54 protein-coding genes (1 of these 54 only partly in view) are annotated in these 55,698 nt (G+C 76.7%); 27 read left to right on the top strand and 27 right to left on the bottom strand.

Annotated elements, in window-relative coordinates:
* Nucleotides 1–272 carry the 5' portion of an STAS domain-containing protein gene (locus LO771_RS00270; RefSeq protein WP_230647047.1) on the bottom strand. Its footprint begins 73 nt before the window's first position, so only the first 272 of its 345 coding nucleotides appear in the window; it begins with the start codon at nt 270–272; its stop codon lies beyond the left edge, outside the window.
* 326 nt (nt 273–598) lie between these two features.
* On the opposite strand from LO771_RS00270, the gene LO771_RS00265 reads away from it, so the two are divergent.
* Complete coding sequence (locus LO771_RS00265) at nt 599–2,125, top strand: cryptochrome/photolyase family protein (protein WP_230647905.1); 1,527 nt, start codon at nt 599–601, stop codon at nt 2,123–2,125.
* A gap of 62 nt (nt 2,126–2,187) precedes the next feature.
* On the opposite strand, the gene LO771_RS00260 is transcribed toward LO771_RS00265, so the two are convergent.
* Genes LO771_RS00260 through LO771_RS00250 form a run of 3 tightly spaced genes read right to left on the bottom strand, consistent with a single transcriptional unit; the run spans nt 2,188 to nt 3,451 of the window.
* Nucleotides 2,188–2,685 carry a DUF427 domain-containing protein gene (locus LO771_RS00260; RefSeq protein ID WP_230647045.1) on the bottom strand — a complete coding sequence of 166 codons (498 nt, stop codon included), beginning with the start codon at nt 2,683–2,685 and terminating at the stop codon, nt 2,188–2,190.
* The gene (locus LO771_RS00255) at nt 2,682–3,182 is read right to left on the bottom strand and encodes a TspO/MBR family protein (RefSeq protein ID WP_230647904.1); all 501 of its coding nucleotides are present in this window, start codon (nt 3,180–3,182) and stop codon (nt 2,682–2,684) included. The genes LO771_RS00260 and LO771_RS00255 overlap by 4 nt, the downstream gene beginning before the upstream one ends.
* Before the next feature lie 56 nt (nt 3,183–3,238).
* On the bottom strand, nt 3,239–3,451 hold the full coding sequence (locus LO771_RS00250) for a hypothetical protein (RefSeq protein WP_230647043.1): 213 nt from the start codon (nt 3,449–3,451) through the stop codon (nt 3,239–3,241).
* A 400-nt stretch (nt 3,452–3,851) separates the two neighbouring features.
* Between LO771_RS00250 and LO771_RS00245 the strand changes: the two genes are divergently transcribed.
* Complete coding sequence (locus tag LO771_RS00245) at nt 3,852–4,289, top strand: SRPBCC family protein (RefSeq protein ID WP_230647041.1); 438 nt, start codon at nt 3,852–3,854, stop codon at nt 4,287–4,289.
* A gap of 69 nt (nt 4,290–4,358) precedes the next feature.
* Here LO771_RS00245 and LO771_RS00240 read toward each other — a convergent pair whose 3' ends face one another.
* The 3 genes from LO771_RS00240 to LO771_RS00230 all read right to left on the bottom strand — a co-directional run bounded on the left by LO771_RS00240 (nt 4,359) and on the right by LO771_RS00230 (nt 6,310).
* Complete coding sequence (locus LO771_RS00240) at nt 4,359–4,760, bottom strand: ATP-binding protein (protein ID WP_230647039.1); 402 nt, start codon at nt 4,758–4,760, stop codon at nt 4,359–4,361.
* A complete protein-coding gene (locus LO771_RS00235) occupies nt 4,753–5,109 on the bottom strand; it encodes an STAS domain-containing protein (RefSeq protein ID WP_230647037.1) in 357 nt (118 codons plus the stop codon). The genes LO771_RS00240 and LO771_RS00235 overlap by 8 nt, the downstream gene beginning before the upstream one ends.
* Before the next feature lie 166 nt (nt 5,110–5,275).
* Nucleotides 5,276–6,310 carry a MerR family transcriptional regulator gene (locus LO771_RS00230; RefSeq protein WP_230647035.1) on the bottom strand — a complete coding sequence of 345 codons (1,035 nt, stop codon included), beginning with the start codon at nt 6,308–6,310 and terminating at the stop codon, nt 5,276–5,278.
* 141 nt (nt 6,311–6,451) lie between these two features.
* Between LO771_RS00230 and LO771_RS00225 the strand changes: the two genes are divergently transcribed.
* Together LO771_RS00225 and LO771_RS00220 are read left to right on the top strand one after the other, a co-directional pair.
* Nucleotides 6,452–7,258 (top strand): RNA polymerase sigma factor, encoded by an 807-nt coding sequence (locus LO771_RS00225; protein WP_230647033.1) that lies wholly within the window; start codon nt 6,452–6,454, stop codon nt 7,256–7,258.
* A gap of 97 nt (nt 7,259–7,355) precedes the next feature.
* A complete protein-coding gene (locus LO771_RS00220) occupies nt 7,356–7,931 on the top strand; it encodes a DUF4383 domain-containing protein (RefSeq protein WP_230647031.1) in 576 nt (191 codons plus the stop codon).
* Nucleotides 7,932–8,350: 419 nt separating this feature from the next.
* Here LO771_RS00220 and LO771_RS00215 read toward each other — a convergent pair whose 3' ends face one another.
* A complete protein-coding gene (locus LO771_RS00215) occupies nt 8,351–8,647 on the bottom strand; it encodes a WhiB family transcriptional regulator (RefSeq protein WP_230647030.1) in 297 nt (98 codons plus the stop codon).
* A 245-nt stretch (nt 8,648–8,892) separates the two neighbouring features.
* On the bottom strand, nt 8,893–10,251 hold the full coding sequence (locus LO771_RS00210; protein ID WP_230647028.1) for a glycosyltransferase: 1,359 nt from the start codon (nt 10,249–10,251) through the stop codon (nt 8,893–8,895).
* Nucleotides 10,252–10,538: 287 nt separating this feature from the next.
* On the opposite strand from LO771_RS00210, the gene LO771_RS31195 reads away from it, so the two are divergent.
* The 3 genes from LO771_RS31195 (at nt 10,539) to LO771_RS00195 (ending at nt 14,815) form a co-directional block, all read left to right on the top strand.
* Entirely contained in the window at nt 10,539–12,680 is a 2,142-nt protein-coding gene (locus LO771_RS31195) for a glycosyltransferase family 4 protein (RefSeq protein ID WP_230647026.1), read from the top strand.
* Nucleotides 12,677–13,438, top strand: a complete 762-nt coding sequence (locus LO771_RS00200) for a YqjF family protein (protein ID WP_374228015.1) — start codon at nt 12,677–12,679, stop codon at nt 13,436–13,438. Before LO771_RS31195 ends, LO771_RS00200 begins: the two co-directional genes overlap by 4 nt.
* Nucleotides 13,439–13,567: 129 nt before the next feature.
* Entirely contained in the window at nt 13,568–14,815 is a 1,248-nt protein-coding gene (locus tag LO771_RS00195) for a hypothetical protein (RefSeq protein WP_230647024.1), read from the top strand.
* 77 nt (nt 14,816–14,892) lie between these two features.
* On the opposite strand, the gene LO771_RS00190 is transcribed toward LO771_RS00195, so the two are convergent.
* The 5 genes from LO771_RS00190 to LO771_RS00170 form a co-directional block, all read right to left on the bottom strand.
* On the bottom strand, nt 14,893–15,489 hold the full coding sequence (locus LO771_RS00190) for a TetR/AcrR family transcriptional regulator (protein ID WP_230647022.1): 597 nt from the start codon (nt 15,487–15,489) through the stop codon (nt 14,893–14,895).
* Between the two features lie 36 nt (nt 15,490–15,525).
* Entirely contained in the window at nt 15,526–16,323 is a 798-nt protein-coding gene (locus LO771_RS00185) for a hypothetical protein (protein ID WP_230647020.1), read from the bottom strand.
* Nucleotides 16,320–17,276: an ABC transporter ATP-binding protein gene (locus LO771_RS00180; protein WP_230647018.1), complete on the bottom strand. Its 957-nt coding sequence runs from the start codon at nt 17,274–17,276 to the stop codon at nt 16,320–16,322. The genes LO771_RS00185 and LO771_RS00180 overlap by 4 nt, the downstream gene beginning before the upstream one ends.
* Before the next feature lie 419 nt (nt 17,277–17,695).
* The gene (locus LO771_RS00175; RefSeq protein ID WP_230647016.1) at nt 17,696–18,577 is read right to left on the bottom strand and encodes a diacylglycerol kinase family protein; all 882 of its coding nucleotides are present in this window, start codon (nt 18,575–18,577) and stop codon (nt 17,696–17,698) included.
* Nucleotides 18,578–18,737: 160 nt separating this feature from the next.
* Nucleotides 18,738–20,327: an FAD-binding oxidoreductase gene (locus LO771_RS00170; protein ID WP_230647014.1), complete on the bottom strand. Its 1,590-nt coding sequence runs from the start codon at nt 20,325–20,327 to the stop codon at nt 18,738–18,740.
* Between the two features lie 209 nt (nt 20,328–20,536).
* On the opposite strand from LO771_RS00170, the gene LO771_RS00165 reads away from it, so the two are divergent.
* From LO771_RS00165 to LO771_RS30940, 3 genes are all read left to right on the top strand, one after another.
* On the top strand, nt 20,537–21,136 hold the full coding sequence (locus LO771_RS00165; protein WP_230647012.1) for a TetR/AcrR family transcriptional regulator: 600 nt from the start codon (nt 20,537–20,539) through the stop codon (nt 21,134–21,136).
* A complete protein-coding gene (locus LO771_RS00160; protein WP_230647010.1) occupies nt 21,133–22,815 on the top strand; it encodes a glycerol-3-phosphate dehydrogenase/oxidase in 1,683 nt (560 codons plus the stop codon). Before LO771_RS00165 ends, LO771_RS00160 begins: the two co-directional genes overlap by 4 nt.
* Nucleotides 22,816–23,137: 322 nt before the next feature.
* Entirely contained in the window at nt 23,138–23,548 is a 411-nt protein-coding gene (locus LO771_RS30940; RefSeq protein WP_304944742.1) for a hypothetical protein, read from the top strand.
* A 136-nt stretch (nt 23,549–23,684) separates the two neighbouring features.
* On the opposite strand, the gene LO771_RS00150 is transcribed toward LO771_RS30940, so the two are convergent.
* A complete protein-coding gene (locus LO771_RS00150) occupies nt 23,685–23,984 on the bottom strand; it encodes a hypothetical protein (protein WP_230647009.1) in 300 nt (99 codons plus the stop codon).
* Nucleotides 23,985–24,514: 530 nt separating this feature from the next.
* Nucleotides 24,515–25,222, bottom strand: coding sequence for an SDR family NAD(P)-dependent oxidoreductase (locus LO771_RS00145; RefSeq protein ID WP_230647007.1), 708 nt, complete (start codon nt 25,220–25,222; stop codon nt 24,515–24,517).
* 322 nt (nt 25,223–25,544) lie between these two features.
* On the opposite strand from LO771_RS00145, the gene LO771_RS00140 reads away from it, so the two are divergent.
* The 8 genes from LO771_RS00140 to LO771_RS00105 all read left to right on the top strand — a co-directional run bounded on the left by LO771_RS00140 (nt 25,545) and on the right by LO771_RS00105 (nt 33,166).
* A complete protein-coding gene (locus LO771_RS00140) occupies nt 25,545–25,904 on the top strand; it encodes a hypothetical protein (protein WP_230647005.1) in 360 nt (119 codons plus the stop codon).
* 256 nt (nt 25,905–26,160) lie between these two features.
* Nucleotides 26,161–26,415, top strand: a complete 255-nt coding sequence (locus tag LO771_RS00135) for a hypothetical protein (protein ID WP_230647003.1) — start codon at nt 26,161–26,163, stop codon at nt 26,413–26,415.
* Nucleotides 26,416–26,678: 263 nt separating this feature from the next.
* On the top strand, nt 26,679–27,650 hold the full coding sequence (locus LO771_RS00130) for an ABC transporter substrate-binding protein (RefSeq protein ID WP_230647001.1): 972 nt from the start codon (nt 26,679–26,681) through the stop codon (nt 27,648–27,650).
* 1 nt (nt 27,651) lies between these two features.
* Nucleotides 27,652–28,620, top strand: coding sequence for an amino acid ABC transporter permease (locus LO771_RS00125; protein ID WP_230646999.1), 969 nt, complete (start codon nt 27,652–27,654; stop codon nt 28,618–28,620).
* A gap of 5 nt (nt 28,621–28,625) precedes the next feature.
* Complete coding sequence (locus tag LO771_RS00120) at nt 28,626–29,390, top strand: amino acid ABC transporter ATP-binding protein (RefSeq protein WP_304944741.1); 765 nt, start codon at nt 28,626–28,628, stop codon at nt 29,388–29,390.
* Nucleotides 29,387–30,619 (top strand): M20/M25/M40 family metallo-hydrolase, encoded by a 1,233-nt coding sequence (locus tag LO771_RS00115; RefSeq protein ID WP_230646997.1) that lies wholly within the window; start codon nt 29,387–29,389, stop codon nt 30,617–30,619. The genes LO771_RS00120 and LO771_RS00115 overlap by 4 nt, the downstream gene beginning before the upstream one ends.
* A 238-nt stretch (nt 30,620–30,857) precedes the next feature.
* Nucleotides 30,858–32,153, top strand: coding sequence for a cyanophycinase (locus LO771_RS00110; RefSeq protein WP_230646995.1), 1,296 nt, complete (start codon nt 30,858–30,860; stop codon nt 32,151–32,153).
* Between the two features lie 137 nt (nt 32,154–32,290).
* The gene (locus tag LO771_RS00105; RefSeq protein ID WP_230646993.1) at nt 32,291–33,166 is read left to right on the top strand and encodes a MurR/RpiR family transcriptional regulator; all 876 of its coding nucleotides are present in this window, start codon (nt 32,291–32,293) and stop codon (nt 33,164–33,166) included.
* An 80-nt stretch (nt 33,167–33,246) separates the two neighbouring features.
* Here the strand turns inward: LO771_RS00105 and LO771_RS00100 are convergent, their stop codons facing one another.
* Nucleotides 33,247–34,245, bottom strand: a complete 999-nt coding sequence (locus tag LO771_RS00100; RefSeq protein WP_230646991.1) for an ABC transporter substrate-binding protein — start codon at nt 34,243–34,245, stop codon at nt 33,247–33,249.
* Nucleotides 34,246–34,523: 278 nt separating this feature from the next.
* Nucleotides 34,524–36,005 (bottom strand): hypothetical protein, encoded by a 1,482-nt coding sequence (locus LO771_RS00095; protein ID WP_230646989.1) that lies wholly within the window; start codon nt 36,003–36,005, stop codon nt 34,524–34,526.
* Between the two features lie 293 nt (nt 36,006–36,298).
* On the opposite strand from LO771_RS00095, the gene LO771_RS00090 reads away from it, so the two are divergent.
* Nucleotides 36,299–36,583, top strand: coding sequence for a DUF427 domain-containing protein (locus LO771_RS00090; RefSeq protein WP_230646987.1), 285 nt, complete (start codon nt 36,299–36,301; stop codon nt 36,581–36,583).
* Nucleotides 36,584–36,706: 123 nt separating this feature from the next.
* Here the strand turns inward: LO771_RS00090 and LO771_RS00085 are convergent, their stop codons facing one another.
* The 3 genes from LO771_RS00085 to LO771_RS00075 all read right to left on the bottom strand — a co-directional run bounded on the left by LO771_RS00085 (nt 36,707) and on the right by LO771_RS00075 (nt 40,231).
* A complete protein-coding gene (locus tag LO771_RS00085; RefSeq protein WP_230646986.1) occupies nt 36,707–37,402 on the bottom strand; it encodes an NADPH-dependent F420 reductase in 696 nt (231 codons plus the stop codon).
* A 348-nt stretch (nt 37,403–37,750) separates the two neighbouring features.
* Nucleotides 37,751–38,380 carry a DUF6328 family protein gene (locus LO771_RS00080; RefSeq protein WP_230646985.1) on the bottom strand — a complete coding sequence of 210 codons (630 nt, stop codon included), beginning with the start codon at nt 38,378–38,380 and terminating at the stop codon, nt 37,751–37,753.
* A 174-nt stretch (nt 38,381–38,554) separates the two neighbouring features.
* Nucleotides 38,555–40,231, bottom strand: a complete 1,677-nt coding sequence (locus LO771_RS00075; RefSeq protein ID WP_230646984.1) for an MFS transporter — start codon at nt 40,229–40,231, stop codon at nt 38,555–38,557.
* Between the two features lie 106 nt (nt 40,232–40,337).
* On the opposite strand from LO771_RS00075, the gene LO771_RS00070 reads away from it, so the two are divergent.
* The 3 genes from LO771_RS00070 (at nt 40,338) to LO771_RS00060 (ending at nt 42,745) form a co-directional block, all read left to right on the top strand.
* Nucleotides 40,338–40,898, top strand: coding sequence for a MarR family winged helix-turn-helix transcriptional regulator (locus LO771_RS00070; protein WP_230646983.1), 561 nt, complete (start codon nt 40,338–40,340; stop codon nt 40,896–40,898).
* A gap of 234 nt (nt 40,899–41,132) precedes the next feature.
* On the top strand, nt 41,133–41,534 hold the full coding sequence (locus tag LO771_RS00065) for a pyridoxamine 5'-phosphate oxidase family protein (protein ID WP_230646982.1): 402 nt from the start codon (nt 41,133–41,135) through the stop codon (nt 41,532–41,534).
* A gap of 215 nt (nt 41,535–41,749) precedes the next feature.
* Entirely contained in the window at nt 41,750–42,745 is a 996-nt protein-coding gene (locus LO771_RS00060; RefSeq protein WP_230646981.1) for a universal stress protein, read from the top strand.
* Nucleotides 42,746–42,820: 75 nt separating this feature from the next.
* Here LO771_RS00060 and LO771_RS00055 read toward each other — a convergent pair whose 3' ends face one another.
* The 4 genes from LO771_RS00055 to LO771_RS00040 all read right to left on the bottom strand — a co-directional run bounded on the left by LO771_RS00055 (nt 42,821) and on the right by LO771_RS00040 (nt 46,392).
* A complete protein-coding gene (locus tag LO771_RS00055) occupies nt 42,821–43,672 on the bottom strand; it encodes a hypothetical protein (protein WP_230646980.1) in 852 nt (283 codons plus the stop codon).
* Between the two features lie 149 nt (nt 43,673–43,821).
* Complete coding sequence (locus LO771_RS00050; protein WP_230647901.1) at nt 43,822–44,925, bottom strand: PP2C family protein-serine/threonine phosphatase; 1,104 nt, start codon at nt 44,923–44,925, stop codon at nt 43,822–43,824.
* A 160-nt stretch (nt 44,926–45,085) separates the two neighbouring features.
* Nucleotides 45,086–45,712 (bottom strand): lipocalin family protein, encoded by a 627-nt coding sequence (locus tag LO771_RS00045; protein WP_230646979.1) that lies wholly within the window; start codon nt 45,710–45,712, stop codon nt 45,086–45,088.
* A 116-nt stretch (nt 45,713–45,828) separates the two neighbouring features.
* Complete coding sequence (locus LO771_RS00040) at nt 45,829–46,392, bottom strand: NADPH-dependent FMN reductase (RefSeq protein ID WP_230646978.1); 564 nt, start codon at nt 46,390–46,392, stop codon at nt 45,829–45,831.
* A 385-nt stretch (nt 46,393–46,777) separates the two neighbouring features.
* Here LO771_RS00040 and LO771_RS00035 point away from each other — a divergent pair, with 385 nt between their 5' ends.
* On the top strand, nt 46,778–47,374 hold the full coding sequence (locus LO771_RS00035) for a TetR/AcrR family transcriptional regulator (RefSeq protein ID WP_230647900.1): 597 nt from the start codon (nt 46,778–46,780) through the stop codon (nt 47,372–47,374).
* A 169-nt stretch (nt 47,375–47,543) separates the two neighbouring features.
* On the opposite strand, the gene LO771_RS00030 is transcribed toward LO771_RS00035, so the two are convergent.
* Entirely contained in the window at nt 47,544–49,631 is a 2,088-nt protein-coding gene (locus LO771_RS00030) for an alpha-galactosidase (protein WP_230646977.1), read from the bottom strand.
* 389 nt (nt 49,632–50,020) lie between these two features.
* On the opposite strand from LO771_RS00030, the gene LO771_RS00025 reads away from it, so the two are divergent.
* Genes LO771_RS00025 through LO771_RS00010 form a run of 4 tightly spaced genes read left to right on the top strand, consistent with a single transcriptional unit; the run spans nt 50,021 to nt 55,337 of the window.
* Nucleotides 50,021–51,385 (top strand): ABC transporter substrate-binding protein, encoded by a 1,365-nt coding sequence (locus LO771_RS00025; protein WP_230646976.1) that lies wholly within the window; start codon nt 50,021–50,023, stop codon nt 51,383–51,385.
* Between the two features lie 60 nt (nt 51,386–51,445).
* On the top strand, nt 51,446–52,387 hold the full coding sequence (locus LO771_RS00020; RefSeq protein WP_230646975.1) for a carbohydrate ABC transporter permease: 942 nt from the start codon (nt 51,446–51,448) through the stop codon (nt 52,385–52,387).
* A complete protein-coding gene (locus tag LO771_RS00015) occupies nt 52,384–53,295 on the top strand; it encodes a carbohydrate ABC transporter permease (RefSeq protein WP_230646974.1) in 912 nt (303 codons plus the stop codon). The genes LO771_RS00020 and LO771_RS00015 overlap by 4 nt, the downstream gene beginning before the upstream one ends.
* Nucleotides 53,292–55,337, top strand: coding sequence for a beta-galactosidase (locus LO771_RS00010; protein WP_230646973.1), 2,046 nt, complete (start codon nt 53,292–53,294; stop codon nt 55,335–55,337). The genes LO771_RS00015 and LO771_RS00010 overlap by 4 nt, the downstream gene beginning before the upstream one ends.
* Nucleotides 55,338–55,420: 83 nt before the next feature.
* Here LO771_RS00010 and LO771_RS00005 read toward each other — a convergent pair.
* On the bottom strand, nt 55,421–55,698 hold a 278-nt coding region (locus LO771_RS00005; RefSeq protein WP_230646972.1), incomplete at its 5' end, for an alpha amylase C-terminal domain-containing protein.

The raw sequence follows: 55,698 nt of genomic DNA, 5'->3' as shown, positions 1-55,698 counted from the left end.
ACGTCCAGCAGGCGGGCGGGCTGGTCGTGCACGCCGGCCACCACGAGCCGGCCGTCGGAGCCGGCCACCAGCCGGCGCAGGTCGAGCATGAAGTGCAGTCCGGCGGCGTCCATGAAGGTGACCCGGGACAGGTCGAGGCGGACCGCCGCACCGCCGGGCAGCGACGCGGCGGTACGGCTGAGGGTCGGCCGGGTGTCCACGTCGATCTCGCCCTGCACGGCGATGACGGTCTCGTCCCGGTCCTGTTCCATGACCACGGTGAGGTTGAGCATGTCCGTCCCCCTCTCGGGGTCGGAGCCACGACAGCGGCACCCGTCGGGGCGCCGCCGAAGCGCGCGGTGTCTTCCGCACGCGGTCCAGCGAAGAACCCGCACCGCGACCGGGCCGGTCGTGCCGACCGACGGACGCCGACCGCAGAGCGGCGCGGGGCACCTGCCAAACCAGGCTGGTGTCCCCCCACCGTCCCACACTCGCCCGGGGAAAGCCATGTTCCCCGCCGGAAGGGCCTTCCGGCCCTAGAGTGGTGTTGTTCCGTCCTCATATGCGCACCTCCTCCTCCCCCCGCGGCGGAGAGGACGCCCCGGCCGTGGAGGTCCCCGTGGCCCAGCGCCCGCACTGGCTCTTCGGCGACCAGCTCGGGCCGCACTTCGCCGCGGCCCCCGACCCCGCGGCCGGCGGCTCCGGGGCGGGCCCGGACCCGGACGCGCCGCTCGTCATGATCGAGGCCCTCTCCGTCCTGCGGCGCCGCCGCTTCCACCGGGCCAAGGCCCACCTGGTGCTCTCCGCCATGCGCCACCGGGCCGCCGAACTCGGCGACCGGGTCCGCTACGTGCAGGCCGACACCTACCGCGAGGGGCTGCGCAAGGCCGTCGGCGACGCCGAGGTGACGGTCTGCCACCCCACGTCGCGCCGGGCGCTCGGCCTGGTGGAGTCCCTACCCCAGGTCCGCGTCCTGCCCAACCGGGGCTTCCTGGTGCCGCACGCCGACTTCGCCGCCTGGGCGGACCGGGGCGGCCGCCGCCTGCTGCTGGAGGACTTCTACCGCTGGGTGCGGCAGTCCCACGACCTGCTCATGGACGCCGACCGGCCGGTCGGCGGCCGCTGGAACCTCGACGCCGACAACCGCGAGCCCCCGCCCCGCGGCCGCGCCGTGCTCGGCGTCCCCGCCCCCTGGGAGCCGGCCGAGGACGCGGTCGACGAGGAGGTCCGCCGCGACCTGGACCGCTGGGAGCGCGCGGGCGAGGTCCGCTTCGTCGGCCGCGACGGACCGCGCCGGTTCGCCGCCACCCGGGACGAGGCGCTGGCCGCGCTGGAGCACTTCGCCGAGCACCGGCTGCCCTCCTTCGGCCGCTGGGAGGACGCCGTTCTGGCCGCCGACCCCGTGATGAGCCACAGCCTGCTGTCCGCGCCGCTCAACCTCGGGCTGCTCCACCCCGCCGAGGTGGTCGGCCGCGCCGAGCAGGCGCTGCACGACGGCACCGCGCCGCTCAACAGCGTCGAGGGCTTCGTCCGGCAGGTCGCCGGCTGGCGCGAGTACGTCTGGCACCTGTACTGGCACTTCGGTGAGGACTACCGCGGCCGCAACGAGCTGGGGCACGGCGCGCCGCTCCCGCAGTGGTTCCTCGACCTGGACGCGGACGCCGTCGGGGCCCGCTGCCTGTCCACCGTCCTCGCGCAGGTCCGCGACACCGGCTGGACCCACCACATCCCGCGGCTGATGGTCCTCGGCAGCCTCGCCCTCCAGCGCGGCTGGGACCCGGCCGCGGTCACCGACTGGTTCCACCGCTGCTTCGTCGACGGCTACGACTGGGTGATGCTGCCGAACGTCGTCGGCATGTCGCAGTACGCCGACGGCGGCCTGATGACGACCAAGCCGTACACCTCCGGCGGCGCCTACATCAACCGGATGAGCGACCTGTGCCGCCCGTGCCCGTACCGGCCGCAGGAGCGCACCGGCGAGCGGGCCTGCCCGTACACCGCCGGGTACTGGGCGTTCCTGCACCGCCACCGCGAGCGGCTGGCCCGCAACCACCGCACCGCGCGGGCCGTGCACGGCCTGGACCGCCTCGCCGACCTGCCCGAGCTGCTCGACGCGGAGGCGCGCCGCGGGGACGCCGCGCCCTGACCCCGCGGCACACGCCCGCGCGCACGCCCCCCGTCCCGCGTGTTCCGCCCGTGTGGCCCCGCCTACCAGCCCGCGGTGCCCGGCGCCCCCTTGAAGGGGCCGGTGACCTCGGAGGTGATCCAGCCGCCGTAGAAGTCGCCCTCCTGGGGGACGACCTCCTCGCCGCCCACCGTGCAGCGGCCCACCCGTGACGGGTAGAAGGCCAGGTGGTCCCGGATCGCCTCGAAACCGCGGGAGGGGGCGGGGTAGCTCCACGCCGCGTCGGCGGACTCCTCGCCGCCCGCGACCAGGTCCCAGTAGACGGCCTGACCCTTCCACTCGCACCAGCTGCGCCGCCGCGACGGGCGCAGCAGCTGCGCCGCCACGTCCTCCCGGGGGATGTAGAAGACAGGCGGATGGCTGGTCTCCAGCACCCGCAGGGCGCTGCGGGTGTCCGCCACGGTGACACCCGCGAACTCCACCGTCACCCGCTCGGGCGAGGGCCGGACCGCCGGGGGGCGCGGGTAGTCCCACACCGACTCCGGCCGGCGCTCCCGCGGCTCCCCCGACCGGGCGCTCACCGGGCACCTCCGCGCCGTCCCCGGCCGTCCGCGCCCGGGTTGCGCCGGGCGATCGCGGTGTTGAGCGCCGTGGCGAAGCCGGTCCACGCCACGTACGGCAGCAGGGCGGCGCCCGCCCGCCGGTCGGCCGCCCAGGAGCGCCGCAGCAGGTCGGCGTTGGACGCCTGGAGGGCCGCGATCTCGGCCACCGCCGCGCGGGGCCGGCGGGCGCGGAAGAACACCCACGTCCACCCCGCGTTGAGCAGCATGTTCCCGGCGAACGCGGCCGCGTACCGGCGCCGGGCCGGCCCGTCCAGACGCGGCAGGACGCGGTACGCCGAGTAGGCGATCAGCGTGTACACCGGCGTCCAGACCAGGCCGAACGCCTGCGGCGGCGGCTGCCAGGACGGCTTCTCCAGGCGCCGGTACCAGGCGTCGTCCGGCGTGGTCGCGGCCGCGCCGGCCGCGGCCGTGGCCGCGACCGCCGCTGCGGGCAGCAGCCGTGTCGTCGTGTGCAAGGGATCCCTCCTCGACTCGGACCCTGCTCCTACCCGGTCCCCGCCCCGCCGCCACCTCACCCCGGGCCGCCGTCGCCGTCCAGCCACTCGATCCGCTGGACCACGTGCGCCCCCACCGACATCTCGCGTCCCCCGCCCTCGGGGCGGAAGTGCACCCAGTGCCCCTCGACCCACGCCTCGCCCACGAGGTGGGTGACGGCCGCGTCGGGCCCCACCGTCTCGCCCTTGCGGCAGTACATGACGGCCTTCGCCCACGTCTTCTTCGTCATGCCCCCAGCCTCGCGGCACCCGGCCGCCTCCTCCACCGGGACTGCGCCGCCCGGACCGCACCGCCGTGACGGCACCGCCGTGACCGCGCTGCCCGGCCGTGCCACCGGGACCGTGCCGGGCCGGTCGGGCCGGTCGGGCCGGTCGGGCCGGGCCCGGGCCGCGGGTGCCGTCCGGGACGGGCGCGGGGCACGGGCGCGCGAGGCGGGCGCCGGGGACGGGAGGGAGGGGACGGGAGGGAGGGGACGGGAGGGAGGGGACGGGAGGGAGGGGACGGGAGGGAGGGGAAGGGAGGGAGGGGAAGGGCGGGGGAGTGGCGCGGACTGACGGGGGGTAGGGTCGCCTGCGCCCGCCTCCGGCGCCGCCGGGGCCGCGGAGGCACACGCGTACGGAAGGATGCCCATGGTCGCCGTGGAGAGGACGCTCACCGTCGCCGGTCCGGTGGAGGAGGTGGTCCGCTACCTCCAGGACTTCTCCCGCACCGAGGAGTGGGACCCCGGCACCGTCTCCTGCACCCGGCTCGACGAGGGGGAGGTCCGGGAGGGGGCGACCTGGCGCAACGTCTCCCGGTTCCGCGGGCGCACCACCGAGCTCACCTACCGGCTGGTCCGCCTGGAGGCGCAGCGGCTCACCTTCGTCGGCGAGAACAAGACCGTGACCTCGGTCGACGACCTCACCTTCCGGCCCGCCGCCGACGGCTCCTCGACCACCCTCACCTACCGCGCCGACCTGCGGTTCAAGGGTCTGGCCAGGCTCGCCGCGCCGTTCCTGCGGCGCGACATCGAACGCCTCGGCGACGAGGTCGCCCGGCAGCTGCCCGAGGTCCTGGCCCGCCGCTGACCTTCCCGCCGCCGACCGGCCCGGCCGCGCCCCCCGGCGTCCTCCGCCGCGGGGCCGCCCGGCGCCCGGTCAGCCGGGCACCTCCACCCAGATGCGCTTGCCGCCGGACAGCACCTCCACGCCCCACCGGCTGCCCAGCCGCTCCACGAGGTGCATCCCGTAGCCGCCGCCTATGCCGGGCTCGCGCTGCGCCGGCACCGCGGAGGCGTTCCCGTCGCCCACGACGACCCGCACCCCGCCGGGCAGCGCCCGCACCTCCAGCTCGGCGGGGCCCCCGGCGTGCCGGTGGGCGTTGGTCACCAGTTCGGAGACCAGCAGCAGCACCGCGTCCGTCTGCTCCCGCGGGCACTGCCAGCCGCCCAGCACCTGCCGGACCCTGCGGCGGGCCTCCGCGAGGGCACCGCGCTCCCGGGGCACGTGCCACCGGTGGCGGGTGCCGACGCGGTCCCGGCCCGCCGCGGCGTCACGCATCGCGCAGCGCGTCGTCGACGGTGGGGTACTGCGGCAGGCGGTCGCGGATGCCGAGGGTGGCCAGCAGCTGGTCGACGGCCGGGCTCACGCCCACCAGCCGCACCCCGCCGCTGCGGGCCGAGAGGGAGCGCCACGCCCCGAGCAGGGCGTTGACCATCGAGGAGTCGCCGAAGCCCACGCCGCTCACGTCGAGGACGACGTACCGGGCGCCGTCGCGCAGCGCGCTGTCCAGCGCGCCCTCCAGTTCGTCGACGTTGTCGTGGTCGATCTCGCCCCGCAGCACGAGCAGCGCGCACGCGCCATGAGCCCGCGCCTCGACCTCGAGATCGCCCTCCCACGCCTGCTGCAATGCAGCACACCTCCAGATGCCACAGCAGCCTGCCCCCGTCGGGAAGCCGCGGTACGGACCGGGCCCTGCGTACGACCCGGCAGGGCCACCAGGGTAGTACGACACGGCCCGGTACCGGTGGAGAGGACCGGCCCGCCTCCGCGCCCGCCGGGTGCTGCGCCGCCGGTCAGAGGCGGTCGGCGTGCCCGCAGAGGGCCTCCAGCAGGTCCAGGGCCTCCCGCAGCCCGCGCGGCCGGAACGCCCGCGCGGGGCTCCGCCGCCCGGCCCAGCCCGGACCCGCCAGCACCAGCGCCGGGCTCCGCCGCGCCCCGCGCACCCCCCACGCGACGCCCTGCAGCTCCCGGACGACCTCCAGGCCGGCCGTGGGCCGCGTCTGCGACCACAGCACCACCGCGACCGGACCGGTCCGCTGCACGGCGTGCGCCAGCGCGTCCGGCGGCACGGAGGCGCCGAACATGCGCAGCGGCAGCCCCCGCTCGGCGAGCCCCGCCGCGACGGCCTCCAGCGGCAGCGTGTGCATCTCGCCGGGGGTGCAGGCGAGCAGCACGGGCGGTCCCTGGACGCGGCCGGACGGCGCCGCGGCGACGCGCCGCAGCAGCGAGGAGACGTGCCACGACAGCAGGTGCTCCACCTCCACGAACCGCTCGCCGGACCGCGCCCACTTGCGCCCCACCGCCCGCAGCGCGGGCATGACCACGTCCTCCCAGGCGGCGACGAGGCCCTGCTCGGCCACGGTCAGGTCCAGGATCTCGTCGATCGTCGGACCGTCCAGCCGGACGGCGGCCCGTGCGAGGCCCCGGCACTCCTCGCGGGCCTCGCCCAGCGGCAGCGCGGTGCGCCCGCCCGGCCGCCGGGGGCCGGGCGGCGGACCCGGCCGCCGCCCCTCCCGCCCGGCGGTCCCCGCAGGCCCGGCCGCCTCCTCCGCCGCCCCGGGGGCCGCGGGTGCGCCGGGGGCCCCGTCCGCCGGACCCGTGCGGACCAGGCGGGCGGCCTCCGCGGGGGCCACCCCGGACGCGGTCAGGCGGCACATGCGCCGCAGGCGTGCCATGTCCTCCTCGGTCCACCGGCGGTGGTGGCCCCCCTCCCGCGCGGCGGGCCCGAGGCCGTAGCGCCGGTCCCAGGAGCGCAGCGTCGTCGGGGCCACGCCCAGCTGCTGGGCGGCCGCGCCCGTGGTGAGTCCGGCGCCTGCGGATGCATCCATGCCCCCACCATACGACGCACCAACGACGCAAGTTGCCTCCGGCGCGCAGGCCTGACGATGCTGGGCGCGTCGGCGGTCCTGCCGTGCCCGGAGGCGGCCGCCGGACTCCAGCCGACCGGGCCGCGGCAAGGAGCGCCACCGATGGCACCGTGCGACCTCGCCACCACGGCGACGCCGGACCTGGCACAGGGGGTCCGCATCCAGGGGGACGCCGCGAGCGCCTGCGCGGCGGGCGCGCCCGGCGGCGACCTGCGGGAGGAGGACCGGTACGCGCCCGGCGGGTCCCGGGCCGACCCGCACGGACCCGACCGGCACGTACACGACCCCTGCAGCGCCGACCTCTGCGGCGCCGACCCCTGCTGCGGCCACCTCTGCTGTGCGGACCCGTGCTGCCCCGGCCTGTGCGGGGACGACGCCTCCGACGGCTGCCCCGACGGCGACGACTGGTGGCTCAAGGCCGCCTACCGGCTCTGGTCCCCCGTCGTCCGCGCCGTCGCCCTGCGCGCCCTCGGGGACCCCTCCGACGCGGACGACGTCACCCAGCTCGTCTTCGTCGCCGCCTGGCGCGGACGCGCCGGCTACCGTCCGGACCGCGGCAGCCTGCAGTCCTGGCTGATCGGCATCACCCGCAAGAAGATCGCCGACGTGCAGGCCGCGCGGGCGCGACGGGACCGGCAGGCCCGGGCCGCCGCCCTGGCCGCGTCCTGGGCCGCCGAGGGCCCCCGCGTCGAGGGCGTCGTGGACCGTGTCCTCATCGACGGGGAGCTCGCCCTCCTGCCGCCCGCGGAGCGGACCGTCCTGGTGCTCGCCTACTGGGGCGACCTGACCCACACGCAGATAGCCGAGCGCACCGGCCTGCCCCTGGGCACCGTCAAGAGCCACGCCCGGCGGGGCCTGATGCGGCTGCGGCGGCGCCTCGCGGAGGAGGCCGTCCGCTCCGGCGCGTGAGCACGATCCGACGCGCGAACGACGCAAGTTGCCCTCCCGCCGCAGCCGACCGACCGTGGGGACGCGGGCCGGACGGCCCGCCCCCCGAGGAGGTGCCATGAAACTCCGCGACGAGATGCCCGTCGACCACCGGCTCGCCACCGTCTACCGGTACGGCGCCGGGGCGAGCGGCGTCGTCCTGCTCGTCTTCGGTTCGCTCGGATTCGCCGACCACCTCTCCTTCTTCGACACCCAGGGCTCGCCCCTCATGGGCATGTCGACCAACGGCCTGCTCAGCCTGGTCTCCGTCGTCGTCGGCTGCGCCCTGGTCGCCGGCGCGGCGGTCGGCGGCAACACCGCCTCCACCCTCAACATGGCGGTCGGCGGCGCCTTCGTCCTCAGCGGCTTCGCGAACCTCGCCGTCCTGGACAGCTCCGCCAACATCCTCGCCTTCCGCATGCCGAACGTGCTCTTCAGCTTCGTCATGGGCCTGCTGATCGCCACCTTCGGCATGTACGGGAGGGTCAGCGGCGGGCTGCCCCACGACAACCCCTACTGGCGCAGCCGCCACCCGGACCGCGTGTCGCGCGAGCAGGAGGCCCGGGAGCGCGCCGCCCGCGCCGCCGTCCTCACCGCCGCCGCACCCGCCCCCGCCCTGCAGGCGCGCGGCCCCCGGCCGGACCGGGCGCGCTGACGCGTCCGCCGCTGCCGGGAGGGGGCCGTCCGCCGCTGGTACCGGCTCCGCGTGCGGTCCCCGGCCCGTGCCCTCCGGAGCCGGTCCGGCACACGGAGCCGGACGTGTGCGGGGCGGGCGCGGGTGGAACGCAGTGCATCCGAACGCACACCCCGCGCCGAATACCCGGTGACGAGCGACGGCTTCGGCGTCACACCGGCCGTCCGCTCCAGGCCCTCGCCCGCTGCTCTGCCGCCGCGGGCGAGGGCCGATCAGCCCCCGGGCACCCGTACCGCCCCTGACGTGCGCCCCCTTCCCGCCCCCGTCCGGGTCCTGCGGCGGGCCGCCCGCCGGTGCGGGCCCGCCCGGCGCGCCGCCGGACGCCGCACGGCCGCCGCCCGCCGCGCCGCCGGACGCCGCACCGCGGCCCGCACCGCCGGTCACGGCGCAGGCTCCCCGCGGCCCGTCCCCACGTGCTCCGCCGCCACGGTCCGGCCCGTCAGCCTGCGCAGCCGCCGGTTGCGCAGGCCGCGCCGCTCATCCGCCGTCATGCCGCCCCACACGCCGTCCTCCTGCCCGGTCCGCAGGGCCCACTCCAGGCAGTCCCGGGCCACGGGGCAGCCGGCGCACACGGCCTTCGCCTCGGCCAGTTGGACCAGGGCGGGCCCGGCGCTCCCCACCGGGAAGAACAGGTCGGGGTCCTTGTCCACGCATGCCGCCGTCCGCCACCACCACATCTCCGCCTCCTTCCGCCGGCCCGGCCGTCCCGCTGCGGGCCCCGGTGGCCGGGGCCCCGATGGCGCGGACGGAGCAGGCAGACCGCCCGCGCACCCCCTCCCCAGGTTGATTCGCCCGGATCGTCCCCCTCGGATGCGCGCAGGGGTGTGAATCGGGGAGCCCCGCGGGCGGCATCCCCGGCGCGGCCGGCCCGCGGCACGGCGTGGCCCCGGCCGTGCCCCGGCCGTGCCGTGCCGGCCCGGCGTCAGCCCCGCGGCGCCCCCATGGCCGCCAGCAGCCGCGGCGCCGCCCAGGCGGGCCCGCGCCCCCGCACCGCCGCGCCCAGCGCCGACAGGCCCGCCGGAGGTGCCGCCAGCAGCCCGGCCACGGCCCGTCCCGCCGCCTCCGGCGTCAGCGCGTTCGGGTCCAGGCAGACCCCGGCGCCCGCCCGCTCCGCATCGTGGGCGATGGCGAACTGGTCGCTGGAGAACGGCAGGACCAGCGCCGGCACCCCCGCGTACAGGCACTCGGTGAAGGAGTTGTTGCCGCCGTGGTGCACCATCGCGTCGGCCAGCGGCAGCAGCGCCCGCTGCGGCACCTCCGGCGCGACCGCCAGCCGCCCCTCACCGGCGCCGCCCGGTGCGGCGAGGTCTGCGAGGGACGCCGTCCTGCCCCCCGCCGCCGCGACCACCGCCGCCTGCGGACAGTGCCGCAGCACACCCTCCACGACCGTCCGCAGCACGTCGTCGCGCGCCGACAGGAAGGTCCCGAGCGCCACCAGCACCAGGTGCCGCCCGCCCGCCCGCAGCCGGTCCGCCTCCGCCCGCCAGTCCCCGGGCAGCGCGGGCGCCGCCTCCCCGGCCGTGCTGCAGTGGCCCAGGTACAGGGCCTCGGGCCCCTTCGGCGGCTCGGGCAGCCACGGCAGCGGCGGGTAGTTGTACAGCACCGCCTCCGGCGAGGCCAGGGCGAACGCCCGGCCCGGGGCCGGGCGGTCCGGCGCCGCGCGGGCCGCCTCCTCGGCGAAGAGCGCGGTGAACGCCGCGTCGTTCCCCCGTGCGGCGGCCGTCAGCGCCGCCAGCTCCTCCGCCGGCGGCCGCACCGCCCGCGGCCACGCCGCCGGGACGCCGAAGTACGCGTCCGGACCGGTCGGGATGTACCCGGGGTGCCCCGGGCAGAAGGTCGCGTACCGCAGGCCCAGGCAGTGCAGGGCGAGCGTCACCGGGTAGCTCAGCTGGTCCACCACGTACCAGTCGGGCCGCAGCCGGGCGTCCAGCCCCGCCAGCGCCGCGCGCACCCCGGCCGGGTCCGCCAGCATGTCCGCCCGCCGGTGGCGGGCCTGGGTGAGCAGCGCCGGCACCGCGCCCGCCCGCGTCGCCTCCAGGAACTCCGCCAGCCGCGCCGCCTCGCCCGCCCCCTGCCGCGTCGTCTCGGCGATCCCGGTGTTGGCGTTCCGCGTCACCGTCAGCGGCGCGAACCCCGCCCCCGCCTCCTCCGCCAGGGCCTCGAAGCCCGGCGCGCAGGCGAACACCGCCTCCGCCCCCGCCGCCCGCAGGGCGGCCGCCAGCACCGCCAGCGGCTGGGCGTGGGACCGGAACGGGGGACTGACCACGACGACCTTCGGCACCGGCGGCCTCCTCGGGCGCTGACGGGACGGATGACGGCACCGGCCACGGCACCGGGGGCGGGGGCCGGAGGCCCCGGCGGGGACCGGCGCCCACCGGAACCGGGGACCGGCGCCCGGCCGGAACCGCCGGCAGGGGCCTCCGACGGGAGTCGGCATGCTACGGCCCGCCGCCGTCCGCGCCGCGCACCCCGCGCTGTGACATTCCCCGCCGCGCCGCGTGCATCCGCCCGACCCCGACGGAAAGAAGACCGGATGCAGCCCCTCACCCCACCTCCCCGGGAGCCGCCGTGCCCGACGCATCCGCCGCCGCCGTCCGGCCCGTCCCGCCCGGCCGCCTCCCGGCGCCCGCGCGCCCGGCCCCCGCGCCGGCCGCCGACCCGGACCCGCTGGCCGCACTGCGCGCCCGCTTCTACCGGCCCGCGGCCGCCCCCGCCCCCCGCCGGGCGGACGGGTGCGAGGGGCCGCTGCTGCGCCTGGCCCGCCCCGAGTACGAGGCCCCGGAGGACCCCCGCGACACGCCGGACGCCTCCGACGACGCCGCCGCCGCGCGCGTGCGCCGCGCCTGCCGCACCCGGCGGCCCCTGCACCCCGCCGAGCTCGCCGCCCACCTCCAGGGACCGCCCCCGCTGCGCACCGCCGCCGCCGAGGCGTGGCCCGCCGCCCTCGCCGCGCACGGCTCCCACGCCGGCGCCGCGGCCCTGCGCCGCCGCCTCCTGGCCGGCCCCGGCCCCGGCGCGGCCGAGGCCCTCGACCTGGCCGACGCCTGGCGCCTGCGGCCCCTCGGCCCCGCCGAGGCCCGGCTGCTCGCCCCCGCGCAGGGCGGTACGCCCGCCGACCGGGCGCTGCGCCACGCCGTGTGGCGCTACCTCTCCGGCCTGCCCGCCGGAGCCGCCCACCTCCCCGACCCGGCCCTCCACGAGGACGACCCGTACGAGCGGCTGCTGCTCGCCGCCGCCGCGTGCCGCCGCGCGGCCCGCCCCGGCGCGCCCGGGTCCGCCCTGCGCACGGCCCTGCCCGCCGCGCCGCCGCCCGCCGGCGGGGCCGTGGTCGCCCAGTCCATGCTGCTCGGCCGCCTCGACACGCCCGGTCAGGGCCTCAGCGGCGGCCTCAGCGTGCTGCTCTCCTCCCTCGGGGACACCCTCGCCCGCACCCCCGGCATCGGCCTGGCCCTGACCCTGGTGGCCGCCGACCGGACCGCCCTCGCCGCCGACCCCGTCCTGCTGCGGACCGCCGCCGAGCCCGGCCACCGGGTGCTGCGGCTGCCCGTCGACACCGACGGGCCGCTCGTCCAGGAGGCCATGCCCGAGCACCGGGCCGCGCTCGCCTGGTGGGCCGAGCAGCTCCTCGGCCTGGCCGGGGCCGTCCCCGACGTGGTGCACGTCCGGTACGCCGACGACGGCTCGCTCGCCGTCGCCGAGGCCGCCCGCCGCCTCGGCAGCCGCGTCGTCTTCACCGCCACCCCCGACCCGCACCGCTTCCTCGCCGCCCGCCACGGCCGCGCCGCGGACTCCGACCCGCAGGCCGCCGCGGCCCTCCGCCAGGACCTGCACCGGGTCTTCGCCGCCGACCGGCTCGTGGAGCGCGCCGACGCCGTCGTCGGCATAGGGGGCCGCGCCGGCGGCCCCGAGGAGCTGCTGCGGTACTTCCCGCAGCTCGCCGACGGCCACCGCGGACGCCTCCCGGCCTCGCCCCCCGAGGGCATCGCCCCGCACCGCCCCGCCCCCGGCGACGCCGAGGAGCAGCGCACCCTGCTGGCCCGCCTGTACGCGGGCGGCCTCGCCCCCGAGTGCCTGGACCCGCAGGCCCGCGGCCTGCCGCTGCTGCTCAGCGTCGGGCGCCTGCACCCCGTCAAGCAGCAGCACCTGCTGGTCGAGGCGTGGCTCGCCGCCGGCCTGCACCGCCGCACCGCGCTCGTCCTCGTCGGCGGCGCCGCCGAGCGCCCCTCCGAGGCCGAGTCCGCGATGCGGCGGCGGATCGCCGACCTCCTCGAGGCCGTCCCCGGCGCCCGCCGCCGCTGCGCCCTGCTGCCCGCCCTGCCCAACCGCTCGGTGCGGCTGCTGGAACGGGCCCTCGCCTCGCCCGCACGCCCCGCCCCGGCCGTGTACGTCTGCCCCAGCGCCAAGGAGGAGTTCGGCCTGGCCGTCCTGGAGGCCATGGACGCCGGGCTCGCGGCCGCCGGGCCGCTGCGCGGCGGCGTGCCCCACTACCTGCGCCACGGCGCCAACGGCTGGCTGCTGGACACGTCCTCCGTGCGGACGCTCGCCGACGGCCTGGAGGACCTGCTCGCCCTGCCCGCGGCGCGGCTGCGGGCCCTGGCCGAGGAGGGCCGGCGGACCGTGCGCCGCGACTACTCGATCACCGCCATGGCCGACCGGCTCGCCGAGGAGTACCTGCGCCTCGCCGAGGAGTCCCGGGAGGCCGTGTCGTGACGGCCCCGCCCCGGCCGCCGGCCCCCGGCGCGCCGCCGCCCCCCGAACCGGTCACCGCGCTCCCGCCGCGCGGGCTGCGCCGCACGCTCCTCACCCAGTGGTGGCGCCACCTGGTCTTCGTGCACTGGCCGGTGGAGCCGCAAGCCGTCGCGCCGCTGCTGCCCCCGGGCACCCGCCCGGACGTGCTCGACGGGGTGACGTACGTCGGCCTGGTGCCGTTCCGCATGGAGCGGCTGGGCTTCGGCGGCGGCCCGCCCGTCCCCCTGCTCGGCACCTTCGGCGAGATCAACGTCCGCCTCTACAGCGTCGACCGCCGCGGGCGCCGCGGGGTGGTCTTCCGCACCCTGGACTGCACCCGGCTGCTCCCGGTGGCCGTCGCGCAGCTCGTCTTCCGGCTGCCGTACCGCTGGGCGTCCATGCGGCTGGAGACCGGCGGCGGCGAGGTGGCGTGGACCAGCCGCCGCATCGGCGGCGGCGCGTCGGCCCGGGTCCGCGTCGCGGTGGGGGAGCGGATCGGGCGGCCCGGGCCGCTGGAGACCTTCCTCACCGCCCGCTGGGGCCTGCACACCGACTGGTACGGCCGCACCCGCTACCTGCCCAACCGCCACCCCGAGTGGCCGCTGCACCGGGCCCGGCTGCTGGAGTGCGACGAGGACCTGATCGCCGCCTGCGGCCTGCCCCGGCCCGACGGCCCGCCCGCGAGCGTCCTGTACTCGCCGGGCGTGCCCGTCCGCTTCGGGCCGCCGCTGGAGGTCTGACGGTCCGTCGGCCCCGGTCGCGGTCCCGGCCGGGGCCGGGCGGTTCCGGGCCGGCCCCCGGGGGCCGGCTGCTAGAATGGACACGTCAGCCTTCGGCCCGGCCCGTCCGTGCGCCCGGAGGCTTTTTTCATGACCTCCGACCCATCGGCTCCCCCCGCTCCCTCCGCGCCCGCCACCACCGGCTACCTCGACCTGCTCCGCAACCGCGAGTTCGCCGGCCTGTACGCCTCCTTCACGTCGACGGTCGCCGCGAGCACCCTGTCGGGCCTCGCGCTCGGCACCCTCGTGGACCACCGGACCCGCTCGCCGTTCCTGACGGCCGTGAGCATGTACGGCGCCACGTTCGCGACGGTGCTCGGCGCGCTGACGCTGATGTCGGTCGCGGACGGGGGCCGCCCCCGCCGCACCCTCGTCGCGCTCCAGTGCGTCGCGCTGGCGGGCGCCGCCGCGCAGGCGGTCCCCGGGCTGCCGCTCGCCGCCCGGTTCGGGCTGCTGCTGGTGCTCGGGTTCTTCCAGTCCCTGGGGACCGGCACGCGGATGGGACTGCTCGCCGAGGCCCTGCCGGCCTCCGCCTACGCGCCCGCACGCTCCCTGATGAACATCACCTCGGGCGGCACCGCCGTCCTCGGCTACGCGCTCGGCGCCCTGCTGCTGCGGCACCTGGGCCCGCAGGGGCTCTTCCTGGCCGCCGCGGTCCTCGGCGGACCCGGGCCGCTCGTGCTGGCGGCCACCGTCCGCGAGCGACCGGTCCGGCTCGACCGCCGCCCCGGGCTGCGGCAGACCTGGACGGCGAACACCGCGCTCCTCTCCCGGCCCGGCCCGCGGGCGCTCCTGCTGAACCTGTGGGTCCCCAACGGCCTGGTCGTCGGCTGCGAGGCCCTGCTCCTCCCCTACGACCCGGGCCACGCCGGCGTGCTCCTGGCCGCCGGATCGGCGGGGATGCTGCTCGGGGACCTGGCCGTCGGCCGGCTGCTCACCGCCGACCGGCGCCGCCGCTGCGCGTTCCCGCTGCGGCTGCTGCTCGCGGCCCCCTACCTGCTGTTCGCGGCCCACCCGCCGGTCCCGGCCGCGGCGGCCGCGGTGTTCGCCGCCGGTACCGGCTTCTCCGCCACCCTGCCCCTGCAGGAGCGGCTCCTCGACCTGACCGGCGCCCCGGTCCGGGGCCAGGTCCAGGGTGTCGAGTCCGCCGGGCGGATGGCCTGGCAGGGCCTCGGCGCCGCGATCGCCGGCGGCCTCGCCCAGCACCTCGCACCCGGTACGGCGATCGCCGCCGTCGCCGCGGCCTCCGTCGCCGTCACCGTCGCCTCCCGGCCCTTCGTCGTCCGCGCCCGCGCCCTCGGTGCGGAGGGACTGCCCGCCCGGCGCGCCGGCGGCTGACGGTCCGTCCGGGACTGCCGCGCGGTGCGCAGCACGTCGTCGGAGCCGTGTCCCGGCCGAGGGCCGGGCGGCCGGCTTCACGGTGTGCGCGGTTCCAGGCCTTTGAGGACGATGTCCACCGCGTCGGCGATGCCGGGCAGCGCGGTGGGGGCGTGCCGGTCGGGCGGCCCGGGCGGGTTCATGGCCATGCCGAACAGCAGGGCGAGCAGGACGACGGCGCTGTGCTCGGGGTCGGCGTCGGCGCGCAGGCGGCCGAGGCCCTGTTCGGCGCGCAGGTACTCGGCGAGCCGTCCCGGGGGGCCCGGCAGGGCGCCGGGGGGCGGGGCGACGCGGGCGAGTTCGGGGTCGGTGAGGACGGCCAGTTCGAGGGGGAGGATGTCGGCGCGCAGAGCGGCGAGGTGGGTGAGGCAGTCGGTGAGGTTGGCCTTGACGGTGGCGGTTCCGGCGCGTGCGGGCAGGGTTTCGATCCAGTCGACGACGTGCTGGTTCTGCTGCAGCACGGCTTCGGCGAAGAGGGCGGCCTTGTCGGGGAAGTGCCGGTAGAGGGTGCCTTCCGCGACGCCGGCGGCCTGGGCGATGGCCCGGGTCGTGGTCTTCGCGTAGCCGAGTTCGCCGACGAGCCGGATGGTGGTGTCGACGAGCTTCGTCCGTGTGGCGGTGCCGCGGGAGGCCATGGCGCGTTCCCCTTCGAGGTGAGTGGCGGGCTGCGGTCAGTCGGTGATGTCGCGGCGCCTGAACACGGTGAGCGCGACGCCCAAGCCTAGAAGGGTGTAGAGGGCGCCGAGGGCCAGGGCGGTGCCGTAGGGGATGTCGGCGGTGCCGCCCCGGGCGAGTGCGCCGAGGGTGGCTCCGGGAGTCCAGTCGGCGATGGCGTCGAGGGCGGCGGTGACGACCGCTTCGACGACCAGGACGTAGCCGACGCCGACGGAGATGGAGACGGCCGCGGAGCGGGTGACCAGGGCCAGCGCCAGTCCGATGACGCCCCAGACGAGCAGGGTGGCGAACAGGTTGAACCACGCGCCTGCCAGGGTCGGCACGATGTCCCGGCCCCAGGCGGAGACGTCGATGTCCGCGCTCTGTGCGGCCACGGGGGCGATGACCAGGTCGGCGACGAGCGCCACCGTGGTGACGGCGGCCGTCCACAGGGCCAGCGCCCCGGCCTTGCCCAGCAGGAGCCGGACGCGGTCGGGCTGGGCGGAGGCGGTCAGCCGGATCAGGCCGCTGCTGTAGTCGCCGGCCGTCACGATCGCCCAGAACGACAGGGCGACCACTCCGTACATGCCCGCGGCCGAGGACAGTCCTGCGGTGATGCCGTCGGCCGCCTGCCACTGGCCGAGTGTCGGGAAGGAGACCCCGGGGCCCGCCGTGGGCCCGGTGGAGGAGGAGCCGACCACCTGCGCCATGACCATGTTGATCATGACGGTGAAGAGGACCGTCAGGCCGGACCAGCCCAGCACGATGCCCTTGCGGCGGGTCCGCAGGAGCTCGCTGCGCACTGCGTTGATCATGACGCCTTCCGTTCCGCAGCCGCGGCGCGGGCTGCCGTGAGGTCCTGGTCGCTGCTGCCGGTCATCTCGAGGAAGATCTCCTCCAGGCTGCCGCGGACCGGGGTCATCGACCTGAGGGTGATGCCGCCGCGGGCGGCGCTCCGGTTGAGCTCGGCGCCGCGGCGTTCGTCGGCGGCGACGCTGAGCCGCCCCTCGGAGACCTGCTCGACCTGCCAGCCGTCGGCCGACAGCAGCGCGTGCAGGGACGAGGTGTCCTGTGGGTGCTCCGCCGCGATCTCGATCCGCTGCCCCGTGCGGGCGAGCAGGTCGGTGACGGGGCCGGAGTAGACCAGGCGGCCGAAGCGGACGACGACCAGGAAGTCGCAGACGGTCTCGATCTCGGCGAGGAGGTGGGAGGAGACGATGACGGTCCGCCCTGCTCGGGCCAGATCCGCGAGAAGCCCGCGGATCTCCACGATGCCCGAGGGGTCGAGCCCGTTGGTGGGCTCGTCCAGGATCAGCAGTTCCGGGTCCGGCAGCAGCGCCGCGGCGATGCCCAGGCGCTGCTTCATGCCCAGGGAGAAGCGCTTGACGGGCTCGGTGTCCCGTCCGGTGAGGCCGACGGTCCGGAGCACCTCGTCCACCCGCGACGGGGGCAGGCCCCGGAGCCGGGCCAGCGACATGAGGTTCGCGCGGGCCGACAGGCCGGGGACGAACGCCGGGTTCTCCACCAGGGCTCCGACCCGGTCCAGGTAGCGGCCCGGTGCGCTGATCGGCTCGTCCAGCACCTCGGCCGTTCCCGACGTCGGGGAGATCAGCCCGAGCAGCATGCGGATGAGGGTCGACTTGCCCGACCCGTTCGGGCCCACCAGGCCGATCACCCCCGCCCGGGGCAGCTCCAGCGTCAGATCCTCCAGGGCCGTGACCCCGCCGAAACGGCGGGTGAGCCCCGCCGTCCTGATCACACTCATCATTCCTCCAAAGCGTGTGAGCGCTCACTCACATAATGGGCCGGAGGGGTCCGCCTGTCAAACGGGACCAGTCGTCCGCCGGTCCCGGCAGGGAAGGGGCGACCCGGACAGCCGAGGCGGCTCCGCTGAGGAGGGCGGGTCGGGCCGCATACGGATGCCGGGCCTTTTCCGAGGTGGCAGGGCCCGGCTCGCGCCGTCCGGGCCACGGCCGGAGGCCGCCGCGGGGAGGGCGGGACGCTCAAAGCCGCCGACGGGTGCCCCCGGCCCGCCGCGGAAGGCTGCGCGGCACGTCACCGCGGCTCCGGGCGAGCAGGGCCTTCACCTGTGCGCCCCGCGCCGCGCTCCGCGGCCGCACCGGCCGCGGAGCGGTCACTGCATGGTCGCGGCGCGGCCACCACGCGGCCGCGGCACCGTCCCGGCCGTCACGCCAGGACGGCCAGCGCCCCCGGCAGGGCGCGGACGGTGACGGGCAGTGCGGCCTCCACCTCGCCGTCGGCGCCGTACGGCACCGGGCGGTCGGCCTCGATGCGGACCTCGCGGCCGCGCAGCACCTCCACCTCGGGGCGGCGCACGTGGGTGCCCGACGCGAGCTCGTTCATCACGGCGAAGAAGAGGCGCCGGGGCACGTCCCGGACCACCACGACGTCCAGCAGCCCGTCGTCGAGCCGGGCGTCGGGGGCGATGCGGCGGCCGAAGCCGTAGAACGCCGAGTTGGCCGCCACCACCGTCCAGCAGCGCCGCTCGTGGACCTGCCCGTCCACGGTGATCCGGTAGCCGGCCGGCCGCCAGCCGAGCACCGCCCGCAGCGCGCCCGCGTAGTACGACGCCGCGCCGCCCAGCAGCCGGGACTCGTTGGCGTACCGGTTGGCCAGCGCGTCGACGCCCGCGTACACGCTGCCCAGCACGGCCGTCCCCCGGTGGACTGCGGACTCCACCCCGACCGCGTCCACCCGCCGGGGCTCCCCGTGCAGCAGCAGCTCCGCCAGCGCCGCCGGGTCGGACGGCAGGCCGAGCCCGCGGGCGAAGTCGTTGCCCCGCCCCGCCGGGACGAGGCCGAGCACCGCGCCGGTGCCCGCGAGGGCGCCCCCGACGCAGCCCGCCATCCCGTCGCCGCCGACCGCGAGGACGGTCCGGCCCCGCTCCGCGGCCCGCCGGGCGACCTCGCGGGCGTGGTCCAGGCCGCGGCTGTACTCCGTCTCCACCTCCGCCCCGGCCGCCCGCAGCAGCCCGGCCAGCGGGAGCAGGACGGACGCCCCCGCGGAGCCTCCCGCGGCGGGGTTGACGACGGCGGTGAACGGTCGCATGGGCGGCGCCTCCTGGGCGGGTGACGGGCGGGCGGCGGGTCGGCGGGCGGTCCGCGGCGGGCGGGCGGTCCGCGGCGGGCGGGCGGTCCGCGGCGGGCGGGCGGTCCGCGGCGGGCGGGCGGCCCGCGGGCGTGCGGCCCGCGGGTCGGCGGGCGGCGGGTCAGGAGGAGGGTACGAGGACGCCCGGGTTGAGGATCCCGGCGGGGTCCAGCCGGTCCTTCACCGCCCGCAGCACCTCGACGCCGAGCGGCCCCACCTCCTCCGCGTACCAGGCGAGGTGGTCGGTCCCCACGCCGTGGTGGTGGCTGATGGTGCCGCCCGCCGCCGCGATCGCGTCGCACGCGGCGCGCTTGGCCGGCGCCCAGTGGGCGACCGGGTCGTCCGCCCCCTGGGCCGAGACGACGGTGAAGTACAGCGAGGCGCCCGCCGGGTACACGTGCGAGACGTGGCACATCACCAGCGGCGGGGTCCCGGCGCCGGCGAGGGCCGTGGTGAGGGCGGTGCGCACGGCGTCGTACAGGGCGGGCAGCCCGGCCCAGAACCCGGCGGTCTCCAGGGTCTCGGCGAACGCCCCGGCGTCCAGCAGCGCGTCGCGCAGGTAGGGCGCCGCGTACCGGCCGTGCTCCCAGCCGCGCCCGGGCCCCTCGCCGAGCGGCTCGCCGCCGCAGGCCCGCAGCACCTCGGCGGCCTCCGCCCGCCGCCGGGCGGCCTCCTGCGCGGTGCCCTCGTACCCGAGGACCGCCAGGCAGCCGCCGGGGGCCGCGCCGCCGCCGCCCACCGCGTCCGGCTCCGCCAGGCCCACCGCCGTCTCGGCCTCGTCGGACAGCCGCAGCACGGTGGGCCGCGGCCCGTCCTGCGCCAGGCGGCGCAGGGCGGCGGTGCCGGCCGCGAAGGAGGCGAACCGCCACCCCTCGTACAGCCGCGCCTCCGGGACGGGCCGCACCTGCACCCGCACCGAGGTGACGACGCCGAACGCCCCCTCGGAGCCGAGGACGAGCTGCCGCAGGTCCGGTCCGGCGGCCGAGCGCGGCGCCCGGCCGAGCTCCAGCGTGCCGCGGGGCGTGGCGACGGTCAGGCCCACGACCATCTCGTCGAACCGGCCGTAGCCGGCGGACGCCTGGCCGCTGGAGCGGGCGGCCGCGAAGCCGCCGATGCTCGCCCACTCGAAGGACTGCGGGAAGTGGCCGAGGGTGAAGCCCTCCGCGTTCAGCAGGGCCTCCGCCGCGGGGGCGCGCAGCCCGCCCTCCAGGACGGCGGTCCGCGAGACCGGGTCGAGGGAGACCAGCCGGTCCAGCCGCCTCAGGTCGACCGCGACGAAGGGGCCGGCCGTCCGCGGGGCCAGGCCGCCGACCACGGAGGTGCCCCCGCCGAACGGGACGGCGGCGACGCCGAGGGCGGTGCAGGCGCGCAGCACGGCGAGCACCTCGTCGTGGCCGCCGGGGAGCACCACCGCGTCCGGCGCGTCGGCGGTGTCGCCGCGGCGGATGCGCAGCAGGTCGGGGGTGGACCGGCCGCGGGTGTGCCGGATGCGGCTCTCGTCGTCCGTGCGGACGTGCTCCGCGCCGCCCGCCGCCCGCGCGAACGCCTCCAGGGCCTCGCCGGTCAGCCGGGTCGGGGCGACGGCGACCCCGTCGAGCGGCAGCGGGGGAGCGGCGGCGGGCCGCACGCCGAGGAGGTCCCGCAGCAGGCCGACGGCGGCGTCGGGCAGCGGCGCGGCCCGGGAGGGGTCGCCCCAGCCGTTCCAGGCCATGGCGGGCGGGTCGCCCGCGTGGCCGCCCCGCCGCCCCCGGGAGTCCCGGGGGCCGGTGCCCGCCGGTCCGTCCGCGCCCGGGTCCGCGCCCGGGTCCGCGTGCGGGCCCGGGCCCGCCGGAGTGTCCGCGCCTGCCGGAGTGCCCGCCGGAGTGCCCACCGGAGCCCCTCTCCCTCGCCGGTCCGTCCTGGTGCGTTACACTGTGACACATGACGCTCAACCGTCACAACCGCTCGGGCGACGACGCCGTGCTCGACGCGGCCCGCGACTGCGTCCTGGCCGTCGGCGTCCGGCGCACGACCCTCACCGACGTGGCCCGCCGCGCCGGGGTCTCCCGGATGACCCTCTACCGCCGCTGGCCCGACGTCCGCACCCTCGTCGGCGACCTGATGACCCGTGAGTGGACCGCCGTCGCCGTCGCGGCCGCCCCCGACCCCGGCGGCACCCGCCCCGTCCGCGGGGCGCTGGTCGACGGCCTGGTCGAGGGGGTCCGCGCCTTCCGCGCCCACCCCCTCTTCCGCAAGATCCTCGACGTCGACCCCGAACTCCTGCTGCCCTACGTCCTCGACCGCCGCGGCGCCAGCCAGGACGCCCTGCTCGCCCTCCTCGACGAGGCGCTGCGCGCCGGGCACGCCGACGGCACGGTGCGCCCCGGGTCCGCCGCCCGCCAGGCCCGCGCGCTGCTCCTCGTCCTGCAGTCCTTCACGCTCTCCCTGCGGACCATGGCCGACGACGCCGACCCCGAGCTCGCGGAGGACGCCCTCCTCGACGAGCTGCGGCACATCCTGGAGAGGACCCTCGCCCCGTGACCCGCGACGCGAACCCCGGCGCCACCCCGGCCGCACCCGGCCACCCCCGGCCGTCCGCGCCCTCCCGGCCGTCCGCGCCCTCCCGGCGGCACGCGCCCTCCCGGCCGTCCCGCCCGTCCGCGGCCGGGGACCCCTCCCTCAACGCCGCCCGCCGGGAGCGCGAGCTCGCGGCCCTCGCCGCGGGCGAACGCGTCGACGTGCTCGTCGTCGGCCTGGGCGCCACCGGCGCCGGGGCCGCCCTCGACGCCGCCGCCCGCGGGCTCACGGTCGCCGCCGTGGACGCCCACGACCTGGCCTTCGGCACCTCCCGCTGGAGCTCCAAGCTCGTCCACGGCGGCCTGCGCTACCTCGCCTCCGGACAGCTCGGCGTCGCCCGCGAGAGCGCGGTGGAACGCGGCGTCCTCATGGAGCGCACCGCCCCCCACCTGGTCCGCGCCCAGCCCTTCGTCCTGCCCCTCACCCCCCTCGTCCCCCGCCGCCAGGGCGCCCTCGCCCTGGCCGGACTGCACGCCGGCGACCTGCTGCGGGCCTCCGCCCGCACCGCCCGCGCCACCCTCCCCGCCCCCCGGCGCCTGTCCGCCGTGGAGACCCTCCGGCTCGCGCCCGCGCTGCGCCCGTACGGCCTGCGCGGCGGCCTGCTCTCCTGGGACGGGCGGCTCACCGACGACGCCCGCCTGGTGACCGCCCTCGCCCGCACCGCCGCCGCCCACGGGGCGCGGATCCTCACCCGGGTCCGCGCCCTGGAGCTCGGCGGCGACGGCGCGCTCGTCCGCGACGGGCTGACGGGGGAGGAGCTGCGGATCCGGGCCCGGGCGGTGGTCAACGCGGCGGGCGTGTGGGCGGGCGGCCTCACCGGCGACGTGCGCCTGCGCCCCTCGCGCGGCACCCACCTGGTGCTGCGCCCGGGGCTCCTCGGCGGGTCCGGCGGGCCCGTCGGGTCCGGCGTCCCCGCCGCCGGGATGCACATCCCGGTCCCGGGTGAGTCGAACCGCTTCGTGCTCGTCCTGCCGCAGGCCGACGGACGCGTCTACGCGGGCCTCACCGACGAGCCGGTCGACGGGCCCGTACCGGACGTCCCCGAGGCGCCCGAGAGCGACATCGGCTTCCTCCTCGACGTCCTCGGCTCCGCCCTGGACGTCCCGCTGCACCGCTCCGACGTGGCCGGCGCCTTCGCCGGCCTGCGGCCGCTCCTCGACACCGGCGCCGGGGGGAGCACCGCCGACCTCTCCCGGCGGCACGCCGTGCTCACCTCCGCCGACGGCGTCGTCACCGTCGTCGGCGGAAAGCTCACCACCTACCGGCGGATGGCCGAGGACGCCGTCGACGCCGCCGTGGCCGCCCGCGGCCTCGCCGCCGGCCCCTGCCGCACGGCCCGCACCCCCCTCGTCGGGGCCGCCCCGGCCGGCGTCCTCGCCGCGCTGGACGCCCCGCGCCGCCTGGTGGACCTGTACGGCACCGAGGCGCCCGCCGTCCACGCCCTCGGCGCCGCCGACCCGGCCCTGCGCGAACCGGCCGCCCCCGGCCACCCCGCGACGCTCGCGGAACTCGTCTGGGCGGTGCGGCACGAGGGCGCGCTGGACGAGTCCGACCTGCTGGACCGGCGCACCCGCATCGGGCTGGTCCCCGAGGACCGGCAGGCCGCCCTGGACGCCGCCCGGGCCGCCCTCGCCCGGGGCTGAGCCCGCCGGGCCCGGCCGGTCCGCCGGGTCCGGCCTGGCCGCCCGGACCCGCTCCCCGGCACCCGTGAGGGCCCCGGCCGGCCCGGGGCCGTCCCCGGGCCGGCGCACCCGGTGCGGGCTGTCCGTCCCCGTGCCGTCCCGCCTGTGCCGTCCCGCCCGTGCCGGGCACCTGCGCGCCGCTCCCGCCGCCCGGCGGGCCCGGCCCGGGGGCGCCCGCCGGGCCCTGCCCCGGGCCCGGCTCGGGATCCGGCTCCGGGCCCCGGCTCCGGGCCTGCGGGCGGCCCGGCGCGCGGACCGCGCGCCCCCGGGCCACGCTGGACGGGTGAGCGCATCCCCGCCCCCGGCATCCCCGCCCCCGGCATCCCCGCCGCCCGTCCCCGCCCACTGGCCCGCCGACGTGTACCCGCCCGGGACCACCGGCTGGCAGCGGACCGCGGTCCGCTGGCTGTGGCAGTTCGTCCCGGCCGGCTACCGCCGCCACGACGTGCTCCACGAGCAGCCCGTCCTCCTCGCCCTCCTCGCGGTGCACGAGGCCGACGCCTCGCGGGAGGCGGCGGCCCGCGCCGCCGCCGTGGTCCGCGAGCATCCCGACGTCCTGCCCGTGCCCGCCCTGGCCGACCGGGTCGTGCGCATGCTGGAGGAGGAGGGGGGACGCCTGGCCGAGCTGGTCCGCGAGGCGGAGTCGGTGGCCTCGGTCCTGACCGTGGAGGTGCGCCGCCGGACCCCGGCGTGACTCCTCCCGACGCCTCCCGGCGGTGGTCCGTCCCCGTCCCCGGCCTCGCCCGGGGCCGGGGACGGGGACGGACGCCCGGGCACGGCGCCGCGCGGCCCCTGGCGGGACCGCGCGGCGCGGGCGGACGCCGGTGGTGTCAGGTGCACTCCCACCAGCCGTCGTGCCACTGCTTCTGCCAGTGGCCGGGGCGCCACTGCTGGGTCCACTGCCCGTTCTCCTGGATCCGCTCCCAGTGGCCCGGCCGCCACTCCCTGGTCCAGTAGCCGTCGTGCCAGATGCATCTGGCACGGCCGTCGCCCGGGTGTGCCGAGACCGCCGGACCCGCGGACCGCGGGGCGGCCGAGGCGGTGCCCGCGGCGGCCACCCCGGTCCCTCCCGCCAGCAGTACGGCGGCCACCGCCACCGCGAACGACCGGATCACGCGCTCTGCCGTCATGGACCCGCACCTCCTTCCGAGCCGGGACCGGCCGCATCCGGCGTACCAGGGCCGCGGCCGGGCGTCGTACGCACATTCGACACAGAGCCCCCGGCGGCCTGCCACCCGTGGGGCCGTCCGGGTCCCGAAGGGGCGGCGGAGCCGCGGGCGCGGAGCCCTGCCGGGCCCGTCCCGCCCGCGTCCGGGGCCTGCGGTCTCCAGTGTTCACCCGAACGGGCGACATCCGGGACCGGGGGCCGCCCCGAACACCGTGCGGTGCCGCTGCCGGACCTCATGGCACCCCGCCCCGCCGCGGCCTCCGGGGGCCGCGGCGGGGACACACCTCTCCGCGTGGCGCCGTGCACCCGGCGGCCTGCACCGGCCGGCACCCGGTGGTCCCGCCGCAGCCCGCAGCCCGAAGCCCGCAACCCCCAGCCCGCAACCCCCAGCCCGCGGCCGCCTCCTGCCCCGGCCCTGTGCCGCCCCGCCCCCGGGCCGAGCCGGGCACGCCCCGCCGCCCGGGCCCCGACCCGTCCCGGACGCCCCCCGCCTCAGACCTCGCGGTCGTCCAGCAGCATCCGGCCGCCGGGACCCGGCCGGCACACGCCCGCGCCGGTCTCCAGCCCCCGGACCACCGCAGCGACCACGGCGTCCAGGTCCGCACCCGCCGGCATCCGCGGGGGCTCGCCGGCCACGGCCCGGCCGGCGAACCCGGTGTCGAGGTGCGGCAGCCGCGCGTCCAGGACGCTGGTCCGCGCACGCTGTTCGCGCCGCACCGCGTCCAGCCAGGCGCTGAGCATCGCCTTGCTGGCGCTGTAGTCGGCCATGCCGGGCTGCGGCCGCTCCGCGACCACCCCGGTGACCGCGCCGACGGCCGACCCCGGCCCGAGGACGTCCAGCGCGCCGCGCAGGACCGCCATCGGCGCCAGGGCGTTGACGGTCGCCAGGTGCTCCGCGACGGCGTCCGGGGTCCGCGCGGCCTTCCCGAAGGCGGCACTGCCGACGGTCACCACCACCCCGTCCAGCCCGGACAGCCCCTCGGCCGCCCAGGCCCCGAGGGCGGCGCAGCCGTCCAGGTCGTACGCCTCGCAGCGCCGGGCCGGGCAGCCCCCGAACCGCTCCGCGGCCCGCGCCAGCCGCGCCTCGTCCCGGCCCGCCACGGCGAGCGAGGCGCCCCGCGCCGCGAGTGCCGCGGCGATCGCCCCGCCGATCACCCCCGTCGCGCCGACCACCAGGACCCGCGCACCCCGGACCTCCACGCCGTTCCTCCCGCCGTCCGGCCGGCACCCGCCGGCGTGCACCTCCCCGGCACCCGCCCCGCGACGGCGGGACGGCCTGCCGGAGCACTGCTCCCTCCTCTCATCATCGCCCTGCCGGCCCGCCCGCGGGCGCGGGCGCGCCGCGCCCGGCGCCGTCCGGGCGCGGGTCCCGGCGCACCCGGTCCCGGCGCGACAGGTCCGGGCGGAACGGGCCCGGATGAAACGGCCCGGGGGGAACGGCCCGGGCGAAACGCGCCCGGAGGTGCGGAGACAGGACGGCGCCGGGGGGAATTCGTTCGGCCGGGCTGGAAAGGCGTAGGCCATGGCAGCACCACTCGTGAACCCCCACGGCCACCTCATCGGCTCCCGCACCCGCGACGAGGTGGAGCGGGTCCTGGCCCGCGCGGACGCGGAGGCCGGGTCCGGCAGGCGGCGGCGCTTCCTGCAGGGCGTCTCGGCGGCGTGCGCCTGGGCGCTGGGCCGGACCCCGGCGGGGCCCGTGACCGGGGCCCCGGCCGGTCCGGACGGCCCCGGGGTGGGGGCGATGACGGCCGAGGTCGACGCCGCCGTGGTGCAACTGGAGGTGGCCGGGGCGGCGCTGCCGGGCGGCGCCCGGGACTTCGTCCAGGGCGCGCACGACGCCCTCGCCTGGCTGTGCGGCTACAGCGACGACCGGCCCTGAGGCCCTCGGGCCCGGAGTCCCCGGGGCCCGGGGACTCCGGTGCCCCGGGCTCCTGCGGCCCCGGGACTCCGCGGTCCCGGCCTACCGACCCCGGTGTTCCGGCCCGCCCCTCCGGCCGCGGCCTGCGCGTCCCGGTCCCGACGGCCTCCCCGCCTGCCGGGTCCCGTCCGGGTCGCGCACCGGCCCGGCCCCCCTCCCGAACCCCCCGACACCCCCGACCTCCCGAACCCCCCGACACCCCCGAACCCCCACACCCTTGAGACCCCTGGAGAACACCGTGGACACCGTGGACACCGCAGCGCTCGACCTCGTGGCCCAGCGCTACCGCGACGCCCGCGCGGCCTTCGACGCGGCCCTCGCCGACCTGCGCATCGAGGCCGCCCAGGCCCTGCGGGACGGGGTGCCGCCCGAGCAGGTGTCGGCCCGCACCGGCTGGGGCCTCGACGACCTGGCCACCCTGGTCCGCGAGGAGGGCCCCGCCGAGCCGGCCGGCCCCACCGGCGGCCGGTAGGCGCCGCGCGGTCCCGCGGGCCCTCCGGCCCGCGGGACCCCCGCCCCTCCCCGGATCCGCCCGGTCCGCGACCCCCGGGCACCCCGCGCCGTACGGTCCTTCCGCACCGTACGGCGCGCCTGTGCCCGGCGTGCTTCCGGCGCGTTATCTGAATGTAACTGGCATTACATCTGTTCATCTGTTGCTGTCATGTGTAACTTCTGGGCTGCACCGTTCGGCGGCCGTCCGGCTCTGCCGGGCCACAGTCCTAGAGAGGCACCACCGTGACGCACCAGCTCTTCTCCCGCCGGGCCGCGGCCGCTGCCGTGGTGGCAGCCGTGAGCGCGCTGACGCTCGCCGCCTGCGGCAGCGACGGCGGCAGCGGCAGCGCCCCCGCCAAGGCCGGCTCCGCCGCCGACGGCGTCACCGTCGCGGGCGCGAAGATCACCCGGGTCGCCGCGCTGCACGACGCGCTGCCGGACGCGATCAAGAAGGCGGGCAAGGTCCGCGTCGCCACCGACGTCCCCTACGCGCCCTTCGAGATGTTCAAGACCGAGGGCGGCCAGGAGATCACCGGCCTCGACTACGAGGTCGGCCAGGCGGTCGGCGCCAAGCTCGGCGTGGCCTTCGAGTTCACCCCGACCAAGTTCGACGGCATCGTGCCCGCCATCCAGGCCGGCAAGTTCGACGCCGCCATCTCCGCCATGACCGACAACAAGGACCGCCAGAAGGTCGTCGACTTCGTCGACTACTCGGTCTCCGGCTCCGGCATCATGGTCGCCAAGGGCAACCCGGAGAAGATCACCTCCCTCGACGACCTGTGCGGGAAGGCCGTGGCCGTCCAGGCCGCGACCCACCAGGAGGACCTCCTCAAGAAGCACCAGGACGCCTGCAGGAAGGCGGGGAAGCCCGAGGCGAAGCTCCAGACCTTCCCGAAGGACTCCGACGCCCAGCTCGCCCTGCGCAGCGGCAAGGTCGTCGCCGAGGTCGCCACCAAGCCCGCCGCCGGCTGGACCGCCAAGACCGCCGACAACGGCGCCACCTTCGAGGTCGTCGACGACCCGGCCGCGATCGGCGGCTACGACGCCACCCCCAACGGCATCGCCGTCTCCAAGAGCCTGCCGCAGCTGACCGACGCCGTGCAGAAGGCGCTCCAGCAGCTGGTCGACGAGGGCGTCCTCAAGCGCATCTGCGCCGAGTACGGCGTCGAGTCGATCGCCGTCACCAAGGCCACCAAGAACGCCGGGGAGAGCTGACATGGCCTCCGACACCCTGCCCGCCGCCGCCGCGGAGGAGCGGCGGCCGGCGGACCGGCTGGAGGCCGTGCCGGTCCGCCACTGGGGCCGCTGGGTCGCCGCCGTCCTGGCGATCCTCTCCGGCATCGGGCTCATCGGCTCGCTGGCGAAGAACCAGAACCTCCACTGGGACGTCATCGGGCACTACCTCTTCGCCCGGCTCGTCTTCGAGGGCCTCTTCACCACCCTCTGGCTCACCGTCGCCTCCATGGTCCTCGGCCTCGCCCTGGGCACCGTGGTCGCCGTCATGCGGCTGTCGCCCAACCCGGTGCTGTACGCGGTCTCCTCGCTCTTCGTGTGGGCCTTCCGCGGCACCCCGCTGCTCGTCCAGATCATCTTCTGGGGCTACTGCGGCGCGCTCTACAAGCACGTGATGATCGGCATCCCGTTCACCCACATCACGTTCTTCGAGACCGAGACGAACTCGCTGGTGAGCGGCAGCGTCGCCGCCCTGCTGGCGCTCGGGCTCAACGAGGCCGCCTACGCCTCGGAGATCGTGCGCGCCGGCATCCAGTCCGTCGACGAGGGCCAGGCCGAGGCGGCCCACTCCCTCGGCATGTCGCCCACGCTGACGATGCGCCGCATCGTGCTGCCGCAGGCCATGCGGGTCATCATCCCGCCGATGGGCAACGAGACCATCAACATGCTGAAGACCACCGCGCTGGTCTCGGTGATCGGCGCGAAGGACCTGATGTCCAACATCCAGGCCGTGTACGCGCAGAACTACCAGATCATCCCGATGCTCGTGGTCGCCAGCCTCTGGTACCTGCTGCTCGTCACCCTCCTCAGCATCCCGCAGAGCCGCCTGGAGCGCCGCTACGGGCGCGGCGCCTCGCGCAACGGCCACGTCTCGCCGCTGCAGCGGATGCTCGCCGGCACCGCGCTGCGCCTCCCCGTCCGCGGCTCCGGCCCGAACCACCAGAAGGGATGAGCCCGATGGGCACCCCCATGGTGCACGCCGAGGGCGTGCGCAAGAGCTTCGGCCGGCTGGAGGTCCTCCAGGGCATCGACCTCACGGTCGAGCGCGGCCAGGTCTGCTGCCTGCTCGGCCCGTCCGGCTCCGGCAAGTCCACCTTCCTGCGCTGCATCAACCACCTGGAGAAGCTCGACGGCGGACGGCTGTCCGTCGACGGCGCCCTGGTCGGCTACCGCGAGCACGGCGGACGCCTGCACGAGCTGCGGGAGAAGGAGGTCGCCGAGCGCCGCCGCGAGATCGGCATGGTCTTCCAGCGGTTCAACCTCTTCCCGCACATGACGGCGATCGAGAACGTCATGGAGGCGCCGGTCCGGGTGGCCGGCGTGTCCAAGGCCGAGGCCCGCGCCGACGCGCAGCGCCTGCTGGACCGGGTCGGGCTCGGCGACAAGGCAGCGAACTACCCCTCCCAGCTCTCCGGCGGCCAGCAGCAGCGCGTCGCCATCGCCCGCGCGCTGGCCATGAAGCCGAAGCTGATGCTCTTCGACGAGCCCACCTCGGCGCTCGACCCGGAGCTCGTCGGCGACGTCCTCGACGTCATGCGGCAGCTCGCCGCGGACGGCATGACGATGGTCGTGGTCACCCACGAGATCGGCTTCGCCCGCGAGGTCGGCGACACGGCCGTCTTCATGGACGGCGGCGTCGTGGTCGAGGCCGGCGACCCCCGGCAGGTGCTGGTCGACCCCCGGCAGGAGCGCACCAAGGCGTTCCTGTCCAAGGTGCTGTGACCGCCGCCTCGCGGCAGCACGCGGCGGTGGACGCCGCTGCGCTGCTGCCGCACGCCGAGGCCCGGCGCGAGCAGTACCTCGCCGAGCTGGCCGCCCTGGTGGCCGTCGACTCGGGTTCCTGGAGCCCCGCCGGCGTCAACCGGGTCGCGGACTGGTGCGCCGAGCGGCTGGGGGCTCTCGGCTTCGCCACCGAGCGCCTCCCCGTCGACACCGGTCCGGGCGGACGCCCCGTCGGCGACGTCCTGCTGGGACGCCGCCGCGGGCGCCTCGCCCCCGAGGACGGCGGGCAGCGCATCCTGCTCGTCGCCCACATGGACACGGTCTTCGAGGACGGCACCGCCGCCGCCCGCCCCTTCCGGACCGACGGCCCGCTGGCCCACGGCCCCGGCGTCAGCGACGACAAGGGCGGTCTGCTGGCCGGACTGACGGCGCTTCAGATCCTGCTCGACACCGGCTGGGAGGACTTCGCCGAGCTGGTCTTCCTCGCCACCTCCGACGAGGAGGTCGGCTCCCCGGCGTCCCGCCCGGTCACCGAGGCCGTCGCGGCCGGCGCCGACTACGCCCTCTGCCTGGAGTGCGCCCGGGAGAACGGCGACCTCGTCCTCGCCCGCAAGGGCGTCGCGGACTTCCGGATCACCGTCACCGGCCGCGCCGCCCACGCCGGGATCGAGCCGGAGCGCGGGGCGAACGCCGCCCTGGCCGCCGCCCACCTCGTGGTGGCGCTCCAGGCGCTCAACGGCCGCTGGCCCGGCGTCACCGTCAACGTGGGCGTGGTGCGGGCCGGCACCCGGACCAACATCGTCTGCCCGGAGGCGGAGCTCAACGTCGAGGTGCGCGCCACCACCACTGCGGGCCTGCGCGAGGCGCACGCCGCCCTGGAGGAGGCCGCCGCCGCCACCGGCGTCCCCGGCACCGCCGCCCGCGTCGAGCAGCTCGACCTGTGCCCGCCCATGGAGGAGAGCCCCGCCGTGCACGGCATGCTCGCCCTCGCCCGCGAGGCGGCCGCGCAGCTCGGCATCCCGCTGGGCGCGGCCGCCACCGGCGGGGTCGGCGACGCCAACATCACCTCCGGCGTCGGCGTCCCCACCCTGGACGGCCTCGGGCCGGTCGGCGGCGCCGACCACAGCCCCGAGGAGTGGCTGGACACCACCACCGTCGCGCCCCGGATCGCCCTGCTGGCGGCCCTGGTCGCCGCCCTCGGCGGCCGCCCGCCCGCCGCCGCGGGCTGACACCCTGCGTGGCACCGTCCGTCCGGCGGGACGGGCGGTGCCGCCGCGGCCGCGGCCCGTCCCCCCGACCCGGCGGGGCGGGCCGCGGCCGCCGCTCCCTCCCCGCCGCACCCCGTACCGCCCCTCCCGCACGGCCGCGCCGCAGCAGCCCGCAGCCGTGCCGCACCGCCCGCACCACCTGTCGCACCACCCGCACCACCTCCGCACGTCACCCCATCGCACGGGAGGTACCGCACCCATGAACAGAGCCACCACGAACCGCCGCCGGGCCCTCGCCCTGGCCGCGGCCGCCACCGTCGCCCTCGGCGCGGGCGCCGCGACCGCGTCCCCCGCCGCCGCGCACGGCCACCGCCCCGGCGGCACCCTCATCCTCGTCGGCGGCGGCCTCAAGGACGGCAACGCCGAGGTCTACAACGAGATCGTGGACCGCGCCGGCGGCGCCGGGAAGGCCCGCATCGGCGTCCTCACCGCCGCCTCCGTCCCCCAGAGCCAGGACCCGGACGCGAACGACCCGGACCGCTGCTCCAACTCCGTCTGCAACGGCCTGTACTACGCGGACCTGTTCAAGAAGTACGGCGCCGCCGACGCCCAGTGGATCCCGATCGACATCGAGCACGTCTCCGCCGCCGACTCCGACGAGGTCGTGCGCCAGGTCGAGTCCATGACCGGCTTCTTCTTCGGCGGCGGCGACCAGTACCGGTACGTCACCAGCCTGCTCCACGGCGACGCCCACACCGACTCCAAGGTGCTCGCCGCGATCCGCGCCAAGCTCGCCGCGGGCGCGGTCGTCGCCGGCTCCAGCGCGGGCGCCCAGATCGCCTCCGGCCCCGACATGGTCACCGGCGGCGACAGCTACCCGGCCCTGCGCGACGGCAGCAGCCCCGGCTACTTCGACGACGCCACCCGCCTCGGCTACCTGCCCGAGGGCGGCTTCGGCTTCCTGCGCTCCGGCCTGATCGACACCCACACCGGCACCAACGGCCGCGAGGGCCGCTCGATCCGCCTGGCCGCCGACACCGGCCAGGACCGCGTCTTCGCCATGGACGAGGACACCGCCATCGAGGTCACCGAGGCCGGCACGGCCCGCGAGCAGGTCCGGGTGCTCGGCACCCACGGCGTGGCCGTCCTCGACCTGCGCGCCGCCCGCACCGGGACCTTCCACGGCCGGTGGTCGATCGAGGGCGTCCGCTACAGCTACCTCACCGACGGCGACCGCTACGACCCGAAGCGCTGGCGCGCCTACCCGGCCGAGGGCAAGGAGCCGCTCACCCCGGCCTCCCACGACGCCGTGCCCGCCAACAACGACGTCTTCTACTCGATCGACAACCCCGACGGCACCCCCTACTCCTTCTCCGGCACCGCGCGGGCCCTGGCCGCCACCGACGCCCAGCGCACCGCCACCGCCCGCACCTTCGAGACCGGCCCCGCCTTCGAGGTGGACTTCACCAAGGGCCGCCACTACCACGCCTACTCCGAGGACGGCGCCACCGCGCGCACCCTCACCGGCCTGACGGTCGACCTCCACGCGGAGTAGCCCCGCCGGGGCACCGCGCAGCGCCGCAGCCGGCCGGGCATCAGCCCGGCCGGCTCGGCCGTTGCCGGGGAAGGACTAGTCTCGGCTGCGGCGCACCTCCGTGCGCCCGGCCGGCCCGATGAAAGGACCATGATCCGATGGCGTCCGCATCCGTCGCGGAGACGATCCGGCAGCGTCTGGGGGAGTGCAGTCCCGCCGAGCGCAAGGTCGGCCGTGTGCTGCTGGCGGGGTACCCGTCGGCCGGCTTCGAGACGGTCGCCCGGCTCGCCGAGCGCGCCGGCGTCAGCGCCCCCACCGTCATCCGCTTCGTCAACCGGCTGGGCTTCCGGGGCTTCCCCGACTTCCAGGCCGTGCTGCGGGCCGAGCTTGACGAGCGGAACGCCTCCCCGCTGTCGCTGTACGCGGCGGACGGGCGCAGCGCCGGGGGCGAGGAGGGCGAGGCGCCGGGGGAGGCGCTGCTGCGCCGCGGCAGCGGGATGTTCAGCGCCGAGGTCGAGCGCACCCTCGGCGAGCTGCCGCCGCACGACCTCAAGCGGGCGGTGGACCTCCTCGCCGACCGCAAGCGCCGCGTCACCCTCGCCGGCGGCCGCTTCACCCACCTGCTCGCCCGCTACCTGGGCCTGCACCTCATGCAGATGCGCGACGAGGTGCACTTCCTGCCCGACCGCGACGTGGAGCGCACGGCCGTCCTCGCCGCGCTGGGCCGCCGGGACGTGCTGGTGGTCTTCGACTACCGCCGCTACGAGGCCGCCTCCCTGGAGTGGGCCGGGCTCTGCGAGGAGCAGGGCGGCCGGGTGGTGCTCTTCACCGACACCTGGCTCTCCCCGGTGACCGCGCACGCCGAGGTGGTGCTGCCGAGCAGGGTCGGCGCCCCGTCCCCGTACGACAGCCTGGTGCCGACGCTGGCCGTGGTGGAGACCGTCGTCGCGGGCGTCCTCGCCGAGCTCGGGGACGACGCCCACCGCCACATGCAGCGCGGCGAGCAGACCGCGCGCCGTGCCGGGCTGCACTGACCCCCCTCCTCCGGCCGCCCGACGGCTGCGGCCCCGGCACCTGTCCAGGTGCCGGGGCCGCAGCCGTACGGGGCCGGGGGTCAGTCGACGGCCTGGTTCTTCTCCGCCTTCGGGATGGCGATGAAGGGCACGCCGTACTTGTCGAGGATCTTCTTGTAGCTGCCGTCGTCCATGAGCGCCTGCAGCGCCTGGACCATGGCGTCGCCCAGCTGCGGCAGGTCCTTGGAGACGGCGATGCCCATCGGCGACTTCCCCTGCGCGCCCAGCACCTCGGGCCCGGCGACGACGTCGAAGGTCTTCCCGCCGTCGGCGGTCTTCGCGGCCCAGGCGGCGGTCACCGAGTTGAGGACGTCGGCGACGACCTGGCCGCTGCGGAGCGCGAGCTGGGCGTCGGAGTCCTTGGGGAAGGTCTTGATGTCGATCGCCTTCTGCGAGCCCGCCGTGCAGTCCTTCGAGCGGTCCTGGAGCAGCTTCAGCTGGTTGGTGCCGGACTGCACGGCGACGGCCTTGCCGCACAGGTCCGCGGCGACGGCCAGGTGGGCGGGGTTGCCGTGGGCGACCAGCAGGCCGCTGTTGGAGTTGACGTAGTCGACGAAGTCGACGGCCTGCTCGCGCTCCTTCTTGTCCGTCATGCCCGCGAGCACGATGTCGAACTTCCCGGCCTGGACGGCGGGGAGCAGGCCGTCGAACTTGGCGGGGGAGAACTCCACCTTCACGCCGAGCTTGGCGCCGATCGCGTGCGCGATGTCGACGTCCAGGCCGACGATCTCCTGGCTGCCCTCGGTCTTGAACATCTCGTACGGCGGGTAGGGCACGTCGGTCGCCGCCCGGATGACGCCGGCCTTGCGCACGGCCTCGGGGAGGGCGGCGTTGAGGGCGGCGTCGGCGCTGACGTCCACTCCGTCGGTGACGGTGACCGGGGCCGCGGCGGCCTTCGAGGGGGAGGAGGCGGACTGCGCCGCGGGTGCCGCGTCGGCGCCCTTCCCTCCGTCGGAACCGCATCCGGTCAGGGCGAGGGCGCCGAGGCCGAGGGCGGCCGCCGCGGCGGCGGTTCTCCGTGCGGGCAGGCTGGACTTCATGGGTGTGACCTCTCCGGGCGAGGGGCGTGGGTGCGTGCGGGAGTGCATGCGGAAGGGCGTGCGGAAGTGCGTGCGGGAAGGGGCCGGCGGGCTGCGCCGAGGTGCCGATCCGGCTGCCCCAGAAATTACAGATGATGTGACAGGTGGCGGAAGTGTAATTGCAGTTACGTTCACGTAACGCGGTGGCCGCCGGGGCCGGAGCGCGTCGGCTCCGGTCCCGGCGGCCGGTCCCGCCCGTTCCGCCCCCGGGGGAGAGGGGGAGCGGGGGCGGGGGCTGCTCAGCTCTTGGCGACGCTGCAGCTGTAGGTGGCGCTCCCGGAGCCGCTGTAGGCCTCCAGGTCGAGGTAGTAGGTCGCGCTGCCCGAGGCCGTCCGCTGGTAGCTCAGCGACTCCGCGACGCCCTTGCCGTTGTTGACCGACCGGGTCAGGGTGCTGCCGTTGGCGTCCATGAAGTACAGGTCCGCGTCGTAGGCGGAGGGGATGGTGCAGTTCACGGTCATGGTCTGGCCGCTCGCCAGCGAGGTCTTGAAGTAGTCCCGGTCGGAGGTGGTGCCCATGCTGCCGGTGAGCGTGGCCGGGTAGGTCAGGGCGCTCGCGTCGTTCGCGGCGCTGCGGCTGTCGTTGGGCTCGGTCTCCGCGAGGGTGCTGCCGGTGCCGCCGCCCCCGCCGCCCGTGCCGCCGCCGGAGCAGTCGGTCACCGGGGTGCCGCTGTACAGGTTGGCGTCGGCGACGCCGTTGGTGACGCTGCGCAGGTAGTAGCCGCAGGTGGGCCGGTTGCCGAAGTCGAAGGTCTGGCCGGACGTCAGGTGCCAGATCTTGTAGTTGGAGAAGGTCAGCGGCCTGCCGGAGACGGCCTGCTCGGGCTGGTGGTCGCCCAGGACCACGTACGCGTCCGAGCCGCTGAGCGTGGCGAGCCCGTTCCTGTCGACGAAGAGCGAGCCGCCGCCCTGCTCGACGCCCACGCCCCAGGCCTTGCCGCCGCTGGTCAGGCCGTCCTTGATGGCACGCGCCACGAAGGCCATGGTGCGGCCCATCCGGTCGCGGGTGACGAAGTGCGAGTCGTTGATGGTGTCCTGGTAGTTCGGCCACCGGAACATGCCGGTGGTGAACGTGACGGTGCTGTCGTACGGGTTGGCCAGCGCGGTGGGGGAGTCGGTGCCGCCGTTGCAGGCGTCGTAGACGATGTCGCTGTTGATGTGGGTGCCGGCGCTGCCGCCGCCGGAGCCGCCGCCCTTGGCGACCACGGACTTCACGGAGGCCTGGAGCGCGGTGCCCTTCCAGGCCGCGTACCGGCACTGGTCGCCGCCGGCGAAGTACACGAACTCCGCGTTGCGGATGTCGGTGTTGACCTGGGAGTTGTTGCCGTCGCTCGCGGCCGTCAGCGTCCACGTCGTACAGGAGTTGACGCCGCTGAGGCCCATGACGGTGTCGCACTCGGGCGTGCTGCTGCCCGAGGTGGGGGCGGAGCCGGCGAGGACGACGACGTCGATGCTGCCGGTGCCGCCGCGGATGGCGTCGATCGCCTTCGTCATGGTGGCGGGGACGATCGCGCCGTCGCCGTTCATGGTGAACGCCGGGCCGTTCCAGGAGGCCCGGCTGACGTCGGAGGAGCTGCCGAGTCGGACGCGGGTCGCCGCGGCGTGGGCCGGGGCGGCCTCGACGGTGGCGGTGCCGACCGCCAGCAGGGCGGACAGCGCGACGGTGAGCGCCCGTCTCGCGGGCGGGCGGACGGCGGGGCGGAAGAGCGCGGGGGTGCGCACGGGTGCCTCCAGGGGCAGCGCGGAGCGGCCCGCCGGGGGGCGACGGGCCGTGGTGCATCGGGTGAAACGGAAGCTACAGATGTCTTCCGGTGAGCGGAAGATGTACGGCTGATTGCCCTCGGTCAACTCATGGCAAAGGCCAGATGAAATGCACTTATGCGTGTACGCACCTCAACTGGCGCACAGGATGCCGCCGTTGACACGTCCGTAACCGGAATTACACAGAGACGTGCTTCCATGCCCCTGTCGCGTCGTGCGCTCGACGAACCCCTGGAAGGGGACACACTGGGACCATGGCAACTGCACGCTGGAACGGCAAGGTCATCGCGGAGAGCGCGGACACCGTGCTCGTCGAGGGCAACCACTACTTCCCGCCGGAGTCGGTCGACGCCGACTGCCTCCGGCCCTCCGACACCACCACCCAGTGCCCGTGGAAGGGCACGGCGAACTACCACACCGTGCACGTCGACGGCCGGGACAACCCGGACGCCGCCTGGTACTACGCCGACCCCAAGCCGGAGGCCGCCCACATCGCCGGGCGGATCGCCTTCTGGCGCGGCGTCGAGGTCACCGACTGACGGCGGCGCCGCCCGTCCCGGCCGCGCCGGCCGGGACGGGCCCGCACGCACCGCGGCCCCTGCGGTCCGCCCGCCCCGTGCGGGGCGGCCGGACCGCAGGGGCCGGTCGGCCGGTCCGCCGGGTCAGCCGGCGTCGCCGCGCCGCGCCGCCTCCAGGGCGGCGCGCACGGACGCCGCGTCCGCGGGGCTGCCCGGGTCCTCGGTGAAGGGGAGCGAGGGGTCCACCAGGTACGGCAGGCCGTAGGCGGGCGTGCCGGGCTCGAAGCGCCACCCCTCGGCCAGCGGGCCCGCGTCCACCGTGTCGAAGCCCAGGACGTCCAGCAGGTCCGCGACCCGCTTCCGGGCGTCCGCGTCGTCGCCGGCGATCGGCAGTGCCGTGCGGTCCGCCGCGCCCGACGGGCGGGCCAGCGACCCGAGGTGCCGGAAGTAGATGTTGTTGAACGCCTTGACCACGTGCGAGCCGTCCAGGTGCCGCTGCACCAGCTCACTGGCGGTGGTGGAGCCGCTGTCGAGCTCCTCGATCCGCCCGTCGCGCTCCGGGTAGTAGTTGGTGGTGTCGATCACCGTCCGGCCCGCCAGCTCCTCGCGGGGCATCGCGCCGTAGGCCTTCAGGGGGACGGTCACCACCACCCAGTCGCCCGCGGCGGCGGCCTCCGCCGGGGTGGCCGCCCGGGCCCGCGGGCCGAGCTCCGCCACCAGGTCCGCGAGGGTCTCCGGGCCGCGCGAGTTGCTGAGCACCACGTCGAGGCCGGCGTCCACGGCCAGCCGGGCCAGGGTGCCGCCGATGTTGCCGCTGCCGATCAGTCCGAGAGTCGTCATGACGGGGCCAACGCCCCTCTGCGGGCCGCTGATTCCTGCCCGCCCCGGTTTCACCCGCCCGGCGGTGCCGCGCTCGCCGGGCGGCGGCGCCCCGCGCGGCTCACCGCCGGGGGGAGGACGCCCCCGCCGGGCCGGTCAGGGCGCCCGGCGGGGGCAGGCGCCGCACGTGTCCCCGCAGCGGCGCCCCAGGGGATTCGCCGCCGCGGCCGCCGCGGATTGCCCGCGGGGGCCGTCCTTCCGCGGCGGGCCCTGCGGGCCCCTCGGCCGGTCTCCCGGTCACCCGGCGTCCCGGTCTCCCGGTCTCCGGGCGTCCCGGCCTCCCGGTCTCCGGGCCTCCGGGCCTCCCGATCACCCGGCGTCCCGCTCCGCCGCGCCGCTGCGGCGCTCGCCCCGGCGGCGCAGCCACGCGGGGAGCGCGTACCAGCAGATGCCGAACCACACCGCCACGCCCGCCACGATCCACTCCGCCGCGGCCGAGCCGGTGGCCACGTGCAGCAGGAGCAGCAGGGCCGAGACCAGCGTGACGGCCAGCAGGGCCATGCCGAGCGCCGTCAGCCGCGCGGCCACGTCGACCACCTCGGACTTCAGCCGCAGGCCGCTCAGCATCCGGTGCAGTGCCACGGGGGCTATGAGGGCGCCGGTGGTCGCGGCGCCGAGCACCACGGTGACGACGTACACCGTGCGGTCCGCGCCGCCCAGTTCGGCGAAGCGCGGGGTGAACGCCACGCTCAGCAGGAAGCCGAGCAGGATCTGCACCCCGGTCTGGGCCACCCGCACCTCCTGGATGAGCTCGTTCCACCGCCGGTCGGCCCGCTCCTTGGGCGTCTCCTCGTCGTCGCCCGCCGCGGCGCGGGTGCCCCCGTCGGCGGCTCCCCCTGCAGGGGCGCCCCCGGCGTCGCGGTCCGCAGCAGCCGGGGCCCTCCCGGAGCCGTCGCGGTCCTCCGCGTCCTGACTCTCCGCCCTGGTGGGTGCGCTCATTTGACCTCTCCTTTGCACAGCGGTGTGCTCCGCCACTGCCCGCCCGGCGCCCGGTGCATGCCACCGCCGCGCACGTCCGGCCGCGGACCCGCGCGCCGCACCCGGCCCCGGGAGCGCGCGGGCCCCCGGCCGGGATCCGCTCCCGGCCGGGGGCCCGTCCGCACGCCGCGCGGGTCACGCCCTCCCCGCGGCCTCCGGGGACGGCGCGGGCGCCCCGCCCGGCCGCTGCGGGCGGCCGTGGTCCGGCAGGGTGCTGCGCAGCCGCAGCGCCGCCGCCAGGCCGAGGCCCAGCGCCGCCGCCGCGCTGTACGCGGCCCATGACGTCGCGTCGGACAGCGCCGTCCGCGCCCGGTCGGCCGCCGGCCGGGTTCCCGGGCTCCGCTCCAGCGCGGGGATGGCGCTGCCCGCGGTGTCGCGGACGAGCCGGGCGGTCGCGTGCGCCTGCGGGGCCGGTGTGCCCGAGGAGGTCAGGGAGTCCGACAGCCCGCTCTCCAGGGAGGTGAAGAGCACGGTGCCGAGGACGGCGATGCCGAGCGCCGAGCCGATCTGGCGGGCGGTGCTCTGGATGCCCGACCCCTGGCCCGACTGCTCCACCGGCACGTCGGAGAGCGTGATGCCGGTGATCTGCGCCGTGGCCCAGCCCACGCCCGCCCCGTACAGGAAGAGGAACGGCGCCACCGCCCAGCCGCTGGTGTCCGGCCCGGCGACCACGCCGACCCCGGCCACGCCCACCAGTTCCAGGGCGATGCCCGCGATCACCACGTTGACCGTGCCGACACGCTGCCCCAGCACCGCGCCCAGACCGCTCGCCACGAAGCTGCCGATCGCCAGCGGCAGCAGGGCGACGCCCGCCTGGAGCGCGGAGTACCCGAGGACGTTCTGCAGCCACAGCGGCAGCGAGAAGAGCAGGCCGAACTCGCCCAGGCTCACCACGCCCGCCACCACGTTGCCGTTGCGGAACGTAGGGATGCGGAAGAGGCGCAGGTCGAGCATGGCGGGCCGCCCCGCCCGGTTGCGGCGGACCTCCACCGCGGCGAAGGCGGCGAGCGCGACCGCCCCCGCGGCGAAGGCGGCGGGCACCGGCGACAGGCCCCCCGTCAGCTCCAGGCCCAGCGCGTGGAACGGCTGCTCCAGCCGCCACCAGCCGTAGGTGCGCCCCTCGATGAGTCCGAAGACGATGCCGGTGAAGCCGACCACCGACAGCAGGGCGCCGGGCAGGTCGACGCCGCCGTCCCCGCTGCGGTCCCGGCTCTCCGGCAGGAAGGCCAGGGCGCCGCCGAGCACCAGCAGGCCGAAGGGGATGTTGATGCCGAACGCCCAGCGCCAGGAGAAGTCGGCCGTCAGCCAGCCGCCGAGCAGCGGGCCGAGCGCGGCGGTGCCGCCGATCGTGGAGCCCCAGATCGCGAAGGCCTTGCCGCGGTCGCCCCCGCGGAAGGTGGCGTTGATCAGGGAGAGGGAGGTCGGCAGGATCATCGCGCCGCCGACGCCCTGCAGCAGGCGGCTGCCGATCAGCGCCGGACCCGAGCCCGCCGTGGCGGCGAGGACGCTGGCGGCCATGAAGACCAGCACGCCGGTGAGGAAGACCCGCCGGCGCCCCAGCCGGTCCGCCGTCCGGCCCGCCAGGAGCAGCAGCGCCGCGAAGACGAGGGTGTAGGACTCCTGGACCCACTGGGCGTCGCTGGAGGTGATGCCCAGGTCGTCGATGATGCTGGGCACGGCGACGTTGACGATGGTCGAGTCGACGATGATCAGGGAGACGCCGAGGCTGATCGCCACCAGGCCCCACCACCGGTGGCGGTCGGGTCCGGCGGCGGGCCGGGCGGGCGGTGTCCCTTCGGACAGGCTGCTCACGATGGCTCCTTCGCGGCCCGTGCGCGACAATCGGCCTCGGACCGACAGGATGGTTCGGAAAGCTGGTAGCTAGATTTTCTAGCGAAATGCGGAAGGAGTCAACGCGATGGCGGGCGAGCACACCCCTGCGCCCGGGGAGCCCCGGGCCGCCGTGCCGGTCAGCGGCAGCGAGGTGGCCTGGGCGCTGCGCGAACTCCTGCGGGCCAACCGCGAGGCCGAGCACGCCCTCGCCCGCCGCCTGGGCATGGGGGCCACCGACCTCGGCGCCCTGGAGCACCTGATCGAGGGGGAGCGCCTGGCCGAGGGCGGCGGCCTCGGGCCCGTCGAGCTCGGCGACCGGCTCGGCATCCGCTCCGCCTCCGCGACGGCGCTGGTCGACCGGCTCCAGGCCGCCGGCCACGTCACGCGCGCGCCGCACCCCACCGACCGCCGCCGCCAGGTCGTCCACACCACCGCCCACGCCCGGCAGGAGCTCGCCGGGGCCCTCCAGCCGCTGATCGACGCGGTGGACGGCGTGGTCGCCGCCCTCGGCCCGGACGAGCGCGACGCGGTCGCCCGCTTCCTCTCCGGGGCCGCCGCCGCGGTGCGCGCCGCCTCCGCGGCGGAGGCCGGGGCGGACCCCGCGGCCGGCGCCGCGCCGCCCGGCGGCCCCGGCGCGGCGGGCTGAGCCCGGCCGCGCCGGCCGCCCGGCCGTGGGTCCTGCCCGCCCGCCCGGCCCTGGGTCCTGCCGGCGCCGGGCCCCGCCGTGGCGCACCCCGCCCATGGCACACCCCGCCCGTGGCGCGCCGTGCCCCCGGTCGGGCCCGACCCCCCTCCGGACGCGGGAGGATGGCCCCGAGCGACCGCGGGCCGCAGCCCCGCCGCGGCCCCGCCGCGCGCTCCCGTACCGGAGGACGACCCCATGACGACCGCCCCGCTCCGCACCGACGACGCCTACCTGGACTTCTGGCGCGAGCGACACCTCTGCACCCTCTGCACCCCCCGGCCGGACGGCACGCCCCACCTCGTCCCCGTCGGCGTGACCTACGACGCCGACGCCGGCCTGGCCCGGGTCATCACCGGCAGGGGCAGCCGCAAGGCCCGCAACGTCCTGGCCGCCGGCCCCGGCGGCGCACGCGTCGCCGTCTGCCAGGTCGACGGCGCCCGCTGGGCCACCCTGGAGGGCATGGCCGTCGTCCGCGACGAGCCGGAGGCCGTCGCCGACGCCGTGCGCCGCTACACCGAGCGGTACCGCGTGCCGCGCGCCAACCCCGAGCGGGTCGTCCTGGAGATCCGCGTCACCCGCACCATGGGCCGCGTCTGACGGACCTCCCGGCGGCCCGGCGGCCCTGTGACCCTGCGGCCCGGCGGCCCCGCCGCCCGGCCGCGGCGGTCCCGGACCCCCGCCACCGGCTCCGCCCGGCGGCCGCCCGTCACCCCGATGCGCCCGACCGGTCGCGCCCCGCCCGCCGCCGGGCTCTGCTGGAGGGAGGCGCCGCGCGGAGCCGGCGGACGGGACGAGCACGCGGGAGCGGATGGATGGACACGCCGGGCGGGGTGGTCGTCGGCATCGACGGCTCGGACCTCTCGTGGGCCGCGTTCGACTGGGCGTACCGGGAGGCGTCCCGCCGCCGCACCGGGCTGCACGCCGTCCACGTGACGGGCGTCGGGCACCCCCTGCGCCGCTGGTTCGGCGCCGCCGGGGACGCGAGGGCGGAGGACGACGCGGTGCTCGCCGACGTGGACCGGCACCTGCCCGTCCCGCCCGACCCGGCCGTCGCCGTGGAGCGCTCCGCCGTACCCGCCGAGTCCGCCCTGGCCGGTCCCGCGTCCGACCTGGTCGGGGCGGCGCGGACGGCCGGGCTGCTCGTCCTCGGCGCCGCCGGCACCAGCGGCCTGCGCGAGCAGCTCCTGGGCGCCACCGCCCTGCGCTGCGCGGTCTCCGCCGCGTGCCCCACCGTCCTCGTCCGGGACCGGCCGCACCACGTCCGCGAGGTCCTGGTCGGGATCGACGACTCGGCGGCCGGGCGCGCCGCCCTGCTCTGGGCGTTCCGCGAGGCGGACCTGCACCGCGCCCGGCTCCGCGTCGTGCACGTCGTCTGGCCCTGGCAGTGGCCCGGCCACTCCGAGGACGAGACCGCCGCCGCCGCGCGGCGGATGATGCGCTTCACCGTGGAGCAGCTGCCCCCCACCCCCAGCGGACGCGGGCTGACGGCCGTGGTCGAGGTGGTGCGCCGGTCGGACCCGGTCCGGACCCTGGTGGAGCGGGCCGCCCACGCCGACCTGCTGGTCTGCGGGTCCGTGGGGCGGGCCTCCGGCGAGGTGTCGTCCTCGATCGTCCGCTCGGCCGCCGGCCTCGGCTCGGTCGCGGGGCACGCGGTGCACCGCGCCTCCTCGCACGTGGTGGTCGTGCCCGCCGCCCCGGAGCCGGCGTACCCGTGGGACCGCGAGGAGCGCCTCGACGAGGAGCGCGACTGGGACAGCAGCACCGGCGGCCCGCAGTGGGACGACACCACCCACCTCGTCCTGCCCTGAGAGCCGCCCGCGGAGGTCCCGCGGACGCCCCGGGGGCTCCTGACCCGGGTGCCCGCCCCGCCGTTCCGGGGCGCCTCAGCCGGCCGTCCGGCCGTCGTGGCGCAGCGCGACCGACCAGAGGTGCGTGGTCCGCCGGGTGCGGTCCTCCCGGGCGCGCTCGTCGATCCGGACGCCGATCCGGTCCCCGTCGAGGGCCCGCCGGCCGTCGAACCGCCACGCCTCCCCCGCCGGGTGGGGCAGCAGCCGGGCGAGCGCCGCGTCGTGCAGCGTCCCGTCGACGGCCCGCAGCACCCCCGCGTCCAGCACGACCAGCGTCCCGTCCGGCAGGACCACCGGAGCGGGCACCTGGCTGCCGGCCAGGACGGGACCCTCCTCCACCGTCCCGCCGGGCAGCAGCCGCACCACCCGGCAGGGGCGGTCCGGCGGGGACGTCCGCTCCACCACCCGCACGTCGCCGCCAGGGCCCGCCACGTAGTGGCCGAAGCTGCGCCAGGCGTCCTCCAGGGCGCCGTCCGGGCCGTGCCGCCAGGTGTCGAACACGTCGTACCCGGCCAGTCCGAGCAGGAACCGCCCGCCGTCCAGGGCCGCGCCGTGCTCGCCGCGCAGCTCCGCGACGACCGCCCCGGTGCCGAGGTCCAGCAGCAGCGCGGGGCCGAGGTGGCCCCAGGGGTGGTAGTCGGGGGAGTCCGTCGCGACGAGCAGCCGCCCGCCGGAGGCGTACGCCTCCCGGGGCGGTCCGGCGCAGGCGTGCGACCAGCGGGTCCGTCCGTCCGGGCCCGTGCAGAGCACCTCCCGGCCGTCCGCGGCGACGGTGAGGCCGTCCGCCGTGCGGACCAGGGTGCGGGGCCCGTCGGCGGGGCCGTCGTCCCACGGCGCCCCGCCCCTGGCGGTGCGCCGCTCCACCACGGTGGCGCGCCAGCCGTCCACGGGGTGCCGTCCCCGGCGCCGTCCGCGCCCCCGTCTTCCCGGCAGCAGCATGGCCGACAGGCTACCGCGACCGTGTCCGGCCCTGACTGTGTCCGGCCCTGACCGTGTCCGGCCCTGACCGGGACCGGCCCGGGCGGGGACCGCCCCGGTCAGGCCGTCCGGCGCACGGCGAGGAGAGCCACGTCGTCGTCGAGCGTGCCGTCGGTGTGGGCGGTGAGCTCGCCGTGGATGCGGTCGACGAGGTGGTCGGGCGACCAGGTGTGGCGCCAGGAGGCGACGCGCTCCGCGAGCGGGTAGAAGGAGCCGCGCGCGTCCCGCGCCTCGACCACGCCGTCGGTGTACAGGAGCAGCACGTCCCCCTTGCGGAAGGGGAAGACGTCGACGGCGCCCGTGTCCGGCAGCAGGGAGCCGAGGCCGAGCGGCGGGTCGGGCCGCCGGGCGTCGAGGCTGACGGCGGTGCCGTGCCGGAGCAGCAGGGGCGGCGGGTGCCCGCAGGTCAGCAGGTGCACCTCCGGGGCGTCGTCGGGGATGTCGACCAGGACCGCCGTGGCGAAGGCCTCGCCCGCCTCCCCCGTGTGCGGGGAGGTGTTCCAGCTGACGGCGCCGTCCAGGTGGGCCGCCAGCGCGGGCAGGTCCGGGTTGCGGTGGGCGGCCGCGCGGAAGGCGCCCAGGACGAGCGCCGCATGGTCCACGGCCTCCATGCCCTTGCCGCGGACGTCCCCGATCAGCAGTCTCGTCCCGCCCGGGGTGCGGACCGCCGCGTAGAAGTCGCCGCCGATCCGCGCGTGGTCCTCGGCGGCCAGGTAGACGGAGGCGACCTGCAGCGGGCCGATCCGGCGCGGCAGCGGCCTGAGGAGCACCTGCTGCGCCGCCTCGGAGACCGACCGCACCTGTGCCAGCTCCGCGTCGCGGCGCTCCTGCAGGCGGCTGAAGAACACGACGAAGGCCGACACCAGGACCAGGGCCGCGATCTGGGTCTCGTGGTTCGAGGTGGTGATGCTGTTGCGGACGACGGCGATCACGACCTGGGCGCCGACGGCGAGCGCCGCGACGGCCGCGGTCAGCCGGGGCCCGGCGAACGACGAGGTCAGGGCCGGGGCGACCACCAGCAGCGGTCCCAGGTGGATGTGGTCCGGCGAGAGGATGTCGGCGACGGTGATCAGCACGACCAGGACGACGGGCACCGCGACCAGGGCCGCGGGCGGCCGCTGCTCCGCCCCGCTCGCACGCCGCCGCCGGTACCGCATACCCATCATGGGTACACCTCCGCGGCGGCCCGTGCATCCGCTGCCGTCCGGCCGGCGGGCGGCCCGCCGCCCGCGCACCGGCGCGCCCGGGACGGCCCGGGGCGGCCGGGAGCGGCCGGGACCGCGCACGTGCCCCGGCCGGCCCCGGCCGTCCGCGTCCGCCGGTTCAGCAGAAGCGCTGCCCGCCCTGCTGCCCGGCGCCCTGCGCGGTGGCGTCCTGGGCGGTCGTCCGCAGCGAGCAGGGGTCGACGCCGGCGGCCCGCAGCGCGTCCCGGGCGGCCCCGGTCTGCCCTGCGGTCAGCGAGGGGGTGCGGGAGAGGACGAACCCGCTGCGCCGTGCGGAGTCGGTGACCACCGCCCACCGGTAGTCCCGGTCGAGCCCGACCACGATGTAGTTCGCGGTGGAGGTGTGGGTCCACGTGCCGCCGAGCCTGACGAAGGAGACGTTGAGCCGCGCGCCCGTGGCGTCGAGCGGCTTCGCGTCCCCCTTGACGGTGCTGGTGAGGCCGAAGAGGGAGGTGCAGGAGTTCCGCACCGCCACCGTGCCCCGGTCCGTGGCGCCGTAGTCGGCGGCGCTGTTGCGCAGGCACTGGACCTCGTACAGGGCCGGGACGGCCGCCACCTGGTACCAGTGGCCGAGGTAGCGCTGCACGTCGAGCGACGCGACCGGCTTCGGCTCCGCGGCGGGCGCGGCCGCGGCGGGCCCGGCCCCGGTGAGTCCCCCGGCGACCGCGGCCAGGGCCGCGACCGCACCGGCGGCGCTCCTGCGGACGGTCCTCGTGGCCTTCGACATGTCCACCTGCCTCCCGCCCCCGCCCGTCGCGGGGGCCTCGCTTCCGGCACGGCCGCCTCGCTGCGGCCGCGCGGTCCTGCACCCGTGCTTCGGGGCCGGCGGGGGAGGAGCGGGGGTCAGACGGCGGCGGGCCGGCCGGCCTCGGCGGAGAGGCGGGTCAGCACGGCGGCGAGCTGGTCGGCGACCTCGGCGTCGTCCAGCGGGTGGGTCTCGGCGAAGCGCACGACGGAGCCGGGGACGGACAGCTTCACGTCCTCCAGGACCTCCGCGCCGGCGATGCCCAGGGCCTTGCGGGCCTCGTCCTGCGCCCACACGCCGCCGAACTGGCCGTAGGCGGTGCCGACGACGGCGGCGGGCTTGCCCATGAAGCCGCCGGCGCCGCGCGGGCGGGACAGCCAGTCGATCGCGTTCTTCAGCACGGCGGGGATGGTGCCGTTGTACTCGGGCGAGAAGAGCAGGAAGGCGTCGGCCCGGCCGGCGGCCTCGCGCAGACGGACGGCCGCCTCCGCCAGGGAGCCCTCGACGTCGAGGTCCTCGTTGTAGAACGGCACGTCGGCGAGGCCCTCGTAGAGCTCGACCTCGGTGCCCTCGGGGGCGAGCTTGACGGCCGCCTCGGCGAGCTGGCGGTTGTGGGAGCCGGCGCGGAGGCTGCCGACGAGCGCGAGGATGCGGACGGACATGGGTACTCCCGAAAGTACGGACGGCGGTGGCGGTCAGGGCCGGTGACCAGTCAAACGGACCGTGGTCCGGATGCATTCCCAGGTGTAGCACAGCAAACGGACCGCGGTCCACTTCCTCCCCGCCCGGCGTTACCCTGGCCGCATGGCCGCACCCCGCCCGCCCGCCCGCCGCACCGCCGCACTGCACCCGCCGGTCCCCGGATCCGCCCGCCCAGACCCCGACCGTCCGGACCCCGACCGCCCGGGCCCCGCCCGCCCGCACGCCTGCTCCCCGGACACCCGCCCCCCGGGGACCGGTGCGCCGGACGGTGGCTCCCCGGGCGCCGCCCCCGCCCGCCTCCCGGTCCCGCCGCCCCTCCCGGACCCCCCGGCCGGCCGGACGCCCCTGCGCCTGGCCGACGAGGCCCCGGCCGAGGCCTCGCCGTGCCGGGCGGACGCCGTGCGCAACCGCCTCCGGCTCCTGGAGGCAGCCGCGCGGCTGGTCGCCGAGCACGGGCCCGAGCACGTCACCATGGAGGCCGTCGCCGCGGCGGCCGGCGTCGGCAAGGGCACCGTCTTCCGGCGGTTCGGTGACCGTGCGGGCCTCATGCTTGCCCTTTTGGACCACGCCGAGCGCGCCTACCAGCAGTCCTTCCTCGCCGGGCCCCCGCCGCTCGGGCCCGGCGCGCCCCCCGTGCAGCGCCTGGAGGCGTTCGGGACGGCCACCCTGCGCCACCTCGTCGTGCACGCGGGCCTCCTCCTCGCCGCCGAGCACGACCCGGACCGCCGCTTCGCCGCGCCGCGCCGCGTCCGCCTCGTCCATGTCTCCGCGCTGCTGCGGGAGGCCGGGGCGGGCGGCGACCAGGAGCTGCTCGCGGAGGCCCTGCTGGCCTTCCTCGACACCGCCCTCGTCGACCACCTCCGCCGGCGCGGCGGGATGACGTTCGAGCGGTTGGACGCCGGCTGGCGGGACCTCGTGGCCCGCGTCGTCCGCGCCGCCTGACACCCAGGGGCGCCCAGGTGTCCCCCCGGGGGGCGCGGAGGGGCCGCCCCAGGACGCGCCGGGCCCCCCGGGACGGGTCCGTCCCGGGGGGCCCGGCCCCGCCGCCGGAGCCGTCCGGGACCGGGCCCCTCCCGGAGTCCCCGCCCCGGACGGCCCGGTCCCGCACGGCTCAGTCCACCGCGGTGAGCCGCACCACCGCGCTCGCCCAGTCGCCGGCGAGCCGCAGCGGCAGGCCGTGCGCGAGCAGCACCGCGCCGTGGTGGACCTCGCCCGTCGCCTCGTCGCGGTACCGCCGCTGCGGGTCCAGGCCGGCCGGCCGCAGCGGGGCGGGCGCGGCCCCGTCGTACACGGACGGGAGCCGCCAGGCGACGACCACGACCCGGTCGCCGAGTGTGTACTGCACGGCGTCCCGCAGCCGGTGCAGCTCGCCCTGCTGGACCACCGGCCGGATCTCCTTGTACTCCTCGACCAGCCGCGCCGCCTCCGCCAGCTCCTCCGGCGACCAGTGCAGCAGGTCGCCGCCGATGCCGAGCGCCCCCGCCATCGCGACCCGGAACCGGAAGGCCAGCGGCAGCCGGCGCCCGGTCAGCGGGTTGGGGCTGTCGGTGACCCAGGCCGTCATGGTGCGGGCCGGGTAGAGCTGGCTGTAGCCGTGCTGGATCGAGAGGCGGTCGTGGGCGTCGGTGTTGTCGGAGGTCCACACCTGGTCGGTGCGGGCGAGGACGCCCAGGTCGACGCGGCCGCCGCCGCCCGCGCACGCCTCGATCCGCAGGCCGGGGTGGGCGGCGCGCAGCCTGTCCATGACGCGGTGGACGCCGTGGACGTGGTCGTGCCACAGACGGTCGGGGTCGGCGGCGCCGGGCCAGCCGGCCTCGGTGAACGCCCGGTTCATGTCCCACTTGAGGTAGTCGATCCGGTGCTCGGCGACGAGGGCGTCGAGCCACCCGAGGGCCCACTCCGCGACGTCCGGGCGGGCGAAGTTCAGCACGAGCTGGTTGCGCAGCTCGGTGCGGTCGCGGTGGGCGGTGTGCAGCACCCAGTCGGGGTGCGCCCGGTACAGGTCGCTGTCGGGGTTGACCATCTCGGGCTCCACCCAGAGGCCGAACCGCATGCCCAGGCGGCGGACCTCCGCCACCAGCGGCCCCAGGCCGTCGGGGAACCGGTCGGGGGCGGGCGTCCAGTCGCCGAGCCCGGCCGCGTCGCTGCGCCGCGCCCCGAACCAGCCGTCGTCCACGGTGAACAGCTCGACGCCCAGGGCGGCGGCCCTCGCCGCCAGCTCCCGCTGCTTCTCCTCCGTGACGTCGAACTGCACGGCCTCCCAGGAGTTGTAGACCACCGGCCGCAGCTCGTCGGGCCGCGGCAGGACGTGGCCGGCGGTGTACCGGTGCCAGGCGCGGCTGGCGGCGCCGAAGCCGCCGTCGGTGTACAGCCCCGCGAAGACCGGCGTCTCCCACGTCCCGCCCGCCCGCAGCACGACGGCCGGCCCCTCGTGGCCGGCGCCGCCGGTCACCGCCACGTCCCCGGTGTGGCTGCGCGAGGCCGTGATGCGCCAGCTGCCGCTCCAGGCGAGGGCGGCGCCCCACACCTCGCCGTGCTCCTCGCCCGCGTCCCCGCCGTCGACCATGAGCCACGGGTTGGCCTGGTGGCTCGTGATGCCGCGGCGGCTGGTGAGGGTCGTCTCGGCGGCGGGCAGCGGCGTGCGGTGCAGCCGGAACTCGCCGGACCAGCCGCCGGTGACGTGGCTGAGCCGGTAGTCGTCCAGGACGGGCAGCGTCCAGCAGGCGGAGTCCAGGCGCAGGACCTCCACGGGGGTGTCCTGCGCCGTGCCGGCCTCGGCGGTGTGCCGCAGCGACGCCCACCGTTCGACCACGTCGCTGTCCGGGTGGACCCGGTAGTGCAGCTCCAGCTCCAGGGGGTGGTGGTCGTCGTGGAAGGAGAGGGCGAGGGCGCCCCCGTCGATGCGGTGCCCGGTGTGCCGCCACTGCAGGCCCCGGCCCCGGTCGGCGTACCTGACCTGCAGCGCGGGCACGCCGAAGCGGGCGCCCCCCTCGCTCGGGTACTCCTCGCGGACGGCGCCGTCGAAGCTGCTGGCCGGGCCCTCGCGCAGCGGGACGGCCGCGGCCTGCGCGGGGGTGAGGGGCCGCCCCCAGTGGACGTGGCGCAGCAGCCCGGCGTCGTCCAGGCGGAGCGCGTAGGAGCTGTTCGCCGTGCGCAGCAGCCAGGTGCGGGTGGCGGGGTCGAAGGTCACCGCGTCCATGGGTCTCCCGTCCGAGGGTCGGTCCGAGGGTCGGTCCGAGGGTTAGTAACGTGAATCAACAATTTCCAACATCGACGCTCGCGGGACTTCGCCTCGCGCGGCACCGCGGGGACCCTCCGTGGCGGGGGTGTGCCCGTCCGTGCATGTGGGAAAGGAGGTCTCAGGGCGACTCCGTCCGATCCGGCACGTACGGAACGTGAGCCTACCGCCGCGCAGCGAGTCCGCCAACGGCTCCTCCGGGGCTCCGAACCTCACAGCTTGGCAACATCCGATGTTCATTTGAGTTCTCATCTTCGCGAAGATGTTGACTTTGGCGAAACGTAGGTCGAAGGTGTTCGCATCCCGGCCTGCAGGGACGAAGCAGGCCGCAACGACTCGAGGAGTCGCTCATGTCCATGCGCCACCGCCCCTCCCGGAGACGTGCTCTCGCCGCCGCTCTGGTCTGCCTCCCGCTCGTCGCCTCCGCTGCCGCGTGCAGCAGCGGCGGTGACGGCGGCGGCGGCGCCAAGGCCGCGGCGTGCACCAAGAGCAACGGCAAGGTCGACCTGACCTTCTGGTCCTGGGTGCCCGGCATGGACAAGGCCGTCGCCGAGTGGAACCGCCAGAACCCCGACATCCACGTGACGGTGAAGACCACTCCTGCGGGCAACGCCGGCACCTACCAGAACATGTCCAACGCCCTGAAGGCCGGCAAGGCGCCCGACCTCGGGCAGATGGAGTACGACTCCCTCGCCAGCTTCCGCCTGAAGGACGGCCTGGCCGACATCTCCTCCTGCGACCCGGTCAAGCAGGCCTCCGGCGACTTCGTCGACTGGACGTGGTCCCAGGTCACCTTCGGCGCGAACGGCAAGGACGGCGTCTGGGCCATCCCCGAGGACACCGGTCCGATGGCGCTCTTCTACCGCAAGGACCTCTTCGACAAGTACAAGATCCCGGTGCCGAAGACCTGGGACGAGTACTACCAGGACGCCAAGGCCCTGAAGAAGGCCGACCCCAAGGCCTCCATCACCCACTTCTCGCAGACCGACCCCAACTGGTTCACCGGTCTGCTGTGGCAGGGCGGCACCAGCATGTTCTCCCAGGACGGCGACAAGTGGAAGGTCGACGTCGACAGCCCGGCCAACCGCAAGGTCGCCGACTACTGGCAGAAGATGATCGACGAGAAGCTCGTCGCCACCGACCTCCAGGGCTTCTCCCCCGCGCTGTACAAGGCGTGGAACGACGGCGAGGTCGCCACCTGGATCAGCGCCGCCTGGGGCTACAGCACCATCCGTGACAACGCCAAGGCCACCGCCGGCAAGTGGGCCGTCGCCCCCATGCCGCAGTGGAACGCGGGCGAGCAGAAGGCCGGCAACTGGGGCGGCTCCAGCACCGCCGTCCTCGCCGGCAGCAAGCACCCCTACGAGGCGTCGAAGTTCGCCGTCTGGCTGAACTCCGACCCGAAGGCGCTGGAGATCCTCAACCGCGAGGGCGGCCTCTACCCGGCCGCCACCAAGGGCCTGAGCCTCTCCGCCCTCCAGCAGCCGGTGGACTTCTACGGCGGGCAGAAGATCTTCGACGTCTTCGCCCAGGCGTCCAAGGGCGTCGACACCAAGTGGGCCTGGGGCCCGACCATGACCGACACCTACCGCTTCATGAGCGACGGCATCGCCGGCTCCCTGGGCGGCGGTGGCAAGCTGTCCGACGTCCTGCGCGACACCGACGCCAAGACGGTGGACTCGCTCAAGAAGCAGTCCCTGCAGGTCGCCGAGTAGCAGTGCGAGGCGGCTGCGCGGCCCCGGCCGCGCAGCCGCCCGTCCCCAAGGAGTCCCCGCATGACCGCAGTCCCCACCCGGACCGCCGCGGCACCGGCCGCGACCTCCCGGACCTCCCCCGCCAGGCCCAGACGGCAGCGGGGCCACTGGCTGTTCCTGCTGCCCTTCCTCGTGCCCTTCACCCTCTTCACGGTGGTGCCGGTCGGGTACGCCGCCTACCAGAGCCTCTTCCGCACCCAGCGGGTCGGCGGCACCTTCGGGCACACCACGAGCGTCTTCGCCGGCCTGCACCAGTACCGCGAGGTCCTGTCCGACCCCGACTTCACGCGCAGCGTCGGCCGCGTGCTGCTGTTCGGGATCGTCCAGATCCCCGTGATGCTGCTGTTCGCCCTGGTCCTCGCGCTGCTGCTCGACTCGACCGTGGCGCGCCTGAAGCGGTTCTTCCGCGTCGCCTACTTCGTGCCCTATGGCATCCCCGGCGTCATCGCCGCCCTCATGTGGGGCTTCCTGTACGACCCGCGGCTCTCCCCGGTCGTGGACGTGCTCCACAAGGTCGGCGCCCACCCGGACTTCCTCGGCTCCGGCAGCATCCTGTGGTCCATGGCGAACGTCGTCACCTGGACGTACACCGGCTACAACATGCTGATCATCTACGCCGCCCTGCAGGCCATCCCCGCCGACATCTACGAGGCGGCCCGCATGGACGGCGCGACCGGCGCCGCCATCGCCTGGCGGATCAAGGTGCCCATCGTGCGCCCGGCGCTCGTGCTCACCGGCGTCTTCTCCATCATCGGCACCCTGCAGCTCTTCACCGAGCCGCAGGTCTTCCGCTCCATCTCCACCAGCGTCACCAGCACCTACACGCCGAACCTGGCCGCGTACTCGCTGGCCGCCGGGGACGACTACAGCGAGGCCGCCGCCATGTCGGTGACCCTGGCCCTCGCCACCTTCATCCTCTCCTTCGGCTTCCTCAAGCTCAGCAGTCGAAAGGCCCAGGCATGAGCATCCTCACCGACACGGCCGGCGCCCACCCCGCGCGCCCGGCCGCCGACGGGCGGGCGCGCGGGCCCCGGGACAACCGCGCCGCGGTCGTCATGGCCACGGTCTTCCTCGTGCTCGCCGCCGTCTACATGCTGCTGCCGGTCTTCTGGCTGCTCGTCTCCGCGACCAAGAGCCAGGGCGACCTCGTCGACAGCTTCGGCTTCTGGTTCTCCGGCTTCCACCTGGGCGAGAACCTCAAGGCCCTCTTCACCCGCGAGGACGGCGTCTACCTGCACTGGCTGCTCAACAGCCTGCTCTACGCGGGCCTCGGCGCCGCCGTCGGCACCCTGCTCTCCTCCATGGCCGGCTACGCCCTCGCCAAGTACACCTTCCGCGGCCGCGAGCTGGTCTTCTCCGTCATCCTCGGCGGCGTGCTGCTGCCCGCCACCGCCCTCGCGCTGCCGCTCTTCCTGATGTTCGCCAAGCTCGACGCGACCAACACCTTCTGGTCCGTCTTCCTGCCGAGCATCGTCAGCCCCTTCGGCGTCTACCTGTCGCGGATCTTCGCGGCGAGCTCGGTGCCGGACGAGGTCATCGAGGCGGCCCGCATCGACGGCGCCGGCGAGATGCGGACCTTCTTCACCATCGCGCTGCGGCTGATGTCGCCCGCCATGGTGACCATCTTCCTGTTCCAGTTCGTCGTCATCTGGAACAACTTCCTGCTGCCGCTGGTCATGCTCCAGGACGAGCGGCTCTACCCGGTCACCCTCGGCCTGTTCACCTGGCAGTCCCAGGTCAGCCGCGACCCGCAGCTGCAGATCCTCACCGTCACCGGCTCGCTGGTGTCGGTGGTGCCCATCGTGATCGCCTTCCTCGCCCTCCAGCGCTACTGGCGGGCCGGACTCTCCGCAGGGGCGGTGAAGTCGTGAGCGCCACCACCGCGGACGGGGCCCTGCGCGCCCTCACCGACCGCCTCGGCGGCCGCATCGCCTACGGCGGCGACTACAACCCCGAGCAGTGGCCCCGGGAGACCTGGCGCGAGGACGCCCGCCTCATGCAGGAGGCCGGCGTCAACCTCGTCACCGTCGGCGTCTTCTCCTGGGCCTGGGTCGAACCCGCCCCGGGCGAGTGGGACTTCTCCGGCCTCGACGAGGTCCTCGACCTGCTCCACGCGCACGGGATCGCCGTCGACCTGGCCACCGCCACCGCCTCGCCCCCGCCGTGGTTCGCCACCCGCCACCCCGAGGCCATGCCGGTCACGGCCGAGGGCGTCCGCCTCTCCCACGGCTCCCGGCAGGGCTTCTGCCCCAGCAGCCCGGTGTACGCCGAGGCCGCCGCCCGCCTGGTCGAGCGGATCGCCGAGCGGTACCGCGACCACCCCGCCGTGGTGCTGTGGCACGTCCACAACGAGTGGGGCAACCACAACGCCCACTGCTTCTGCGACACCAGCGCCGAGGCCTTCCGCGACTGGCTGCGCGAGCGCTACGGCACCCTCGACGGCCTCAACCACGCCTGGGGCACCGCCTTCTGGAGCCAGCGCTACGGCGCCTGGGAGGAGGTCCTGCCCCCGCGCGCCACCCCCGCCATCGGCAACCCCACCCAGCAGCTCGACCACTGGCGGTTCTCCTCCGACGCGCTGCTGGCCTGCCACCGCCGCGAGGTCGAGGTCCTGCGCCGCCTCTCCCCGGACACGCCCCTCACCACCAACCTCATGGGCACGCTGGAGAAGAAGGTCGACGGCTTCGCCTTCGCCCGCGAGACCGACTTCGTCTCCGTCGACCACTACCTCACCGCGGCCGACCCCGAGGGCCACATCGGCCTCTCCTTCGACGCCGACCTGGCCCGGGGCATGGGCGGCGGCGCGCCCTGGCTGCTCATGGAGCACTCCACCTCGGCCGTCAACTGGCAGCCCCGCAACATCGCCAAGACGCCGGGCCAGATGCGCCGCAACTCCCTGGCCCACCTCGCCCGCGGCGCCGACGGCATCATGTACTTCCAGTGGCGGCAGTCCCGGGCCGGCGCCGAGAAGTGGCACTCGGCGATGCTCCCGCACGGCGGGACGGACACGAAGACCTGGCGGGAGACGGCCGCGCTCGGCGCCGAGCTGCAGGCCCTCGCCGAGGTCCGCGGCACCCGCGTCCGCGCCGACGTCGCGCTCCTCTTCGACTGGGAGGCGTGGTGGGCCCTGGAGCTCGACGCCCGCCCCTCGGTCGACGTGCGCTACCTCGACCTTGTCCGCGCCTGGTACGCCGCCCTGTGGTCCTCCGGCACCGCGTGCGACATCGTCCACCCCGGCGCCGACCTGTCCGGGTACCGACTGGTGCTCGTCCCCAGCCAGTACCTGGTCGCCGACGCCCACGCCGAGGCGCTGGAGCGCTACGTCGCCGGGGGCGGGCACGCGGCCGTCGGCTTCTTCAGCGGCCTGGTCGACGTGCACGACCACGTGCGGCCCGGCGGGTACCCGGGCGCCTACCGGGAGATGCTCGGGCTGCGCACCGACGAGTTCCACCCGCTGCGGGCCGGCGAGTCCGTGCGGCTCGACGACGGCTCCGCGGCCACCGTGTGGACCGAGGCCGTCGAGCTGCGCGGCGCCGAGCAGGTCCTGGCGTTCGCCAAGGGCGAGGAGGGCGGGCCGGTGCCCGGCGGGCCGGCGGTCACCCGCCACGCCCACGGCGACGGCACCGCCTGGTACGTCGCCACCCGCCCCGACCGCGACGGCCTGGCCCGGATCCTGCGCCGGATCTGCGGGGAGGCCGGGGTCGCCCCCGTCGCCGAGGTGCCCGAGGGTGTCGAGGCGGTCCGCCGCACCGGGCCGGGGGCGGGCTACCTGTTCCTGATCAACCACACCGGCGCCGACGCCCGCGTCCCCGCCCGCGGCATCGACGTGGTCCGGGGCACGCCCGTCGACGGCACGGCGGTGGTGCCCGCCGGCGACGTCCTCGTCGTCCGGGAGGACCCGGCCGCCGGCTGACGCCCCGCCGTTCCCCACCGCACGGACGGACGCCCCCCGCCGGGACTCGGCGGGGGGCGTCCGGCACGTCCGGGGCCGGGGCCTCAGCCCTTGGCGCCCACGTAGAGGGCGATCGCGTCACCGGCGCCGACGGTGGCGGTGAAGGTCCCGGTGGAGCCCACCGTGTAGGTGGTGCCGGTGCAGCCGCCGCCCGAGGTGGGGTCGCCGTGCTGGACGTCGCAGTAGGTGCCGGCGGGCAGCGAGGTCTGGAAGGTCTGGGTGACCGCGCTGCTCTCGTGGTTGATGGCGACGTAGCCCTTGCTGCCGCGGCCGAAGGCGATGGCGTTGTTGCCGTTGGACCACCAGTTGGTCACCGCGGTGC

It is taken from the genome of Streptacidiphilus sp. ASG 303, assembly GCF_020991365.1.
Classification (GTDB): Bacteria; Actinomycetota; Actinomycetes; order Streptomycetales; family Streptomycetaceae; genus Peterkaempfera.
The sequence above is the reverse complement of the archived record's forward strand: the minus strand, read 5'-3'. Positions and strand labels throughout refer to the sequence as shown.

Bases quoted from the DNA above. Each gene is read 5' to 3' on its own strand.
- LO771_RS00250 (WP_230647043.1), bottom strand. From the start codon at position 3,451: ATGACGAAGAAGACGTGGGCGAAGGCCGTCATGTACTGCCGCAAGGGC.
- LO771_RS00245 (WP_230647041.1), top strand. From the start codon at position 3,852: ATGGTCGCCGTGGAGAGGACGCTCACCGTCGCCGGTCCGGTGGAGGAG.
- LO771_RS00240 (WP_230647039.1), bottom strand. From the start codon at position 4,760: ATGCGTGACGCCGCGGCGGGCCGGGACCGCGTCGGCACCCGCCACCGG.
- LO771_RS00230 (WP_230647035.1), bottom strand. From the start codon at position 6,310: ATGGATGCATCCGCAGGCGCCGGACTCACCACGGGCGCGGCCGCCCAG.
- LO771_RS00225 (WP_230647033.1), top strand. From the start codon at position 6,452: ATGGCACCGTGCGACCTCGCCACCACGGCGACGCCGGACCTGGCACAG.
- LO771_RS00220 (WP_230647031.1), top strand. From the start codon at position 7,356: ATGAAACTCCGCGACGAGATGCCCGTCGACCACCGGCTCGCCACCGTC.
- LO771_RS00215 (WP_230647030.1), bottom strand. From the start codon at position 8,647: ATGTGGTGGTGGCGGACGGCGGCATGCGTGGACAAGGACCCCGACCTG.
- LO771_RS00195 (WP_230647024.1), top strand. From the start codon at position 13,568: ATGACCTCCGACCCATCGGCTCCCCCCGCTCCCTCCGCGCCCGCCACC.
- LO771_RS00190 (WP_230647022.1), bottom strand. From the start codon at position 15,489: ATGGCCTCCCGCGGCACCGCCACACGGACGAAGCTCGTCGACACCACC.
- LO771_RS00185 (WP_230647020.1), bottom strand. From the start codon at position 16,323: ATGATCAACGCAGTGCGCAGCGAGCTCCTGCGGACCCGCCGCAAGGGC.
- LO771_RS00180 (WP_230647018.1), bottom strand. From the start codon at position 17,276: ATGATGAGTGTGATCAGGACGGCGGGGCTCACCCGCCGTTTCGGCGGG.
- LO771_RS00175 (WP_230647016.1), bottom strand. From the start codon at position 18,577: ATGCGACCGTTCACCGCCGTCGTCAACCCCGCCGCGGGAGGCTCCGCG.
- LO771_RS00170 (WP_230647014.1), bottom strand. From the start codon at position 20,327: ATGGCCTGGAACGGCTGGGGCGACCCCTCCCGGGCCGCGCCGCTGCCC.
- LO771_RS00165 (WP_230647012.1), top strand. From the start codon at position 20,537: ATGACGCTCAACCGTCACAACCGCTCGGGCGACGACGCCGTGCTCGAC.
- LO771_RS00150 (WP_230647009.1), bottom strand. From the start codon at position 23,984: ATGACGGCAGAGCGCGTGATCCGGTCGTTCGCGGTGGCGGTGGCCGCC.
- LO771_RS00140 (WP_230647005.1), top strand. From the start codon at position 25,545: ATGGCAGCACCACTCGTGAACCCCCACGGCCACCTCATCGGCTCCCGC.
- LO771_RS00125 (WP_230646999.1), top strand. From the start codon at position 27,652: ATGGCCTCCGACACCCTGCCCGCCGCCGCCGCGGAGGAGCGGCGGCCG.
- LO771_RS00120 (WP_304944741.1), top strand. From the start codon at position 28,626: ATGGGCACCCCCATGGTGCACGCCGAGGGCGTGCGCAAGAGCTTCGGC.
- LO771_RS00110 (WP_230646995.1), top strand. From the start codon at position 30,858: ATGAACAGAGCCACCACGAACCGCCGCCGGGCCCTCGCCCTGGCCGCG.
- LO771_RS00105 (WP_230646993.1), top strand. From the start codon at position 32,291: ATGGCGTCCGCATCCGTCGCGGAGACGATCCGGCAGCGTCTGGGGGAG.
- LO771_RS00100 (WP_230646991.1), bottom strand. From the start codon at position 34,245: ATGAAGTCCAGCCTGCCCGCACGGAGAACCGCCGCCGCGGCGGCCGCC.
- LO771_RS00090 (WP_230646987.1), top strand. From the start codon at position 36,299: ATGGCAACTGCACGCTGGAACGGCAAGGTCATCGCGGAGAGCGCGGAC.
- LO771_RS00085 (WP_230646986.1), bottom strand. From the start codon at position 37,402: ATGACGACTCTCGGACTGATCGGCAGCGGCAACATCGGCGGCACCCTG.
- LO771_RS00080 (WP_230646985.1), bottom strand. From the start codon at position 38,380: ATGAGCGCACCCACCAGGGCGGAGAGTCAGGACGCGGAGGACCGCGAC.
- LO771_RS00070 (WP_230646983.1), top strand. From the start codon at position 40,338: ATGGCGGGCGAGCACACCCCTGCGCCCGGGGAGCCCCGGGCCGCCGTG.
- LO771_RS00065 (WP_230646982.1), top strand. From the start codon at position 41,133: ATGACGACCGCCCCGCTCCGCACCGACGACGCCTACCTGGACTTCTGG.
- LO771_RS00060 (WP_230646981.1), top strand. From the start codon at position 41,750: ATGGACACGCCGGGCGGGGTGGTCGTCGGCATCGACGGCTCGGACCTC.
- LO771_RS00050 (WP_230647901.1), bottom strand. From the start codon at position 44,925: ATGGGTATGCGGTACCGGCGGCGGCGTGCGAGCGGGGCGGAGCAGCGG.
- LO771_RS00045 (WP_230646979.1), bottom strand. From the start codon at position 45,712: ATGTCGAAGGCCACGAGGACCGTCCGCAGGAGCGCCGCCGGTGCGGTC.
- LO771_RS00040 (WP_230646978.1), bottom strand. From the start codon at position 46,392: ATGTCCGTCCGCATCCTCGCGCTCGTCGGCAGCCTCCGCGCCGGCTCC.
- LO771_RS00030 (WP_230646977.1), bottom strand. From the start codon at position 49,631: ATGGACGCGGTGACCTTCGACCCCGCCACCCGCACCTGGCTGCTGCGC.
- LO771_RS00025 (WP_230646976.1), top strand. From the start codon at position 50,021: ATGTCCATGCGCCACCGCCCCTCCCGGAGACGTGCTCTCGCCGCCGCT.
- LO771_RS00020 (WP_230646975.1), top strand. From the start codon at position 51,446: ATGACCGCAGTCCCCACCCGGACCGCCGCGGCACCGGCCGCGACCTCC.
- LO771_RS00015 (WP_230646974.1), top strand. From the start codon at position 52,384: ATGAGCATCCTCACCGACACGGCCGGCGCCCACCCCGCGCGCCCGGCC.